We start from the raw sequence: 57,671 nt of genomic DNA, 5'->3' as shown, positions 1-57,671 counted from the left end.
ACAACTCACTCAAGTTAGCCAAATTTATTATGAGAATGGAAAATACATAGCGCAGTGGAAATTACAAGTTGAAGCTCCGTCAGATACGGCGGGGCATACAACGATTCAACTTAGAACCTCGGATGGCGAAGGCTTAAGCAAACATTATTCGATAGATGTAAGTTTGAGAAGGCCAAAGAGAACCATTTTTATACATACAGATTTACTCGGCAGCCCTGTTGCGGAGACTACTTCAAGTGAAGATAACTGATCGTTTAACTAGGGAGAGCTTAAAGATGGACTCTAATTTAATTTTAACGTATTTAAAAAAGAGACTTACAGTTCTAATGTTTACAGCATTTAGTGCTGTAACGTTCGCTGATGTTCCGGTTATACCACCTAGCACGGAAGGAGATATTTCTCCACATACCTTGTTAAAAGACCATATTAGCGATTTTCCAACGGAACGTATTTCTATTCAGGATTTAAAGCTAGAACATACCTTTGTGACAAATGAGTTAGTGTTCCCTTCCGGCCAAAGCGTTCTTATCGGGTATAAAGCACAAGGTTTTAGCTCGGGTGTAGTATACGGTTTTTATGGTTTTGATGAATCTCGACATGGGTTTAGTCTAGAGGGCCAGACATCGGTCTATGGTACACGAGCTCTGAGAAGTTTTGGCTGCTTGGGGCAATTATCAGGCCTGAAGCTTAGCACCCAAAGCGCCACAGGAAGGGCTGCTTCAGCTCCTTTAGGGAGTACTTCTGCAACTAGGCACAGTCGCGATATAGCTGTATTTCAAGGAGGGGCGGTACTTCGATGTGTAAACACCAAGCCTGTTGTTATTTATCCCGATGGCATGAAAGTAAAGTTTGGTCATAAGGTAGCTACCTCTGGAGGGTACTATAACTGGCCAGTGGAAGCGCTACTGGATAAGTTTGGTAACACAATAAACGTAAATGGTAGCGTGTTAACCGTTATGGGTTCAACGGTTTCTTTTTCACATGATAGTGGCAGGCTTAAGTCAATTAATGTCAATAGCAACGGTAAAAACTATACCACGGAATTTGAGTACGACTCACTAAAGCAGATAGACAAAGTTACAGACCCAGAGGGGCGAGTCACAGGGTTCACGCACACTGGAGGGTTTACTGGCGGAAGCACATCGATAAAGAGTGTTGAGCTCCCATCTGGGCTAAAAGTGACATATGACTATTCAGGTTATTGGGAAGGTAGTCGTAATAGTTTAACGGTAAAATCAAAAAAAATTACAGGACCTCATGTAAAGCCGAGAGAGTTTTTTTACACCAGAATGGCGCCAGAGCTTGATTCACCAGGCTTTGATGGGCATCGAGTGCTAGCTTTTGAATACGCACTAGATAGCAGTGGCGACTCAATTTCTGGGGCTGATGGCTTCAGTGATGTTTACTATATCCATAGTAATGCAGATTTCCGAGGAAAAATATATAAACGAGAGCGCTATAGTGGCCCGTGGGAGCAAGGTATGATCCTTCACTCGAAATGGGAGGCTCACGAGCTACTTCTACGACAAGAAATTCAGTGGCAATATGCGACATTAGGCAGCGATTTATGTTTCAAGCAATTGAACTCACCATATTTTCAAAGCGCTTATGGTAGTGGGTGTGGTGTAGTAAGGAAAAAGCGAGAATATACCAGCTATAAGATGGACGACGGCTACGATACTTATGCAAAAGAGCACCTTAGCTATGATAGCTATAATAACTCTCTTAAGACTAGGTTTGTTAAACTTAACTTAGCTCAGCCTCCAACGGGTGATATTTCAGGAATGGTCTTTGAAGGGGCGCAGAAGTATGCAAAAGTTGAGCGTATGAACGACAACACAAAGCGGGTTATAGGTAAAGTTGCCAAAGAATACGCATCTACCAGCGATGGAAGCTATGTCTTGGTGTCGGAGAAGAAATATAATGCCGATCTAGAACCTACCGAGGTTTATCGTTTTGGTCAGCTAATTAAAACTGACGCGTACTATTCCCACGGGGGGTTATCAAGTACGACCTTCAATGTACAACAAAAGACTTCCACGGATAAAGTTAAAATTAGTTATGGCAGTAATTACGTTGGTGGCGTTGCACAGGTAACAACACGTAAACAACCACATGCAGATAATGAAATGAACAGCAAAGCGGCGGCTAATGTATTTGGTTGGGTCACGCAAAATGAAGCATTTGATGGTACTAAGACATATACTCGTTACGATGATATTGGTCGTATTGTTTCTTCTTACACAGAGAAAGACACTGACTTCGATAAAGAGTGGGTTGGCGAGCTATCTAGTTACGATGATACTAACCACACTCAAACGGTGATTCGCTGTAAATTAAATGAGCAAGCTACAGCATGTCTCAGTGATGAATTGTTTAAAACAGTTAAGCACTTTGATGGATACCGCAATGTGGTTAAAGTTGAATACCATGACTTGAAAAGTACTGATAATTCGGGTAGGTCGAGGTATCAGATATTTAAGTTCGATAAATTTAAGCGTAAGGAATTTCAATCGGTTACCTCTCAATTCGGTAGTGAAACGAAAGGTACAAGTATCGAATATGACCTGCTAGGAAGGCCTGTAAAATACACAACAACGGGTAAGGGAACTATCGTTAAAACATACAAAGTGGGTAACAAAATAGCCACTACCGACGCAGAGCAAAATACCACTACGACGACCTACTACTCCATTGATAGCCCAAGTTATCAAACAGCCACGAAAATAGAGTCTCCTGAGCAGGTTGTAACAACGATGCAAATCGATATTTTTGGTTTGCTTCACAATATCAAGCAAACGGGATTAAGCAAGTCAGGGACGTCAACCACATTGACCGAAACACGTAAATATGACAGCAACAAGCGGCTGTGCTTAGTTATTCGTCCAGACGTCGGTAATACCCTTATTGCTTACAATGCAATAGGGGAGGTTATATGGAAAAAGGCAGGCGTAAATAACACTCAATGCGTTAGCTCGAAACCCAGCGGTAGCGTCGCTTATTATTACAATAATACAGGAAAATTAAGAAAAGTTGACTACGTTGGAGAGGCCTTAGACCTTACCTATACTTACGATTTTGTTGGTAACTTAACTAAGTTGAGTAACTCAGAAGTGACACATACTTACAGTTATAACAACAAAGGGCTGCTGGAAGATGAAACGCTCTTAATTGCATCGCAGTTACCGATGCAGCTTGATTATAATTACGACTCATCTGGGCACCTTAGTCAAGAAGTTTACCCCGATGGCACGATTTTAAGGTACGAGCCTAATGGCTTTGGTGCGCCACAAAGTGTAAAAGAAATCGGGCCAAACAATACTGTAGCGCAAGTGTTTGCGACTAATGTGAAATACCATCCTACTGGTGATATATCAAGTTTTAGCTACGGTAATGGGGTTGAGTTCTCAATGTCTTTGGAGTCACAGACATCACGTCCACAACAGCTTAGCTATAAAAAAGGTAACACCTATATAGCTGATCTATCATATGGGTATAACAATAATGATAGCGTGACTAGTATCATCGATGGTGTAAATGACAGTTTTAGTTTGGAACGGTTAGACTACGATGGCTTAGACCGTTTGACCACAGTGTCGGGTAACGCAGGAATTGGTTCTAGCAACATAACGTATGATGGCTTTGGTAATATTACAAGTTATAGCAGCAAAGGTAGAGCCCTAGATTATAAATACGATTATTCTACAAATCGCTTAATAGCAGTATCTGGTGTTCAGGGTAAATATTCTAGCTTTGATTACACTACTAAAGGTAGCATAAAACATAATGGTGCATACTCAATGGTCTATAATGATGCAGATCAGATGGTGTCAGCAAAAGGGAATAGCTATCTTTATGACGGTTTTAACCGTCGCGTAAAACGAGTGGACAGTGAGGGAATAAGCTATAGCTTTTATAGCCAAGCAGGTACACTACTTTATAGTGAAAAATCAGATACCATCACTCTTGAGGGTACCAACTACATTTATTTAGCTGGCAAACTTATCGCAAAATATGGTGATGTGGATACTAGTCGTACGGTAACCCAAAGTAAACAATACTATAAGCCTTATGGTGAAACGGTTAACCAGTCAGAAGATGATATTGGCTATACTGGGCATAAGTTTGATACCGATATTAATTTAAGTTATATGCAGGCACGATACTATGATCCAGTTATAGGTCGTTTTTACTCGAATGACCCTTTATCTTTCAGGGGGATTCATAGTTTTAACCGTTATGCCTATGGCAATAATAATCCATATAAATATATTGACCCTGATGGGTTGAACTCAATTAATATATTGAGTGGGTTTGACCAGTGGGTGAAGATGTGGGAACCTGCCGTAGAGGTTGGAGAAAACATTTCATATTCTATACCGACGATAACCATTAATCCAACCAGACAGAATATGCGATCAATGGCATCAATTGCTTCTCTTGGTCTAGCAGCTGGATCTTTGACACCTTGCTCAGCTATATGTGGGGGGGCTCTTTGCTCATTGATATTGGATTAGGAACTGACAATCTAGCTAATGAAGAATATGGTGCAGCGGTATTAACTTTAATCCCTGGTGTAGGCGGAGAAGCTATTAATAGAGGATATAAAGGATTAAAAGTTACTAATACTCAAAAAGCTCATCAAATAGGGGCAACCTCAGGCATTCTTACAGGTCAAACCATCAACCAAGCAAAATCTAATGAAAAATCAACCAGTAAGAAAAGTAATCCAGAGTTTTTTGTTATTGAAATGCCGACTAGAGCGCAAAAGTTCAGAAACTGGAAAAGAGGTAGGGACCGCTAAATATGGAATGGAAAAAAGTACTAGTTATTGCATTTGGTATTATCTGGTTTGTACTAAGTGCGTTATTTATTATAGGCTTTGAACCTATAGAAAAATTGCTCGCTTGTATGTTTATGTTTGCAATTTGCTTTAGGTATATTTACGCTTTTTTTCTCAACAGACCTATGTATGTACCATATTCAGGTGAGGAGCTCCCTCCTACAGGAGAAAGAAATATAGCAAGATTTTTTTTATTTTTTGTAGGTGTAGTTGGTTGTACTTGTTTTACTTTCTACACTTTATTCGTTTAGAAAGTTAAAGAAATTAACGTGCATATATGATCATTCCGGCTGAGTCAATAGATTCAGCCGGACTTAAAATTGTTATTTCGTACCGGAACATATCAACCTTTTTTGCACCACTGTTCCAATAATTAGTCGATCCTGAAACCAATTTAATTTATTGAATTACTTGAAGATCTAAACGAGCTTACTACCCTCAAATTGCAACTTTTTTGAATCACACAACCAAAACATTGCAATTTGAGTGTAAAAATGAAACCAAAACCAACCATACAAACACCACAAAAGCACCTGTTTCAAGTCGAGCTTATTGATATTGTTTCACCGCGTCATGAACTCGTGAAATTGGCAAAACTCATTGATTGGCAGCGTCTAGAGGTTGAATTTAAACAGCATTATGGCGATAAAGGCGCTGGCGCCAAGCCTATCCGCCTACTTGCGGGTCTCGAATACCTGAAACAAATTCACAAACTGTCTGACGAAAACACGGTGGCCATGTGGAGCGAAAACCCGTATTGGCAATATTTTTGTGGCATGCAATTTTTTACGCATGAACCACCTTGCGATCCCAGTTCAATGACACGCTTTCGCAAGCGAATTGGTGAGGATGGCGTTGAGTTAATGCTGTCACTCACGGTAGATGCGGGCCTTAAAAGTAATACAATTAAGCCTTCAAGCTTGCGAGAAGTGGTCGTGGATAGCACCGTCATGGAGAAAAATATCGCCCATCCAACGGACAGTAAACTACTAGAAAAATGCCGCAATAAACTGGTTGGCTTCGCTAAGCAAGCCGGCATTGTGCTTAGGCAAAGTTATGAACGAGTAGGCCCTAGGGCGCTCAAAAGGTGGCAAGTTATGCGCATGCCAAACAATTCAAACGCATGAAGAAGACACTGAAAAAACAGAAAAACTATCTCAGGCGAGTGATGAAAGACATCTTGCGGAAAATCACCGAGCAACCAAGCAAGGAATTTTTCGATACCCTACAGCAGGCTGAGCGACTGTTAAAGCAAGAAAGAACGAGTAAAAACAAACTCTATAGCCTACATGAGCCGGGTGTTGAATGTATCGCCAAGGGGAAAAGCGCAAAGCCATATGAGTTTGGTGTCAAAGTGAGTGTCGCAACCACATTGAAAGAGCAGTTTGTGGTGTGCGCTCATGCAATGCACGGCAACCCCTATGACGGTGACACGTTATGGGAAACGTTGAGAATAGTAGAAAACGTGACAGATAAAAGGCCATACAGCTGTTTTGTAGATAGAGGTTATCGCGGGCATTTTGCAGAACGTTATGATGTGTATATTGCAGGGCAAAAACGTGGAGTGACGCCGAGCATTAAGAAAAAACTCAAGCGACGCAATGCGATAGAGCCAATCATTGGGCACATGAAACAAGATGGTCACTTGGGTCTTAACCGCTTAAAAGGAAAGCTCGGTGACAAGCTTAACGCAGTGCTTGCGGGTGTAGGTCAAAACTGCCGTAAAATCCTAGCCCAGCTGCGGCTTTTTTATGCCTGGATTTTATATCAGTTATTAGCAGCGAAAAGCGCTGCGTAATAACAGAACTATCGATAAAAATGATGCTCAGACTGGACTAATCTAGTACTGCCAATCTAAGCACCAAAACACCAATATTCAGAATCGACTAAGTAGCAACACAGATGGTGTGATCATGTCAAAACGCCTTGGTAATCACACCTATCCATATTAAGTTAAGGATGTGCTTGTAGTGATTGCCATGGGATCACCGGAGCATTATTGCTGTTTACTCGATTGAACTCACTTAAGTAAGGGGTTGGACCGCTAAAAAATCCGGTATTTCTTAAGTAGAATCCACCTTGCGCTTCACCACCTTGGTAATCAAGTCTTGAGCCCTTAGCAGCCGTCGCGTCATAAGTAAATCTTGCTTTGTTAAGTTCAACCCAGTTCCCGTCGGTATCACGAAGAAATTGGCGGTTGTAGAATGCTTTACGTTCAAGCTGCCCAGCGGCAGGTATAAAGTTTTCTAAGAAGCTGTGGGGCCTTGCTACGTAAGTGTTCGTTTCTGGCCGACTAAATGCTGCGATGAGTTGCCATTGGCCAACTTCTGGCGCGTAGAAATAACCGCGATATTCAGTGTGCCCTTGATGGTTTGTACTTGGCTGAATATTCACCAAAAAGCGATATGTGGTATCGGGCTGCCACTGGTAGCGTAAATAGCTCTGTCCACCCGAGCCCTCGTTGCCAAACTGACCCACATAAACACCTTCACCTTTATCTAATAATTTGATTTTGAGGTTATCAGGGATCGTGCTTGGGTCGTCTGTGTGATATGGACTCCAAACTGAAAATAACACGCGTCGTTCGGTTGCAGAATTGACCTGAATACCAAAGTAGCCTTCGCCGAATCCATTCGCCATAAAATATGAGCCCTGTGGATCGTAGCCCGATGGTACGGTGACTTCATTATAAAACCAGTTGTAGTTTTTATTATTATCAGGCACTGGATAATTAAGGTGTACCGAAGGGCCTCGACGTCCCCAGTAGAAGTCTTCCTTAACGTAGTTTGGAGCTGGGGTCATGGCTTCACCATCAAGCGTCAGTCCAGTGATGGCGGGAAAAGTGCTATTTCGTCCGTTCGTTAGAGTAACGCCAGATATTTGGACGGTCTGATAGCCAATTTTGGAGACTTTAAACTCACCTACTTTAAGCTTTGTTGGGCTCTGCCTATCAAGGTTTAAAGTAACCTGTTTGCTGTTGTGAGCCACTAGCAATGTACTCGGTGTACTGGGCTTATCAATATGTAAATATAGCGTGTAGGTGCCAACATTATTTGCATAAAAATAGTGATTGAATGTTAGCTGCTTATCCTGCCAAGGTTCGATACCGGTCTGAGAGATCAATTGGCTGCTTGCATCTATATCGTTATTGACCCAAGCATTACCGTAACTGCTGATGTAAGACTCTTGTGCCGATGTTAAAAATGAGGCGCACAGGAATATGGGTGCCATTATCTTGTTCTTCATCTTAAGTTCCTTGAATGGGGCATCTCGCCCCATGTTAATTAGAAAGAAGTATTAATGCCTAAGCTGATACTACGGCCGTAACGGCTCAAATGACTCACTTGCTCTTGGGTTTTAATGTATGACCACTGACGTTCATTGGTGAGGTTGGTCACATTCAAGTCTATTCGTGTCTTTGCAGTTAGATTATAGCTGGCACTGAAATCAAATTGACCATAATCCGCTGCCCATTCTGGGCCGCCCCACGCATCTGGATACTTCAGGTAATCATCTCGCCAGTTGTAAGCGATACGCGCTTGGTAGTCATCCTTTTCATAATAGATAACCGCATTGTAAGAATGCTCAGACATACCTGCGAATGGTAGCTCATCTTTTTCAGGATCATCGTATTTACTATCCGTAAATGTGTAGTTGATTTGCATACCTAGGCCATCAAATGGTGCTGGTAGCAATTTCTCAAACGATTGCTGATAAGCTATTTCAAAGCCTTTTATTTCAGCGCCTGCTTCAGAACGTGGAGACATTTGTGTAAACTCAGGTCCCTCAACTTCCACTCCGTCTTTGAGGAATTTTCCGACTTTTATTGTGCCGACACGCCCCTGAGCAATCACAGACTTAATGTCTTTATAATAGGTTGCAAACGTGAGCGCTCCATAATCAGAGAAGTACCACTCTAGTCCCAAATCAAACTGGTTTGCTCTAAGTGGCTTGATCCCAGGGTTGGCGAGATTAAGTTCAAACTTACTGAAATTGATTGAGCTATATGGGGTTAGAAAATCAATGCTAGGCCTAGTGATAACTTTAGCCGCGCTGGTTCTAAATAGCAGTGAGTCTGTTATTTCTAACTTAAAGTTCATGCTAGGCAGTACATCAGTATAGTCATCTTCGACGTAAGAATCGGAGTAATAATCGGCAATATCCCCTTCTATACGATAGATAATGTCGCCATCTTCGTCTTCTTCTACGTTGTATACCAGACTTGGGTAATCAAAAATGTAGCCATCAGAAGTGATCTCGGTTTTGATTGCTCTTACGCCTAGGTTAAGGTTGTAAGGCATCTCCGATAGCTCGCCGACTAGATTGGTCTCTAAATAAAGTGCAAATGTTGACTCAGAAAGCTCATAGGAATCTTTAGGGCTCTTGGAAGCTCTGATTTTTTCATCTGCGGCTTGGGCGTTAATGGATTGATAAAAAGCATAGAGTTTTTCGTAGTCAAAGCTGGCCCATGGTGCAGGATGCATGCCCGGCTCACCATCTAGGAAGTTATCAAAGTTGGCGGGTACAAGTACATCTGCGGGTAGCCTAAATAAGCTAAGACTACCGAGCTTTTCTACGCTTGAGTTATCAAAGCTGTCGTAATCTGAGTTTTTAAAATAAGCCCCACCATTACTAAACATTGACGGATCATTTGATTTGCTTACGTCTCTGGCTTTAGTTTGCTTACCATAATGAAAGCCAAACTTGATGTCTTTGACAAATTCCCATTCAGGAATAAATGTCCCTTCAAGCCTTAACTCTTCAACATCGCTTATCACTTCCGTGCCATAGTTGTAGCTGTAGTGAGCTCCAAAGGGTTGATCGGCATTAAGTGCTGGTGACATAGTCACATCTGGCAGGTGGTTGTCGCCTGTTTGATCTATGGTGATAGTATCAACAAAGCCACGTGCCACGATGTAGCGGTTGTCGCCATCATTGTTCCGCTCGGCACGCGACTTAGACACGTCAAATTCAAGCGTTAGATCGCTGGTAGCATACCACTTGAAGTTAAGACCGGCTTGCCAAGTGTCGGTATTGCGAGGCTCAGAGACGTTCAGTAGTTCAGCCATTGCACCATCGACTAATTCAATGTAGTTGACGTTGCCATCTTCATTAAATTTTAATTCACCTACTGCTGGGATCCCCGGTGTCCAAGGTTCATCATAGGTGACGAAAGAGATTTGATATTTTTCACCGTCGGTTTTGTAGCTTGAGTATAAGCTATCAAAGGTGACATCAATATCATTCGTTGGACGCCATTGTAACGCTAGACTCGCACCAATGCGCTCACGTTTATCTTGCCAGTTCGAGTAGCGCACATATCCAGGGATCATTGATGGGTGTACTTTCTCGCCCTCATCTAGTTCGCCATTTCGGTTACTATCAACAGGGACTCGCACGTCGGTATTTTCTTCTGGATCGTAAAACCCTTGTCCCTCGTAGGAGTCTTCGCGTTGAGTTCGCTCGGAATAAACAGCGGTAAATAGCGCGCCAAAGGTATTGTCAAAAAAAGTATCACTGATTAGAAATGAGGCTTGAGGGTTGGTATCTCCGGTACGTTCTTCGTAAATGGCTTTGGCACTTCCGGCGAGGGTAAAGCCATCCATATCTAACGGTCGGCGGGTTTTTATATTGATGACCGAGCCAATTCCCCCTTCTTGTGTTTGTGCTTGTGGTGACTTGTATACTTCTAATGCTTGAACCATTTCAGGCGCAATTAAATCGAAGTTAAAGTCACGGCTTGTGTGTTCAGATGCCATTCTACGACCATTGATGGTGGTAACGTTAAAGTCCCCGCCAAGGCCCCGCACTGTGACGTTTTGTCCTTCACCGGCGTTACGGGTAATGGCGATACCTGTCATTCGTTGTAGCGCTTCAGCAAGGTTTTGATCTGGGAACTTGCCGATGTCTTCAGCAACGATGGCATCCATTACGCCGACGGCGTTTTTCTTGAGAAAGAGTGACTCTTTGATACTGGAACGTACGCCACGTACTTCAATTTTCTCAACTTGTTGTTTAGCTTTATCTTGCTCGTCGGATCTGCTGTTCTGATCTGTTTCCTGTGCATATGCGTGTTGGGATAGAGCACAACTCACGGCTAATCCCACAGCACACAGTTTTAGAGTGTGTTTCATCTTGTTGTCCTGTAGCGTATTTTTATTATTGCGCTCGAATATCGAGCGCTGAGAGTTTGGGCTGTTAATTGTGTTTACTTAGCTCACAATGCCCAGTGGTGTTGCAGTGCGCCATTTGCCCCTAGTAAAGTCTGGGAAGTCCTTGCTATTACTTCTGTCTGCAACTGAGTCCATTGAAAGCGGGAAGACTGCCGACCACGCCGCGGCGTCATAGACATCCTGATCTAGTGGCTCACCATTGCGTAAGCAGTAAACGAGGCGCCAGAACATCAAGAAGTCCATGCCTCCGTGTCCGCCGTTACGCTCTGCCTCTGCGCCCATTTTTTGCCAAAGTGGATGATCGTACTTACCGTACCAATCAGTCATGTCGTAATCCCACTCATGGAAGCTCTTACTCCCGCCATTTTCGAGTGCAATGCGGTTGGGGAATCCTGCAAACACGCCGTTAGTACCTTGAATTAAGTTATGGCGAGAGTAAGGGCGAGGCGTTGTGGTATCGTGCTGTACCATAATCGAGCGGCCTTTAGCCGTTTTGATGATGCTGGTATTCATATCACCAGCGGTATAATTGAGTTGATTTCGTTCGTGATCGGCCGGAAACTCACGTTTTGCATATGCAGCACGGCCAAGGGCAGGAGAGCTCATTGAAGATATGTAGTCAAAGCGGTCACCACGGTTGATGTTCATGTATTGAGAAACCGGACCTAAACCGTGGGTTGGATAGAGGTTACCGTCGCGCTTAGTGTGCCAGTGAGTGCGCCACGAGCCTGTTTTGTGCTCGATTTCTTTCATCTGCCAACGTAATTCGTGAATGTAAGCGGCTTCACCATGAAGTAGTTCACCAAATACTCCTTGGCGCACCATATTCAGCACCATAAGCTCGTCGCGGCCGTAACAAACGTTTTCTAACATCATGCAATGTTTTTGGGTGCGCTCTGAGGTGTCAACCAGTTGCCAAGCCTCTTCAATGGTGACTGCGGCAGGTACTTCAACGAACGCGTGCTTTCCGCTTTCCATAGTGTCTACAGCCATTGGGGTGTGCCATTTCCAAGGTGTGGAAATAATAACAATATCAATATCGTCACGTTCAAGCATGCGACGATAGTCGAGGTCATTTTTGCCGTAAGTTGCAGGCGCCGGTAAGCCTTTGTCCACAACAATCTTAACCGCTCTGTCAACAACTTCTTGATGAGTATCACAGATGGCTTTGATCTCTACTCCGTCAAGGTGACAAAAGTGTTTAACCGCACCTACACCACGTTGACCAACACCAATAAAACCAACACGAACAATATCTAGCTTAGGGGCGATTAAACCCAGCACCGAATTTCCTTGTGGCTTTGGTGCAAGTGGCGCTTTATTATTACTACTTGCGCAGCCTACCACTGCACCGGTTGCTGCGATTGCAGCCATTGATTGGAGAAATCGCCGACGGTTTAGATCACCCATAATAACCTCTTAGTTGTTCAGTCTTGTTGTTAAAAACGAAATGTTATTTTTTGGTTATTATTACGGTAGTTTTATTTTGAACGCAAGAAAAATATCTTTCATTTTGTTTCGGTTTTCTTTTGTTTTGTTCCTTTTTTTTAGAATATATTCAGGTAAAACAAGGTGTTATTTTTATTTTATTACAAAGGTAAAAAAATAATTTGAAAGCAAATGAAAGGTGTGTAGACTAAAATTAACCAAAACGAAAGGAGGTGTCATGCTGAACACCATTGAAAGACGTCACGAAATTGTACAGCTCGTTGGTCAAGTTGAACGGGTTGAAGTTTCTGAGTTGGCAGAAAAATTTGGTGTCTCAACTGTGACGATTCGAAACGATCTCAATGCCTTACATGAAAAAGGGCTATTGGTTCGTTCTCACGGTGGCGCGGTAGCAAGCTCGAAGCTTACCAAAGAGTTAACCATCAGCGAGAAGCATGATGATCATCGCCAAGTGAAAGTCGAGCTTGGTAAGTTGGTAGCGAGTTTAATAGGGAATAACGAATCTATTATTCTTGATTCTGGTACAACAACGGAAGAAGTTGCTAAACAATTGATCCAACATGAGCAATTGGTCGTGATGACCAATGGGTTGAATGTTGCGCAAGCGCTGGTCAGTGCCGAGAGTGTTGATGTCTTGATGACCGGTGGGTCACTGCGAAAAAAATCACTCTCTTTTTACGGTAGCCATGCAGAAGAGCAGCTCAAACAGTATCATTTTGATCGGTTAATTTTGGGTGTTGATGGTCTGTCTGTTGATGTTGGTGTGACCACACACTTCGAGCCTGAGGCCGCATTAAATCGTGAAATGTGTAAGGCTGCAAAGCAAGTAATTGTGGTGACTGACTCCAGTAAGTTTGGCCGTAATGGCGTGCACCGAATTATCTCCTGTGCAGAAATTGACGTTTTGGTAACGGACAGTGGCATTCCAGATGATATCTATCAACAACTGGTCGCCGCAGGAATAGAGGTACATTTAATAACGTCTTAAGAGGTATTTATGCGGCGCTTTCAAGCCCTAATCGAAGCCAATAAATCGGGTAAAAATTCAGGTATTTATGCTATTTGCTCTGCGCACCCCTGGGTGTTGGAAGCTGCGATTAGATACGCTAAGCAGGAGAACACACTGCTGTTAATTGAGGCTACAGCGAATCAGGTTAATCAGTTTGGTGGTTACACTGGTATGTTACCGGCAGACTTCATCGCAACGGTAGAAGCCATGGCTGATGAGTTGGGTTTTGATAAAAACCTGTTGATTTTTGGTGGGGATCACTTAGGTCCGGTTTGTTGGGTAAATGAAAGTAGCCAAGCCGCAATGGCAAAGGCCTGTACCTTAGTCGCTGAATACGTAAAAGCAGGTTTTAAAAAAATTCATTTGGACGCCAGTATGCCATGTGCTGATGATCCTGAAGTATTAAGTGATGAAATTGTCGCTAATCGTGCAGCATTACTCTGTAAAACCGCAGAAGAAACCGCTATTGCAACGTTTGGGCAGAGTGACATTGTTTACGTAATTGGTACAGAGGTGCCACCACCAGGCGGGGCAGATGAGCACATTGATAGCTTGCAGCCAACGAGCCAAGATGCTGCTGGTGAGACCTTAGCGTGTCATCGTGATATTTTTGCGCAACAAGGTCTTGAGCATGCATGGCAGCGTGTAGTGGCTATGGTTGTGCAACCTGGTGTTGAGTTTGATAACACTCAAGTCTTTGATTACAAGCCTGAAGAGGCGCAAGCATTAAAAGGCTTTATTAGTACAGTTGATAATATCGCGTTTGAGGCACACTCCACTGACTATCAAACTGCAGGCGCATATAAGTCGTTAATTGCAGACCATTTTGCAATTTTGAAAGTAGGCCCAGAGCTAACCTTTGCATTACGTGAAGGGTTATTCGCGCTTCACCATATAGAGCAGCGCCTGATACCGGGCGAGCATAGTCATTTTGTCGAAGTAATCGAAGAGGTCATGCTGGCAGAGCCAACTAGTTGGCAGCGCTTTTATCATGGTGAACCATCGCAATTACGCTTTCTACGCCAATTTAGCTTTAGTGATCGCATTCGCTATTACTGGCATCAAGAAGCAGTACAAGCAGCATTAACTAAGATGTTGGCGAACTTGCAACAACAGGCCTTGCCATTACCTTTGATCAGCCAATATTTTCCTGAGTTTTATCAAGCGGTCCGCGAAGGTGAAATTGAAAACACTGCTAAAGCTTTAGTGATTGCCAAAATACAGCGCGTAGTTGCTCGCTACTCAACGGCCTGCTTTGCGATGGAGAAAGCATCATGAGCCTATTACTCGGATACGATATTGAAGCGTTAAAAACACAAAACGCCTATTGGACCGCAAAAGAAATTAGCCAGCAACCACACATGTGGCAGCAAACAGCGCAGCTAGTTGCGCAATTGCGTGCGCAACTGGTCGCTCAGCTATCACCGCTACTCGAAAATCCAGACACGCAAATTATTTTGACTGGAGCTGGCACGTCTGCCTATATTGGCGACGCGATCGCTAACCATTTAAATAGCCACCTTAAGCAGTCAGTTCGAGCGGTAAGCACAACGGATTTAGTCGCTGCACCGAAGCAATATTTAGCAACGGATAAGCCTTGCTTGTTGGTTTCATTTGCGCGCTCTGGAAATAGCCCAGAGAGTGTCGCTGCGGTTGAGTTGGTCACGCAATTAGTTGCAAATAGCCAGCATTTATTCATTACTTGCAGTCAACAGGGTAAGCTACATCAAGCGGCTCAACATAACGCTAATGCACAAAGTATTTTGTTGCCAGAGGCCACATTAGATCAAAGTTTCGCAATGACCAGTAGTTATTCATCCATGATGGTTGCTGCGATACAATTTTTTACTCCTGATAACGACGCAGTAGCGTCACTAGTCGCCGCGGCCGACACCATGCTATGTGACACCCTGCAACAAAATATTCGTGCTTTTGCTAAGCAACCATTTGAGCGCTTAGTATATTTAGGTTCTGGCTGTTTACTGGGTTTTGCAAAAGAGGCCGCGCTTAAGATGCTAGAGCTTTCCGCAGGCAAGGTGATGAGTGTATGCGAGTCATCACTTGGCTTTCGCCATGGCCCAAAATCATTAGTAAACGACAAAACCGCAGTGGTGTGTTTTATTTCGAGTGATAGCTACACCAGCCGCTATGACCAAGATCTTGTTGCGGAGTTATTACGCGATGGTACTGCGATGACGGTGCACTCTGTGTGTCCACCTGTGCAGGCGTTGAATGACGTTTGGCAGGGGTTACTGTACATGCTCTTTGCTCAGCAACTGAGTTTTTTCAAAGCTCTTGGACTTGGCATATCGCCAGATAATCCGTGCCCAACGGGTGAAGTGAATCGGGTTGTACAAGGGGTAACTATTCACCCATTTGGGAGTGCAGCATGATTTATGGAGTGGATGTTGGAGGTAGCAAAATAGAAATTGCTGTATTTGACAACAAGCTGCAACGGATCGAATCATGGCGTGTTGCAACGCCGAAACAGAGTTATGATGCATTTTTGACACAAATTGCAGCTTTGGTACACCAAGCTGATGACAAATATGGATGTAAAGGTCAGGTAGGTATTGGTATGCCTGGCATTGTTAATGCCAAGCAGCGAGTATTGTCGGCTAACGTACCCTGTGCCAATGGAAAAACGGTTAAAGCCGATCTCATGGCTTTGCTCGAAAGACCGATTGCGGTAGAAAATGATTGCCGCTGTTTTGCGCTGTCAGAGGCAAGCTTAGGTGCAGGTGTCAGCTACAAGAAGGTATTCGGTGCAATTATTGGCACCGGCGCTGGGGGCGGGTTTTGTATCGACGGTGCTTTGTACAAAAGTGCTCAGGGCATTGCCGGTGAGTATGGCCACCATCCCTTGTCGGCATTATTGCAGCAAAAGTATGGATTACCTATTTGGGACTGTGGTTGCGGCTTACAAGGGTGTTTGGAGCGTTATGTTGCGGGCCCTGGTCTGGCTAGCTTGTACCGGCATTTCACTGACCGAGAATTGACTTCGGAGCAAGTGGTTGCTGCGATGCGTGCAGGTGAGGCAGAGGCCAAGCATGCTTTTAGTTGCTACATGGATTTACTTGGCTCCGCGTTTGCAAACCTCATCAAAGCTTATGATCCTGAAGTGATTGTGTTAGGTGGTGGTATGTCATTGATCGATGAGTTGGTTGAAGCACTCCCTCAAGCTATCGAACCACATGTATTTTCAGCCATTGCGGTGCCCGATATCGTCAGGGCTAAACATGGCGATGCCAGCGGGGCATTAGGAGCTGCAATATTAGGGAGTAAACTAGATGCCTGAGCTAACTCGCTACATCCAACCTCGCCGTATTTTTACTCCTTTGGGAGGACTGGAGCAGCATGTTGTGGTGATCAAGGGCGAGCGCTTTGACACTATTATTTCAGCTAGCGATGCACCTGATGAAGTTGAACGATACCCTGAGCTAGACATGTGGCCGGGCCTGATTGATCTCCATATACATGGTCGAGAGGGTTGTGATGTAATTGACGGTAAACTGTCAAGTATAGAAACCATCAGTGCTTCCTTACTTAGGCATGGTGTTACGGGCTTTTTAGCGACCACAGTAACGACAACTTGGCCACAAACGATTGCCGCCATGCGCGTGGTGGGTGAAGCTTATAAATTGAGGCTACCAGGTGCACAGGTACTTGGAGGGTATAGTGAAGGGTTGTTTTTTAGCGAAAAACATAAAGGGGCTCATAATGAAGCTTTTTTTAAACCGCTTGATGAAGCCTTGATTGATGAAATGATAGCGGCCGCAGACGGCGCCTTAAAAGCGGTTGCCTTAGCCCCTGAAAAGGCTAACGGTATCGCAATGACGGAATACCTCAGTAAGCGTGGTGTTCGGGTTATGCTGGGTCACTGCGATGCTAATTATGACCAAACCTCAAAAGCATTGGCGCATGGTGCTTGTGGTGGAGTGCATGTATTTAATGGTATGCGTGGCATTCATCATCGTGAACCCGGTTGTGCTGGTGCTTTGTTACTTGATAGCCAGGCTTTGGTTGAAGTCATCGCTGATGGGATCCATTTACATCCGGCAATTTTACAATTGATTTATCGACTCAAAGGCCAGCAAAAGGTGGCTTTGATCAGCGATTGCATTAACGCCGGTGGCCTTAAAGACGGCGAATATCAACTTGGGGAAATGCCGATTGTTGTGAATGAGGGCATTGCAAAAACACACAGTGGTAGCTTAGCGGGAAGTACATTAACGCTTGAAAAGGCAGTGAAAAACTTAACCGAGTTGGCCGGTATACCGCTGCATGAAGCCATCAATATGGCGAGTCTAGTACCTGCGACTTATCTCAATGTCGCCCCTGAGCTTGGCAGTATTGAAGCCGGTAAAATCGCGCATTTCTCTTTGGTTGACGATGCGTTTCATATTCATCATTGCAATCTTTTCGGACAAGCGGTTTTTTAGCGGACTGGTATAACGGACGCGGACACTTCTTTATATGCTGCAAAAAGCACGGAAGCTTTGCCAATACAAATGCCTAAGGGAAGCTGATAAAGCGAAAATTAGCCTCCGCGTTTCGCATTAGAAACTTTTTCGTGAATTGATTGCATTTTAGACGACTTCAAGGATGATGTTCGCTACAAGAGGTGATATACTCCCGCCGAATAATTTTTCTACTTTAAATAGAGTAAAACAATGGCAGATTTATCGAAATACAGAAACATTGGTATTTTCGCGCACGTTGATGCGGGTAAAACTACCACCACTGAGCGTATTCTAAAGCTTACTGGTAAAATTCACAAAACTGGTGAAGTACACGACGGTGAGTCTACTACAGACTTCATGGAGCAGGAAGCTGAGCGTGGTATTACTATCCAATCAGCAGCGGTAACTTGTGAGTGGAAAGGCCACCGTTTAAACGTTATCGATACTCCTGGACACGTTGACTTCACAGTAGAAGTATACCGTTCACTTAAAGTACTTGACGGTGGTATCGGTGTATTCTGTGGTTCTGGTGGTGTTGAGCCACAATCAGAAACAAACTGGCGTTATGCGAACGAATCAGAAGTTGCACGTGTAATCTTCGTAAACAAACTAGACCGTATGGGTGCAGACTTCTACCGTGTAGTTGGTCAGGTTGAGAAAGTACTTGGTGCTAATCCACTAGTGATGACGCTACCAATTGGTATCGAAGACCAATTCACAGGTGTAGTAGACGTACTTGAGAAGAAAGCGTACGTTTGGGATGACACAGGTCTTCCAGAAAACTACGAAGTTACTGACGTTCCTGCGGACATGGTAGACAAAGTTGAAGAGTACCATGAGATGCTAGTTGAGTCTGCTGTTGAGCAAGACGACGACCTAATGGAAGCGTACATGGAAGGTGAAATGCCTTCTCTTGAGCAAATCAAAACTTGTATCCGTAAAGGTACTCGTGATCTTGCATTCTTCCCAACTTACTGTGGTTCAGCGTTCAAAAACAAAGGTATGCAGCTTGTACTAGATGCAGTTGTAGATTACCTTCCGTCTCCTACAGAAGTTGATCCTCAGCCACTAACTGACAAAGAAACTGGTGAGCCTACTGGTGAAGTAGCAACAGTTTCTGCTGATGAGCCACTTAAAGCGCTTGCGTTCAAAATCATGGACGACCGTTTTGGTGCACTTACGTTCATCCGTATCTACTCAGGTCGCATGAAGAAGGGTGATACTGTTCTTAACTCTGCAACTGGTAAAACAGAGCGTATCGGCCGCATGGTTGAGATGCAAGCAGACGAGCGTAACGAACTTACTGAAGCACAAGCGGGTGACATCATCGCTGTTGTTGGTATGAAGAACGTTCAAACAGGTCACACACTATGTGATCCTAAGCACGAATGTACGCTTGAAGCGATGATCTTCCCTGATCCGGTAATCTCTATCGCTGTTGCACCTAAAGACAAAGGTGGTAACGAGAAGATGGGTATCGCGATCGGTAAAATGGTTGCAGAAGATCCTTCATTCCAAGTTGAGACTGATGAAGATTCAGGTGAAACTATCCTTAAAGGTATGGGTGAGCTTCACCTAGACATTAAGGTAGATATCCTTAAGCGTACTTACGGTGTTGAGCTAGTTGTAGGTCAGCCTCAGGTTGCTTACCGTGAAACTATCACGCAAGAAGTTGAAGATAGCTACACGCACAAGAAACAGTCTGGTGGTTCTGGTCAGTTCGGTAAGATCGACTACCGTATCAAGCCAGGTGAAGTTGGTTCAGGCTTCAAGTTCTCTTCAACAGTTGTTGGTGGTAACGTTCCTAAGGAATTCTGGCCGGCAGTTGAGAAAGGCTTCAAGTCAATGATGGAAGAGGGTGTGCTTGCAGGCTTCCCAGTACTAGACGTTGAAGTTGAACTATTCGACGGTGGCTTCCACGCAGTTGACTCATCAGCAATCGCGTTCGAAATCGCTGCAAAAGGCGCATTCCGTCAGTCTATCCCTAAAGCGGGTGCACAACTTCTTGAGCCAATCATGAAAGTTGACGTGTTCACACCTGAAGACAACGTAGGTGACGTAATTGGTGACCTTAACCGTCGTCGCGGTATGATCAAAGACCAAGAAGCTGGCGCAATGGGCGTTCGTATCAAGGGTGAAGTACCACTATCTGAAATGTTCGGATACATCGGTCACCTACGTACAATCACGTCTGGTCGTGGTCAGTTCTCTATGGAATTCTCACACTACGCTCCGTGTCCAGCAAACGTTGCTGAAGCGGTAATCGCAGCAGAGAAAGAGAAAAAAGCAGCTAAGTAATATTATTTACTTATTCTGAATAAAAAAGGTCGCATTATGCGGCCTTTTTTTATTTATAATTCATATAGTTAAAATTAATTTTCTCTTTTAAAAAATAGTCACTTTTATTTCATATCTTATTAATTCTAAAGTTCTTGCTTTAGGGACATTGGCACTTTATCATTACCTTTTTATAAATAAAAAGAGTCGCATAATCGTGTCGTGGACTCCTGTTTTATTAAGCTTGAGTAAATAATGGAGGTACTCAATGAGAACATTAGAATTAGAAGTAAACTGGCTTTTTTATGCGTTAGCATTGGCGCTGGTGTGGTTGTGTGAAGTGCTTGGCAATGCTATTGGAGTTTATGCTTCATTAATACAGGGGGGAGCTGTCGCCCTATTGATTGCTATCGTGGTTGCTTTCGCCTTTTCTTTTATGGGAACGTACTTCTTACACATAGATAAAGCAGGCATTAGCTATAAGTTGCTAGGAACAACTCAGTATATCCACGCTGATCACATAAAAAAAATAACGCTTTTAAATTTGGGCTTAGTTAATATCCCAGTAGTGCATTTAGATGACGGTCGTAAGATTCGCTTTTTTTGTTGGAAAATGACCCAAAGCGAATTATCTAGAGTGGGTAATTTAGTTAACGCGGGCTAGCAATAAAGCTCTAAGGCAGGTGAGTAGCTCACCTGCTTCAATGTCAAAGTAGATTACTTCTCATTTAGCCAAATAGCGGCTTGTTTTGCAAAGTAAGTCAAAATACCATCCGCACCTGCACGTTTGAATGCAAGTAGAGATTCTAGTACAACTGGCTTTTCAGCCAACCAACCGTTATCAATTGCAGCCTTATGCATGGCATATTCACCACTAACTTGATAAGCGAATGTTGGCACCCCAAACTCATCTTTAACACGTCTAACAACATCTAGGTATGGCATACCTGGTTTTACCATCACCATATCAGCACCTTCTTGTAAGTCCAAAGCCACTTCACGTAATGCTTCGTCAGAATTGGCTGGATCCATTTGATAGGTTTTCTTGTCTGCGCCTTTCAGGTTGCCCGCAGAGCCGATAGCGTCGCGGAAAGGTCCATAGTAACTCGATGCATACTTGGCTGAGTACGCCATTATACGAGTATGGATAAAACCGCACTCTTCTAGTGCTTCGCGCACGGCGCCAATACGGCCATCCATCATGTCTGAAGGTGCGACAACATCGGCACCAGCTTCAGCATGAGAGAGCGCTTGTTTCACCAAGACTTCAACGGTTTCCTCATTCATAACATAACCGTCTTCATCCAAAATACCATCTTGACCATGGACAGTGAATGGGTCTAATGCGACATCGGTGATGATACCAAGTTCAGGACATGCTGCTTTAATGGCACGGACCGCTCTTTGTACAATTCCTTCTGGGTTATACGCTTCTTCAGCGAGTAATGTTTTTTGCTCAGCTGGCGTTACTGGGAACAAAGCAATGGCAGGAATGCCTAAGTCAGCCAGCAGCTTAGCTTCTTCAACTAAAAGGTCTATTGATAAACGCTCAATACCTGGCATAGAGGGAATGCTCTCTCGCGTCGACTCACCGTCTAATACAAATACTGGATAGATCAAGTCATTGACCGTCAGCGTGCTTTCACTCATTAGGCGTCTTGAAAAGTCATCGCGACGCATTCTGCGCATGCGAGTTAAGGGGAAAAGATCGAGTCCTGATTGAGCCACGTTAGTTCTCCTGATTGGGTTTGAAAGTAACAACTCGATTACGGCCTTGTTGTTTAGCTTGGTACAAGGCTTTATCTGCATTGTCCGTGTAAAGTTGTGGATTGTGTGGGTCAGCAACTACTGCGCTATAAATACCGGCGCTAGTTGTCATATTGAGGATTTGTTCTCCAAGCTTGATATCGAGCTCGGATGTGGCGATCCTCACGCGCTCAGCTACTTCCAAAGCGCCTGCGTTAGGGGTGTTTGGTAATAGCAAGATAAATTCTTCTCCGCCATAGCGAAAAACTTCATCATGAGGTCTGCGTAGGTGTGACTTGATTAAATTAGCAAACTCACAAATTGCCTGATCTCCGGCTAGATGACCATATTTATCGTTGATATTCTTAAAGTGGTCGATATCAAAAATGACCAAGCTTAATTCAGTTTGCTCTCGTCTAGAACGCCGCACTTCCATTTGTAAGCGTTTGTCGAAGTAGCGACGATTTTTTACCTTAGTGAGTGGATCTTCCATGCTCATGCGCTCCAACTCTCTATTTTTATCCTCTAATTCTCTTAAGGTTACCTGAAGCTCAAATGTGCGTGATTCAATATTAGACTCTAAGTCATGCTGTGCTTGTTCTTGTAACTTTAGCTTTTCTTTTAGTAGGGCATCTTCAGCTTGAGTATGTGCTAAGCGGCGCTGTTGGTTTGCTAACTTTTCATCCCGCTGTGCAATATAGAGGCGTACTAAAAGATAGCTAAGCAAGGTAGTTTCGAGCGTGAAAATACTGAAGTAACCAATATGATGTAAAAAGCTGCCTGATTGTACGCCAAGCTCTACCGTGAACGGATAACTGATTAAAATAAAGTGGCTCAGCACAATTGCGAGCAAAATATTACGACTGTTATGAGTGGTGCGAGCCAATGAGTAGATCAGCAAAATGGTGATGGCCAAACTGACCGAAAGGGCCAACAACAGTGAGATAGATACAGGCAAGAGGGCAAGCAGAATAAACAACCCTATGCTTACTAATATCACCGGCTTGAATGTCAGCTTTTGCGGCAGAAGTAATCTTTTCTCCGAACAATGGCTAAGTACGGGTAATAATAATATGCTCAGTAGCAGGGTCATCATGCCTTGGCCATACTGTTGGAACCATTGCCAAGAGGAGTAAAAGTACCGATATCCAAAGCCGTAAATATGTGCGTTTAACAGCCATGCGGTAGCAACAAATAAAGTAGCCAACAAAAAGTAGCTTTTTTTCGTTACGTTATAAAGCGTGGCATTGGTCAGCGCCAAAGCTAAGACAAAGCCTGCCAAAATACCAAATATGAGGTTAAATTTGCTCTTATATTTCAGATACGCATTTGGCTCCCATATTGCAATGGGCGCATTGATGACCCCTTCATCACTGAGCTGTAAGTAGAGCTCGCTTATCGTTTGCGGTTGCAATTCTAGCGGTACAACCAAAGATTCATATTTAAGTGGACGTGAGATCAACGGCAGAGCATCGCCAATATCTAATGTCAGGATCGGATGATTTGGCCTTACATGATATGCCGTAACAGAGTCAATGAGGTTATTGTTTATACTGACAATAATCGGCGAAACAGTATTGCTCGTGTTGGCCAATGTAATTTTAAGCCACAAAAATTTGTGTGTAGCGCGCAGCCCCATTGGTAATTGAACATGTTCATGCCATTCTACAGAGGCTGTCAGCAGTTCGTTTAACGATGCATATTTACTTAAGGTATATTGCAGCGTAACTTGGTGCTCAACTTTGAACGATTCAGAGACCGTTACCATTGAGCATACTGACGAGCTGAATAATAACAAAAATAGCGATAACATCGTGCGCAGCAATGGCTTTACCTCACAAACAATCGCATGAAATTGGCACTTGTCGCACTCATTACTTCATTGACAGAGCACTGCTTAAGTTGTGCAATTTTTTCAGCGACATGGATTAAATATTGAGGCTCATTACGACGAGACTTGGGTTTTGGTTTTATGGTTCGTGGTAAAAGATACGGAGAATCGGTCTCTAGTAGTAGCCGATCCAGCGGAATATATTGAATGAGCTCTTGTAAAGTTTGCCCTCTACGCTCATCACATACCCACCCTGTAATACCTATCATCAAGCCATAATCTAGGTAGTGACGCAGTGCGCTAAGATCCCCAGTAAAGCAGTGTAGTACACCATTAACTTCAACTTGTTGCAGTAGTGCAAAAAGCGCATCATGGGCGTCTCTTTCATGAAGGTATACAGGATAATTGATTTCCTCAGCAAGTTGCAGCTGGCTCAAGCATACCTCTTGCTGTTTGGGCCGTGGTGAGTAGTCGCGATTAAAATCAAGGCCGCATTCACCAATAGCGACGACTTTATCACTACTGGCGATAAGGCATTTTAACTCATGACACAAGTTGTCAGGTGCATCTTTAGCATCATGAGGGTGGACCCCGACTGTGCTGTAAAGGGTATGTTGCTCTGCAAGCATGATACTTTCTTTACTACTGTCTAAGTCACACCCTATCGCCAGCATAGAGGCTACACCAGCTTCTTTAGCCCGAGCAATAACGTCGGTCAAATCGGGCGAAAATTGCGAGCTGGTGAGGTTTACACCAGCATCGATCATAGTTTGCATTAGTTAACTCGTTTTACTCGAGTTGTGCGGTGGAGGCCTTCTTTTTTCATTAAGAATGAGCCGAAAGATGCACGCTCAATGATTAATGTATCCCCTTCCTCTGCACTAAATGTTTCGGGAGAGAGTTGTTTCCAGATCTGGCCGTTATCCAAGGTAAATACCATTTTACCTCGGCCTTGAGTCGAAACCTTGGTTACTTTCGCGCGAATTTCATCTATTTCTTCACTGGCGACTTTTATTTGATTTTCCAAGCCGAAACCATCTTCCTTTGACTCTAGTACTGGTACTTGAGTTTGGCGCGAGTTTCCTTGGGTGTGTGTTAGAGTACCTCGCTGTTCCGTTATGGGCTTGTTAGCGATGACATTGTCATAACACATTAAGCGTTTAAAATCGTTTTCAATAAGCGTGCATGCTTGTAAAGCTTGAGTATTAATTGTCTCAGCGGCGCATAAAGAAGAAAATCCTAAAGCGAACAGCATCATGGTTTTTTTCATTCTTCTGACTCCTGTTGTTGTGGTTTTGTGCTGTAAAATCTGGCTAAAATTAATCCCAACTCAAACAAGAGTAGCATAGGTAAAGCTAGCAAAGTTTGAGATAGAACATCTGGTGGGGTTAAAAACATGGCGATAACAAAAGCGCCAACCACCACATATGGTCGTTTTTCTTTTAAACTGGTCGTTGTTGTCATACCGCTCCAACAAATGAGCATAATGGCAACAGGTATTTCAAACGCAATACCAAAGGCAAAAAACAGCTTCAAAATAAAACCCAGATAGCTGCTAATGTCAGGTGACAATGTCATCATCTCTGGCCCAACACTGGTAAAAAAACCAAGTATGATAGGCATGACCACGAAGTAACAAAACGCGATGCCACCGTAGAAGAGCAGTACACTCGACAATAGAATGGGAATAAGCATGCGCTTTTCATGTTTATAAAGGCCAGGTGCGATGAAGCCCCAAACTTGATGCAATATAAAAGGGACGGCTGCAAAAAGAGATACAAATAGCGTCAGTTTAAATGGCGCGAAAAAAGGGGCTGTAACGTCGGTTGCGATCATCGTTGTGTTGCTAGGTAAGCTTTCCACAAGCGGTGCTGCGATAAAAGCGTAAATATCATTGGCGAAATACACCAAAGCAACAAAAATAATGAAAACACTCATCAATGCTTTCATTAAGCGGTTTCTTAGCTCTACTAAGTGAGCAATAAATCCACTTTGGGCTGATTCTGTCATGTAGCTTGACTCGTAAGAAGTAAAATGCACATTAGACTAGCTGACAGGGCGTAGTTTGGACACCGATAGTCCAAACTTCACCTATGACTCAACTACTCAACGGTTAGATTGAATTAGTCTTTGTTGTTATTGTTGTCGGTCGGTTTATAAGAGTGCCTAACCGATTCAGCAGCCTCTTGTAATTCTTGAACGGATTGTTTGAGCTCTGGTGCTAAATCCTGCATGCCTTGTTGTTCCGCCTTTTTTAAATTGTTATGTAGCTCATGAACTCGAAGTTCTTCACTGACCTCGGCTTTCACTGAGTTGGCAAAAGACTTCACAGTTTTTGTCCACCTAACAACGGTGCGGATTGCAACGGGAAGGCGCTCCGGGCCAAGTACAATCAGGCCAACGATAAGCACGACCACTAACTCCCACATACCCATGCTTAATTACACCTTATCTTTTTCTTTCTCAGATGCAGGCTGTGCTTGTTCTGTTGTTGTATTTTTTAACTGTTCAGGCTCAGACTTAGATTCAGATTTAGACTCTGAAGATGAGTTTTCATCAGCGACGGCCTTTTTAAAGCCTTTAACTGCGCCACCTAAGTCGCTGCCGATACCGCGTAGCTTTTTCGTTCCAAATAACAAAACAATGATGGCTAATATAATAAGTAATTGCCAAATACTGATCCCACCGAATCCCATACTAACTCCATAAATACTTACTGCTTAAGAATAATGATTATACGCCTAGCGAGCAAAAAATCACCCTGTTTTACGCCAAGCGGTAATAAATACTAGCACAGCAATTATGGCAAGTAGGCTACTTGCGACGGGCTTATCAAATATAAAGCTAAGACCGGATACAATAGCAAGGCTACTGGCGGCTAAACCCAATAATAAAGGCTTAGTGGCTGTATTGTTCGGTTGGGAAACAGCCTGAGGAGGTCTACGTTTTAGGTTTTGATAAATGAGGTCGGGCAGTTCAGGCATTTTTTCGGCCCAAAATGGCAGATTTGCGTATAATTTTTTAGCAACAGCCAGCGGACCTACTTGTTCTTGTACCCAGTGTTCTAAAAATGGCTTTGCCGTTTTCCATAAGTCCAGTTGCGGGTAAAGTTGACGACCTAGCCCTTCCACATACAGTAGCGTTTTTTGCAGCAATACCAGCTGTGGCTGTACTTCCATATTGAAGCGTCTGGCGGTGTTAAATAGGTTTACCAGTACATGACCAAAAGAAATTTCCGCCAGAGGCTTGTTGAAGATGGGTTCGCACACGGTGCGGATTGCAAATTCAAACTCTTCGACACAGGTGTCAGCTGGAACCCAGCCAGAGTCCACATGCAGTTGGGCGACTTGCCGGTAGTCTCGATTAAAAAAGGCGATAAAGTTTTCCGCAAGATAGCGCTTGTCTTCTCGGTTCAGTGTACCCACGATACCGCAATCGATCCCGATGTACTTCGGGTTATGCGGGTTTTCACGAGAGACAAAGATATTGCCAGGGTGCATGTCAGCATGGAAGAAGCTATCGCGGAATACCTGAGTGAAGAATACTTCAACTCCACGTTCTGCTAAAAGCTTCATGTTAGTCCCTTGGGCAAGCAGTGCTTCGGTATCTGAGACTGGGATCCCGTAGATGCGCTCCATTACCAGTACATTTTTACGTGAATAATCACTATAAACTTCTGGGATATAAAGGGAATCTGAGCCTTCAAAGTTACGTCTCAACTGAATGGCATTTGCGCCCTCGCGCATCAAGTCCAATTCGTCTAGTAGTGTTTTTTTGTATTCTCTTACCACTTCGACCGGACGTAGGCGCTTGCCTTCGCTGAGTAAGTTGACGACCACTTTGGCAAAGCGTTCCATTAACGACAAGTCTGCGTGGATCTGCTTTTCAATATCAGGGCGGATCACTTTTATCACCACATCTTTGATGTCGTCGTTATGTTGCAGTTTGGCAGCATGAACTTGGGCGATGGAAGCAGAGGCTAGGGGAGCTGACTCAAATTCGACAAAGTATTCATGGATATCTTCAATTTCTAAGGCGCGTTCTATGAGTTGTTGCGCCATTTCAGAGTCAAAGGGTTGAACTTGGTCTTGTAAAAAGGCTAGCTCTTCGGCGATATCTGGGGGTAATAGGTCGCGACGTGTCGAGAGCATTTGGCCGAACTTGATCCACACGGGGCCGAGAGTTTGCAGTGCCAGTCTTAGGCGGGTTCCTACTGGCTTGTCTTTGTGTTTGTTGCGCATCCAAAACAAACTTGCTCGCGCCAGCTTGCCATACCAGGGCTGTTTATGAGATGGGACGATTTCATCTAATCCATAGTCTAAAAACGTTTTGGTTATTTGATGCAAACGAAGTAAAGACAAGCTAGTTTCCTTTGGTTTTTTTAAGTAATGAGTTGATACGTTGTTCTAAGCTTTCAGCTTGGCTACTCACGGCTCTAATTTGTTGTTTGAAATGTTGAAACTCAAGCGGGTGAGGCGCGACTTCCAACTCATCTTGGAACAGTGCGGTGAGCGTCTTTTTAATAACTTGAGTATCTTGTTGAGCACGACCAGCGAGCTTACGCAAGCTATCAATAACCATCTGGGCGGGGCCGTCACCTAAGTATTTGGCAAGATGTTCAGCCCAGTCGATATCTAAGGTTGCCAGTGCATTACTGTATAGTTGTGCCAAGGCAAGGTCACCATCCAGATCAAGCTTGTCTTGTCTAATTAGGGCGGTGAGCTGACTTGGATCTTTCAGTTCAAGTAAGGTCGCGAGATCGGCGCTAATGGAGCAATCCGCAATACCATCAAAGGGACAGAGCACATGGATGTTTATGCCAGTGTAGGTAATGGCTAAGCGGGTATGAAGATCGCGAATTTCGATGCTCAATACTTTATGTTGGCCTTTACTCAGCGCACTGTCGAGTTCATTTGAGAGTTGCAGGCCTTTATTTAAAGCCGTTTCGACCACGGCGCCAAGTAACGAAGCTAACACATCTACTCCTAGAATTTGAAGCCACGGTGAAGGGCAACGATGCCACCTGTCATGTTCTGATAATCAGTTTGTTCAAATCCAGCGTCATCCATCATTGCTTTAAGTGTTTCTTGATCTGGATGCATCCGAATGGATTCGGCAAGGTAACGGTATGATTCACTATCATTTGCAACGAGTTTGCCCATTGCTGGAAGCAGTGTAAATGAATACATATCGTAAAGTTTTGCCAGCGCTTCGTTATCTGTTTTTGAGAACTCTAATACGAGTAAACGCCCACCTGGCTTGAGTACACGATACATAGAGCGTAACGCTTTTTCTTTATCGGTCACGTTACGCAGACCAAACGCGATGGTAATTACATCAAAGGTGTTGTCGTCAAATGGCAGCATTTCAGCATTCATTTGCACGTATTCGATATTACCAACTCGGCCTAAATCGCGCAGCTTTTCACGGCCCACTTTCAGCATTGAGTCATTGATGTCACCTAATACGACTTGGCCTTTATCACCGACAAGTTCACTGAATTTAGCTGTTAAGTCACCGGTTCCACCTGCAAGATCTAGTACTTTGTGACCTGCACGCACGCCTGAACAGGCGATGGTTTGACGTTTCCATAAACGATGAATACCGAAAGACATTAGATCGTTCATAATGTCGTATTTTGCTGCTACAGAATGGAATACGTCTGCGACCATTGAGGCTTTTTTGTCGGCCTCGACTGTTTTATATCCAAAATGGGTTGTATTGTCTTGTGACTCTTTCATGTGGGTTCCATCATTACACTGCAACTATACCGCTAGTGTACTTGATAGGTAGCCGTGGGCGCAATTTCTTATACGTGTTGTGTTGTTGAAATTACAAACAAAAGTAGAAGGGAGTCGATCAGTGGCTGATATAGCAATGTTGGCCTAACGAGTGGGCTTTTTGAGCCGCAAAACTCGCGCGCTTGGCTAATGCATTGAAGTCATGCTCTGGCGCAAGCTGAGCAATACCGAGCGCAAGCGATACATTGGGTAGCGGTACTTTGCCTTTTGCACTAACAAACTTTAATCGCTCAACGCCTTTACGCACCTTTTCTGCGATAACACTGGCAGTATCGAGATCTACATCGGCAAGGATCACGGTAAATTCTTTTTTGCCGGTACGCCCTGGAAGGCCACTTTCAACAACATAGCGTTTAATGTTATTGGCGATACGATTAAGTACAACCTCACCCACAACTTCACCAAACCGTGTTGAAAATTCATCAAGGTTATCTACTTGTATTGAAAGTGCACAAACTGATTTCTGCTGTGATTGCCACAAAGACACTTTTTGATGAAGATAATGGCGCTTATAAAGTCCAGTTTGGGGGTCTAGTATGTGTTGTTTGCGCAACGTTAACAGTAGTGCTTGGTTACGCTCGTAATCAAGTCGAGATTTTATTAACGCTTGTTTAAATTGTTTGTGCTGTTTTAGCAATAGCTCGGTTTGTTTAGCAAGGGTTGATAGTGCGCGCTTACTCTTTTGAATGTTGTGTTCATCTAAATTATGTACGCATTGGCTTACTTGTTGAGCAAATCGAATCACATGTTTTTGAGAGTTTTCAGTGTTTTCGTGCAACTCAGTCACCAAGGAATCAACACCTTCTAGTAATTCGGATTGGGTTTTTTGCCCTTGATCTAGGAACTGATAATAGAGCTGTTCAACGAATACGCAGTCTATTTTGGTATTGCTTTTTATGGCTTTATTAATGGCATTATCGAGATCTTGATTGGCTGCACTAATATGAGTGTACGCGACCTGATAATTTAAGGGAGTAGGCGGCAAATGATGTTGCTCTAAAAACAGGCACACCTGTGTCATTTTTTCTTGGGCAACAGCCATGGGATCATGGAACATCATTTCATTTACCACAACAATTAATTATAAAACGTTAATGAACTACCACCAATTCCATCGGTGTAACTCTTGTCCTAATTGCACTAGACCTACATTAATCTGTATCGCCCGAATTGAAAAGCAAAAAATTTGTCTTTGAAATAGAAAATTTACATTTTTTTGTTGATTTGCTGATTTTATCAGCAATTTTTATTAGGTTGAGTACTTTGTATTCAATCTGAGTTATTGGTGATTCTATCGATTTAAGTTGCATCTGTTGTTGGACTCTCCTACTTTGAACACCTAAAAATTCATTTCACTATAACAAACGCTCAAAACAGTAACCCGCCTACTTTAATGTCGTACTGTTACTGGGAATTGAGCAATTATATTAAGTATCGAGGAAGTTAGCGTGTTATCACCAAAATTAAAGCTATGGACCAAGCGTTCAAGCGTCGCTCTTTGTCTTTCTATCGCCTTAACAGGCTGTGCTATTACAGGTGCTGATAATAATGATGCTGAGTTTACTCAGATAGCGAGCAGCATCATGCAGTTTAGAGGTGATAATAATGCTTACGGTCGCAGTGATCTCAAGGCTGAATTCCTCCTACCTAACTTAAGTGCAGAAAAGCTTGCCGAAACAAATCAGCAGCGATTGGCATTTTTGGCCCAGCTAGACAGCATTGATAGATCTTCTTTGAGCGAAGAAAATCAGATAAACCTCACTATTTTACGCGCACAAGTGCAAAATGGCGTAGATGAATATCGTTTTCATAGCCACTATATGCCATTGACATCCGAGTATGGTTTTCATTCTGGGCTATCTTTTATGATTTCTGGTCATGACTTCACAAAGCGGGCAGGTTACGAGCTCTATTTAGCACGTTTGCAGCAAGTTCCGCGCTATTTCAAGCAAAATATTGATTGGATGAAAGAGGGGATGGCGATTGGTTTAACACAACCAAAAGCGGTACTCGCAGGTTATGAAAGCTCTATTGAGGCTTTTATCGTTGAGGACATCACTGAGTCGGAATTTTATGCTCCTTTCAAACAAAACCAAGCGGGACTACCCGAGGCTGAATTCAAAGCGCTACAGCAGCGTGGCGAAAAAATTATAAAGCGTGAAGTTATTGCTGCTTATCAAGACTATTTAGACTTTTTCGTCAACGAGTATCGACCTGCAGCTAGAACGGATATTGGTATTTCGTCCACGCCAAATGGTGAAGCTTTTTACGCTAACCGCGCGAAATATTACACGACAACGGACATGACACCAAAAGAGATCCATGAACTTGGGTTAAAAGAAGTGGCCCGGATCCGTGGTGAGATGGATAAAATCATTAAAGAAGTTGGCTTTAAGGGCTCTTTTGCTGAGTTTGTACAATTCTTAAGAACGGATCCACAGTTTTACGCTAAAACCCCAGAAGCGCTTTTAAAAGAAGCTGCTTACATAGCGAAAAAGATGGATGCGCAGTTGCCAAAGTTATTCCATACATTGCCGAGAAAGCCATACGGCGTTGCTCCCGTTCCTGCAAGCATTGCGCCTAAATATACAACGGGACGTTACTCTGGAGCTCGCAGTGATACGGATGCTGGTTACTATTGGGTTAACACCTATGCACTGGATAAACGCCCACTTTACGTTTTAGAAGCGCTGACATTACATGAAGCCGTGCCAGGACACCACTTACAGATCTCATTAAATGCGGAGCTAGACTACTTACCTGACTATCGTCGTAGTGCCTATATTTCGGCTTTTGGTGAAGGGTGGGGCTTGTATTCTGAATTTTTGGGGATCGAGGCGGGCTTTTATCAAGACCCATACAGTGATTTTGGCCGCTTAACATATGAAATGTGGCGTGCTGCTCGCTTAGTGGTTGATACAGGCATGCATATGTTCGGATGGAGCCGTGAAAAAGCGATGAACTTTATGAAAGACAATACGGCCCTGTCACTTCACAATGTGAAAACAGAAACCGACCGCTATATTTCATGGCCGGGGCAAGCGTTGTCATACAAAATTGGTGAGCTGACTATCAAACGCTTACGCCGTAAAGCGGAAAAGACACTGGGTGATCAGTTCGACATTCGCGAGTTCCATCACCAAATCTTGCGCCATGGCTCTGTACCTTTGTTTGTTTTAGAAGAGCAAATCGACAAATACATTGAAGCAACAATGAATCAAGCTCCACAGTAATAGAGCCTGTCCATTTAATAAAAAAGCCCAAAGCAGTGACTTTGGGCTTTTTTATTCTGTTATTCGAACACAAGTTAATTATCCGAAGCTCACTCAGGGGAACCCAAAGGGCAGCGATTGATTGGCATTTCTTCTGTGTTGCCCCACAAGGATGTGGGGTAAGGTGACTTTGCGGGAGCACAAAGTCTTTATCGCCACTCACATAGAATATCTATGCTACACAGGCTTTGCCTTGTATAAATGGCAATCAAACTGCTGCAAAAACAAACTTGAAAGATCAACAGGCCCTAGTTTATAAAGCTAATGATCAACTGATACGCATCATCGGTTGTTTGGCATTTGCTGGCATTGAGGATTAGCTGCTCGCCTAACTGTAATGCCCGCTTTTGTACTGCTAACCGCGCACTTTCATCTTCGATACCATCAATATCAGCAACATGAGCTAGTCCTATGGTACGGCGGATCAATTCACAGCCGCAATATCCAATCGCGTCTTGTAGCACCTTTTTGAGGAAATACTCAGCATAGCCGTCGGCTTGTAAAGAGAGATCCTGAGTCTCTGACTTTGCTAATTCAAGCCAAGTAGCATAAAAGCGAGATAGAGTAGTGGCAATGCAGTCTAGTAGATACACCTGCATATTGCGACGTTTCGGGGGCGTAGCAATACGAGCGTGCTGAGCACAGTAATTTAGCAGTAAATTGCCAATAAATGAGCCTAAATCAAAGCCAATAGGTCCGAAAAAGCCAAACTCAGGATCGATTAATTTAGTCTGTGTTGCATCAACGAAAATACTGCCTGTATGTACATCACCATGTAGTAAAGTTTCAGGTGCATTTAAAAATTGTGCTTTGAGCTTTGCGACCGCAACAAGCAAGTTTTTATTGCTTCTTAACGCTTCTACTGTTTCTTGTAAGGCGGCTGAAAAGTTGTTGCGCTCTGCGTTTCGATACGGGTCGTCAAAGAATAAGTCTTCAGTGATTGCACAAAGCTCTGGATTAGTAAACTCGATAACTAGGGCTTTCTTCTCACTTGGGGTAAGGTAAAAACTTGAATGGTAAAAGCTTGTTTTTGCCAAGTAATCAGCGACGTCTTCGGCGAGCTTAGAGAAGGTATTGGCTTGGTTTAGTTCGCTGCGTAGGATACGCAGGTGGCCGAGGTCTTCTAAAACAGTTACTGCCAGCTCCGTGTTGTGATGCAACACCTTTGCAGTGGTGTCTGGGCAAATTTTACCATGGCGCTGCAAAACATTGGCTTCGATTCTGGCCCTATCTAACGTGAGTGGCCAGCTTTCACCTACACACCGAGCGTAAGGTAACGCTTGCTTGACGATGACGCTATTTTTTTGAGTATCTTGAACTCGAAAGACTAAGTTCAGATTACCATCACCAAACTCATAACACGTTAACGTCGCATTTTTCTCAAAGAAGCTTCCTAAATTAGTTATGTAATCAATAACTTTATCTGCATCAAATTCAATGTAGCTCGACATGTTTCAGCACCCTGTGGAAATTAGCTGTTGGCATTCTATATTTTTAAATGTTTAGATGTCTATACTTCTTTAGATCTTGATGTAAAATATCCATAGAACACGTTGAACGAGCGGGATGTCATGAAAACCTTAATAGCACGCAGCCTAAAATTTGAAACGGGCGTAGTAAAAGTCTTAGATCAATATTTACTACCGCACCAACAGGTATGGCACGAGTGCCACGATGTAGCGACGATGAGTGAGTTAATTTTAACGCTCAAAGTTCGAGGTGCTCCATTGATTGGGCTAGCGGCGAGCTTGCTAATTGCTTATCTCACCGAGAAGGGTGAAGACAAAGTTACGATTGCCCGCTCGATAGATGAGCTTGAAGCAACGCGCCCAACCGCTGTAAATTTAATGCACTGTATGGCGAGGTTACGCGGCGCGCTTAAACATGAGGATTGGCCACAACGAATTATTGCAACTGCAGAGCAATTATTTGAAGAAGATACCGCCTTGTGTGATCGCATGGCGACCTTTGGCGCTGAACTGGTAAGTGCAGGAGATAATATACTTACTCACTGCAACACCGGCGCTTTGGCGACAGCTGGAGTGGGCACCGCACTAGGTGTGATCCACCATGCTGCCAAGCGACATGGTGATATCCACGTATGGGTTGATGAAACCAGACCACTACTTCAAGGTGGTAGGTTGACCGCGTTTGAGTTAGACACGTGGCAAATCCCGTACACACTGATCTGTGACAATATGGCTGCGAGTTTAATGGCTGCTGGTAAAGTGGATAAAATTTTTGTGGGTGCAGATAGGATTGCAGCAAATGGTGACTTCGCCAATAAAGTCGGCACTTATAACTTAGCTGTGCTGGCTCATTTCCACCACATTCCTTTTTATGTGGTCGCACCTAGCACGACACTAGATAAAACCTGTCCTAATGGCGCTGCAATTCCGATTGAGCAGCGTGCACCAACAGAAGTTACCGGAGTGAGTGGTAGCTTTGGTGAGTGTCAGTGGGCACCGAGTAATGCGGAAGTCTTCAACCCTGCATTTGACGTGACGCCTGCGAACTTAATTACAGGCTGGGTGTTGGATACGGGGCTGTTTACAGCTGATGATGTAGCAAAGGGTGTATTTTTTGTTAACCCCGATTCTTGATTTGCTGTAAGAATCTATTGGATCTTGATATTCTGTATAAAGAATATAGATGGAGAATATTATGAAAAAGATAATTAGCTTGATGCTTTTTCTGGTGGTTAATACTGCATTTGCAAAACAACAAATACCATTAGAAGCATTTAGCAAAGGAAGCGAATTTGCGGATGTGAAAATCTCACCTAGCGGAGAGTACCTAAGCTTTTTAACTAAACGTGAAGGCAGAAATACGCTTGGATTCATTCAGCTTGATGGTTTTAAGTTTATTCACTCTGTAGCGTTTAATGGCAATGCGCAGGTCGGTCGCTATGAGTGGGTTAACGATGAACGTGTAGTATTAGAAAAAGAATATATACGCGGTTGGAAAGATCACCCTGAATATCATGGGGAACTGTTTGGTGTAAATGTTGATGGTAGTCGAAGCAAATACTTGGTGGGCTATCAAGGAGAAAGCCAAACGGGGTCGCGCTTAAGAAAAGCAACGCCGCTTTATGGTACTTCTTATATTCTCGATCCTTTGGTGGATGATGAAGATAAGATGTTAATTGTGACGTATCCATGGTCAGGCGCAAAAGAGCCTGTCACAGTCGTATATGAGGTAAATGTTAACTCTGGTGTACGACGCAAAGTCACCGCTTCCCCGCAAAAAATGGGTCGATTCTTAACGGATAAACTTGGAGAGGTTAGAGCGGTTGCTTCGATTGATGACGAAGGTGATTCTTCGGTCTTTTTGAGAAACAAAGAGGAGAACAGTTGGGATGAGCTTGCTTTATCGCGGGATCTGGATGACTTTTGGTTACATGGGTTTGATGATACCGGTAAGTTGGCTTACTTATCAGCTGCAAAAGCAGGAGAGCCAAGAGCTCTATACCAGTTGACGCTGGAAACTGGTGAGCTAAAACATTTCTTTCAAGATAAACTGGTCGACCCAACTAAGGTTTGGCGTGATCCTGTTAATCAAACTCCTTATGCTATTGAGCTAGATCCAGACTACCCCACCTATGCTTTTGTTGATCAAGACTCAGTCTGGAGCCAGCAACTTAAATCGTTGATTGCTTCTATTCCAGGTAACCAAATTCGTCTTGTGAGTGGTACTCGTGATGGAAGTAAAGTGATTGTTTTTGCCGGTAGCGACATCAATCCTGGGAAGTATTATTTATACGATAGTAAAAAGAACCAACTTTCATATATAGCTGCAAGCAAAAGCTGGATTGAGCCGAACAAAATGTCCGCCATGGAGCCTATTGTCTTTACTAGCCGAGATGGATTATCCATACACGGATATTTGACGACTCCATTGGGTAAGGAGCAAAAAGATCTTCCTTTAGTCGTTATGCCTCATGGTGGGCCACACGGACCTAGAGACTATTGGCAGTTTGATCCTGATGTACAAATGTTGGCAAGTCGAGGTGTAGCGGTACTACAAGTTAACTTCAGGGGCTCAGGTGGTTATGGAGACAGGTTTGAAGAACTCGGTTATAAAAAGTGGGGACAAGAAATCCAGTACGATATCATTGATGGCACCAAGCATTTGATATCCAAAGGTATTGCTGATAAGAAACGTATTTGCATTATGGGAGCGAGTTTTGGTGGCTACTCAGCATTGCAAAGCGCAATTCTTGAACCTGAACTATACCAATGTGCTGTTGGTGTGGTTGGAGTATACGATCTCCCTTTAATGTTTGAAGAAGGAGATGTTGCAGAGCGTGATTCTGGGCAGGCGTATTTAGAGCGTGTGCTTGGGACGGATGAAAAACAGTTAAAAGCGTTTTCTCCGAGTTACAACGCCGATAAACTTTCTGTGCCGGTACTTATTGTACATGGTGGAGAGGACGAAAGAGCGCCAATTGAACAAGCTGAGTCTTTAATTGAAGCGCTTAAAAAAGCGAAAAAACCATACGAGTATTATTTACTAGAAGATGAAGGTCATGGATTTTACAAGCCTGAGCATCGCTTGAAGTACTACCAAAAAGTGTTAGCATTCTTAGAAGCGCCTTTAAAGCTATAGTCTGTGGAGAATATAAAAAGCCAGTTCATTGTGCGCTGGCTTTTTATTAGCATGACTGAAGTGCAATACCAATTGAATTAATTCTCTAATCAATTTGAAGGATGAAATAGCATATTAGCGTCGTTAAAAGTTTCTCATTTAGAACAACTAAACCGCAAAATTTTTGCCTAGCTACTAAAGCTATTTCCCCGCTTCAAATCACTCATTTACTTAATACATTTGGTATAAAAAGGTAAACTTAATCCAGTAATGGAAACTGTTTTGCTATCTCAGAACCCGTACTTTTCGCAACCCAACCCTCTTGATTATTGAACAGGCGAATGGCCGTAAATTCTGGGTCGCTACCCATGTCAAACCAGTGAGGCGTATTTTCTGGCACAGAGATTAGGTCGCCTTGTTGACATAAAACCTGATAAACCTTGTCGTGTAAATGTAGACAAAATAACCCCTGTCCTTTGACAAAAAAACGGACTTCATCCTCACTATGGGTATGCTCGAAAAGAAACTTTTGTCGCAGCTCTGAAGCATTGGGGTTACCCTTTGCGAGTGAAATTACGTCTACGGTTTGATAACCACCCTGTGCTTTTAGCCTCTCAATATCGTCTTGATAAGCACTGATAATATCTTCTTGTGACATTTCAGGACTGATATCGGTAGTGGCTTGCCACTGCTCGAAGCGCACACCTTGCTCCGCTAATAAGACGGCAATCACCTTAACGTCTTGTTCTTGTTGTAAGGCTTGCTTTGAGTTGTGTGCTTGATAAATAGTCAATTGACTCATAAAAGTGCCCCTTCATCAAAATGATCAAAACTTGATATAACCGGATGTTCAGGTGAGATTGCTTGCGCATCTCTAAATAACTGCAAGGTTTTCATACCCGCGGCTTTTGCCGCGTCTAGCTCCGCGACGACATCGCTTAAAAAGAGGATTTGCTCTGCCTCGTAAGGCAAGGCTGTAACAATATTTTGATAGGCAGATACTTCCTGTTTAGCACCGATCCGCGTATCAAAGTAGTCGCTAAATAGCGAGCGAATGTCGCCATAGTCTGAGTAAGCAAACAGTAGTTGTTGCGCTTTTACTGAACCGGACGAGTAGACATATAAGTCGCGGCCACCCGCTTTTTGCTGTGTTAAAAATTGGTAGGCATCTTCGTATAAATGGCCGGTAAAATCGCCATTTTTGTAGCCAAACTGCCAGACGAGACCTTGTAGTTGTTTCAGTGGTGTAATCTTTTTGTCTGTTGCTATCCATTCAAGGAGCACATCAATTACCGCATCGATACTTGCCTCAGGGTTGTTCAACTCTTCTCTTACCGCATCAATCTGCTCGGCAACGCTATCATCATGCTGATGGTCAAGAATAAATTGTGGCAATCGTGCCGCGGCATACGGGAATAGAATCTCTTTAACAAATGAGATACGGGTAATAGTTCCTTCGATATCTGTTAAAATGGCTTTGATCACTGGCGCCCCTCCAATTTGATCCGTTCTAATTCGCAGGCAAACAAAAACTCTAAGCCTTCAATATGACGACGAGTTTCTTGTACGGTTTGACCCACCGCGTATAACCCATGACCTCTGATTAATACACCATATTTAATCGGTGTCGTTTGATGATGCTGGGCCACGCGGCGGGCCAAGCGGTTTATATCCTGATCGTTATCAAAAATAGCAATTGATAAAGTTTCTTCATGGGATTGAATTCCAGACAATGATTTTTGCATTTCATAGCCGCTGATCTGAAATTGCTCGCCTTGAATAAATCGTGATAATACTGTCGCGGCGACAGAATGGGTGTGTAATATACATCCTGCATCTGCGCATAATTGGTATAATGTTAAGTGCAATGCGGTTTCAGCGGAAGGCTTACCATTGCCTGCTACAATAGTGCCGGTAGCGTCTAATTCTAAAAATTGTTCAGGTGTTAATTTTCCTTTATCGAAGCCGCTGGCCGTGACAACGAAGCCAGAGTCTGTTTTGATAGAGAAATTACCACCAGTCGCTGGCACCCAGCCTTGCTGAGCAACCCAAGCTCCTGCTTCAATAAGCGCGTGTTTTGCGGCTTGTGTGTGCATAATTGACACCTATAAATTAAATGCGTATGGACGGCTATACATCTATTTTAAGCAATGATAGCATCCACTCACGATTAGCACCATAAGAAAGAGAGTGTTGCAGTGAAAAGTAAATTACCTCATGTTGGGATCAGTATATTTAGCCAAATGACAGCATTGGCAAACGAATATGGTGCAATCAACTTATCGCAGGGTTTTCCTGAATTTGATGCGCCGGAATACCTAAAGTCGCAGCTGAGCTTTTATGTGGCGCAAGGTCAGAATCAGTATGCTCCTTCTGCTGGAGTGCCAACACTGCAAACGCAAGTGGCGGCGTTAATTGAGCGTCGCTATCAAGTAAATATTACTGCGCACGATCAGGTCACGGTTACTTCGGGTGCAACCGAAGCACTCTTTGTGGCTATTCAAGCAATCGTATCAGATGGGGATGAGGTCATTGTGTTTGACCCCGCCTATGACTCTTATGAGCCTGCCATTGAATTGGCAGGTGGAAAAGCGATCCACATAGCGCTGAGCGCACCTGATTATCAAATTGACTGGCAGCAAGTTGCGGCAAGTATTACTGCAAAGACTCGTGCCATCATTATTAACACACCGCATAACCCGTCGGCGAAAACACTAAAGCAGTCAGATTTTGACCACTTAAAACAACTGTTGCACAAGTATGATCTATTACTGATCAGTGACGAAGTATACGAGCATATTACCTTTGATGGTTTACCTCATTTGAGTGCATTAACCGACCCAGAGTTGTTTGAACGTGCCTTTGTGATCTCTAGTTTTGGCAAAACTTTTCATAGTACTGGCTGGAAAATGGGCTACTGTGTAGCACCAAAGACAATGACGGCTGAGTTTAGAAAGATCCATCAGTATGTGACCTTTTCAAGTTTTACCCCAGCGCAACTCGCGTTAGCGGATATGCTTGCTGAGCAGCCTCAGCATGTTGATGAGTTAAGCGCGTTTTATCAACAAAAGCGTGATGTTTTAGTTTCTGCATTAGCATCAAGTCGATTTACTTTGTTGCCAAGTGAAGGTACGTATTTTTTGCTGCTTGATTATAGTGATATTTCTGATTTAGACGATGTTGCTTTTTGCCGTTATTTAGTCGAGCAGGTTGGGGTAGCTGCTGTACCGCTCAGCGTTTTTTATCAGCAAGCGACTCAAGACAAAGTCATTAGATTATGCTTTGCTAAGGAAAACCAGACACTAGAAGAGGCTGCGAAACGCTTATGTCAACTTTAACGGTTACCCTTATCCAGATGGATATTCAGTGGCTCTCTCCTGAGGCCAATTTTGCACATATTGAGCAGTTACTTGAAAATACTGAGCCAAGCGACTTAATTTTGCTGCCAGAAACGTTTGCAACTGGCTTTGCAGTGAAAGAGCCAGAAGTGGAGCACGATGCCGATGCTGCTATTGAGTTTGTGAAGCATTGTGCGAAGCGTTTTCAAGCAGTCGTGGCGGGTAGTGTGTTAGTGCCACATCAAGGAAAAAAAGCAAACCGTATGATTTGGTGCCAACCCGACGGACAGGTATTGCACTATGACAAGCGCCACTTATTTTGCTTGGGGAAAGAGGGCGAGTACATAGTTGCAGGTGAGCGCCGAGAAATATTTACCATCAAAGGGTTTAGCATCTTACCTCAAATTTGCTACGACTTAAGGTTTCCAGTATTCCAACGCAATTGCAATGATTATGATGTGATGATCAATATTGCCAATTGGCCAGCAGCACGCAGAAGCCATTGGGATACGTTACTTAAAGCTCGCGCGATTGAAAATCAAAGCTATGTTCTTGGGGTTAATCGAGTAGGGCGAGATGGTTACGGAACTGAGCACAGTGGTGGTACGGTTGCACTGGATTATAAAGGTGAGCTTATCCATGCCGCCCCAGACAACGCTTCATCTACAATATCAGTTAAGCTGGAAAAAAGCGGGCTGGAGCAATATCGAAAGCAGTTTCCTACGGCATTAGATATGGATAAGTTCGAGCTCAAAGAAGTCAACCAGTATAATTAACTTGAACTCGGGATAACAACTTGTTCTTTAGCAGCTGTTATCCCTTACTACGGCGTTAAATTTGCTTACAATAGGCCTACTATTGACGCACAAATTTGCCTTGTATTAAGAAATAACTTCTGGCTAGAGTGGTATTTCGTTTTTGAGCTTAGGTATTTTCGTTGATCAACTCACTTCTTATCCCGAATTAAGGTTAATTAACCCATAATATATCAAACTACGCTTTTTCATTAAGATATGAAAAAATCGTTGGTTTTTATTATTCCGCTGTTTTGTGGTTTGTAAAGTTATAACTGAGCATGGATGATTTTCACTTGATAGAAAACCATCCATGATAAATCCCAATTATTAGGTGTAATTAACCTTTTCTATTCCTAACCAAGATTGACCAGACTCAACTTGACTTTATGGCTATGCATTATATTGATGTATAAGTAATTCACCTTCAGAATCTACGGTATCGTAATCATTGTTTGAGAGACAAAAATAACTGAGTTGCGCTCGCATTTCATGGGCTTGTTCAGCCATTTGCCTTGCTGCGGCCATTGTTTCTTCAGTGATGGCTGAATTCTCTTGAATAAGATCTGTGAGTCTTTGTACCACTAAGTCGACTTCCTTAATGGCTTGTTGTTGCATCGAGGTAGATTCATTGATCTTGATAATATTGTTACTGACATCACTAACCGCTCCGACAATTTGCTCAAGCTTCTCGCCGGAATCATTCGCAAGTTCGGTGCCTTGCTCCACCTTTTGGTTACTGTTGGCGATAATCTCTTTTATCTGTTTAGCCGATGCAGCACTTCGCCCTGCTAATTCTCTTACTTCGTTAGCAACCACGGCAAAACCGCGACCATTTTCTCCCGCGCGAGCAGCTTCTACCGCAGCATTTAATGCTAATAAGTTAGTTTGAAATGCCAGCCCATCAATGACAGAAACAATTTCATTGATGTCTTTACTCGCTTTATTTACTTCATTAATTGCGGCGACGGTTTGGGCAGAGAGGCTACCGCCTTCTTTGGCGATACTCTCTGCATTTTTAGCTAGGCCTACGGCATCGCCAGACTGATTTGATACTTTAGTCAGCTCGTCTAACATATTGCCAGTACTGGCACTGGCCTCTTCTAAGTTTGCAGCTTGCTCTTCTGTACGTTGACTGATCTCGGTATTGCTGGCGGCGATCTCTCCTGCACTTTGAGCGACGTAGTTGGCAGCTGCTTGGATCCCTTCAATCACGCTGGTGAGCTTTTGTATAGTGGTATTGGTGTCATGCTGTAGTGATTTAAATACACCAAAGTACTCACCATTTACTTTATTACTCAGATCCCCTTTTGCAACATTGGCCAGCACACTACTGACTTCAGAAATCGCTTCAGAAACTTGCTGTGTAGAATCATTAACATCGTCTTTAAGCTGCTGCAATTGGCCCTGTAGTGGTAATTCGATTTGTTGACTAAAGTCACCTTCGGACATCGCACCCATCACACTTCCCAGTTCTTCAATCACTTGATTGAGGTTCTCAACTGAGCGGTTAATATCGCCCTTGAGGTTGTCTAATTGCCCCGACATGGGAGATTGTATGGTGCGGTCAAAGCGGCCATGGCTGATTGCCATCATTACGGTAGAAATTTCTGAAATGGCAATATCTACGGCTGTAACTGAGGCATTAATACTGTCTTTCAGTTGTGCTAGTTGACCCGTGGTAGCAACATCAACTTGCTGTTTAAAGTCGCCTTTGCTGACACTCGTCATGACCATACCTATTTCTTTCATGACCCGGTCAAGGTTTGCCATACTGGAGTTGATATCTTGTTTGAGTGTATCTAGTTGACCAGCAAGCGGTGCATCGAGTTGCGCAGAGAAGTCACCTTGGCGAAGGGCCGACATAATATTGCTAATACCATCAATTGCACAGCTTAACCCTTGTACTGAGTTATTCACTGCGTCTTTCAACTGAGCAAGTTTTCCTTTAGCTGGCACGCTCACCTGCTCTTTGAAATTGCCTTGCTCAATGTTTGTCATTACATGGACAATGCCATTCATCGTAGAGTTGATAGACGACAGCGAGTCATTAATATTGTGTTTGAGCTTTTCTAAATCTCCAGACATTGGAGCGCTGAGTTTTGTGTCAAATTGACCATTTGCCATATCAATAGAGATCTCATTAAGTTCAGAGATTGCTCTGCTCAACGTATTGGCACAATGGTTTGTCGCTTCTTTCAACGTTTCTAACTCACCGCGACAAGGGACTTTAATTCGGTCGTCGAACTTGCCTGCAGCCATCTGATTCATCACTCTATTCGCCTCGGTAATGGACAGTTGCAACGCATCTAGTAAAGAATTGAAAGCTTGTGCGCTATCACCTATTTCATCCGTGCTGCGAATAGGGGCGCGCAGCGAAAAGTTGCCTTCCTGCTCGACAGCTTTCATGGTGTCAACCAACTCACGAACAGGTTTGGTTAGTGTTTTGGAGAACCAATAGGCGGCGATCAACACCAAGACAATGGTCACCGCCAAAATAATCATAAGATACCGAGATAGTGCAGTAATAGAAGCAAAAGCTTCAGCTTCGTCGATCTCAGCAAGTAGTGCCCAGCGGGTATTAAACACCTCAACAGGAGTGAAAGCTGAAAGCACTTCTTCACCGTTATAGTCTTTAATCACCTGCTGCCCAGATTGGTTATTAAGTGCTTGCGAGACCGCAACGGTTGCGACTTTTCCACGCTCCGGGTACTTAAATGAATTTGCCACTGAGTGATGCTTTGGATCCAAAAATGAATCTGAGCGCATTAACCCCTCAGGGCCAACCAAGTAAGTCTCGCCACTTTCACCTAAGCCTTCTCTTTCGGTCATGATGCTGTTAATCGCATCGATGGATAACTGAGCGGCTACAATTGCAACGGTTTCTCCATTCACAATAATAGGTTTTGCTATAAAGCTTGCTGGTGCGTTGTAGGATGGTAGGTATTGCTCATAGTCGGCAAAAGCGCTCACTGTGGGGTCAGTCACGCTTTTTAATTCACGATAAAGAGCGGCCAAGTTACTATTTGCATATGGTCCTGACTCTAAGGAAGTTGCAAAATCTACCTCCTTGAATACCGAGTACACGATATTGCCGTTGCTGGGGTCGATAATGAAGATGTCATAAAATTCATTAATATCAGCCATACTTAACAAATATGGATGATAGCTTCGATGAGCTAAATCGTAATTATCTAGATGACCCGTTTCTACAAACTTGTATTTTTCCCCTACTGGGTATGGGTTTCCCGCAAGATAACGGGTCTGAAGTGCCAATCCCGCTGGTGAAATATTATTGACCAGTGCAGCAGTTGAGGTATCGGCTGGGTTTTCTTGATTAAACTTGGGCACAAAAACCTCGTCGTAAAAACGAGTAAGTTGTGCATTATTGAGTTCGCTTTGTGTTGCCGAAAAGCTGGTTACGAACTCTTGCGCAATTACCGGAATAAGTGGGTTTGCGGTAAAGGCGTTGAGTTTATCTTCAATGGTTTCAAAGTAGCGAGAAACAGCACTTTTTTTGATCTCACTGACTGCGCCAAGCTGAGAATATACTTGAGCTGTCATGGCGGTTGAGGCCGTATTCAGTGCGATTGAAATAATCACAATCAAAGGCACAAGTGCGACGACAAGAAAAGCAAAAACCAGCTTCTTTGTTAGATTAAGCGATCGAAAGAATTGCGAAAACCCAGACATAACCTAATTCCCTGTTGTGATAGAAGTACCTATAACAGCATAGAACAGTATTGGTTAAGATCTAGCCAAAAAATAAAAAAGCCCAGCTAAAGATTAGTTGGGCTTGTACAAATAAACTGTCACTAAAACGTGATTAACGATTGATTAGTGTTTCCAGTGATATGTATGTGCTTTTTCTTCCATATATTCTGCGGTTGCTGGGTGCATTTGTGTTTGCGAGCCATTTTCGAAGAAGAAAGGTTGACGTTTATTATCGTAATTACCAACTTCGTTCATGGTAGCAGCATCATAAATGCGGCCATTGATCACGGTGTATGCGACTTTTTCAGAGTCTCGGATATTAGTCAGGACATCGCCATCAATGATTGCTAAGTCAGCCAGTTTACCCTTTTCGATAGTACCTAGGTCATTGTCCATGCCGAGATATTTTGCACCATCAATGGTTCCGCTACGCAGTGCCTGCCAAGGAGTAAAGCCACCTTGTGCCATTGACCATAACTCCCAATGTGCCGCTAGGCCTTCGCGTTGACCGTGCGCACCAATGTGCACAGTAACACCTTTATCACGCAGTTGTTTTGCCGTTTCAGCAACATTGATATGGTTGTAGTGGCGCTCAGGCGCTTTACTTGGACGAATCGATCTTGGCTTAACCACATACTCAGGAACAAAGCTCATTAAACGCTCGTTTTCCCATACGTTGGTATGTTGATACCAGTATTCTTCACCTGAAATCCCGCCATAGGCCACTACAAACGTTGGGGTAAAGCCAACGTTTGTCTGTCCCCACATCTGTTCAATATCAGAGTAAATATGTGGGATTGGCAGGGCGTGTTCAACGCCAGTATGACCATCTACAATCATGTTCATATTGTGCTGGAATTTGGAACCGCCTTCAGGCACAACCATGATTTCCATATTTTTCGCCGCTTCTAATACTTGCTGACGTGTTTCACGGCGAGGGTGATTGTAACTCTTAACAGAGATTGCCCCAGCATCTTTTAAGCGCTTCACATGAAACTCTGCATCTTCAAGGTTACTGATCGGTGTTTTGTAGCCTGGTGCATGACCTGCATACAAAATTCGACCAACAGAGTAGGTTCTAGGCGCCACGGTTAGACCTGCTTTTTGCAATTCAGCCATAGAGAAGACCTCAGCTGAATTGTTAGAAGGGTCATGGATAGTCGTTACGCCAAAGCTTAAGTTTGAGTATTGGTTCCAGTTCTGCTGTGGTTGCAGGTTGCGGCTACCGTAGCTACCGTGTGCGTGGGCATCAATAAGACCTGGAATAATGGTTTTACCACTCACATCCATGACTTTTGCTGCACTTGGTACATCTACTTCACCCTGCTTGCCAACCGCAACGATACGGTTTTCTTTAATCAGAACGACACCATTTTCAATGATTTCTTGGTCCTTCTCTGCATTACGCATGGTGACCACTTTACCACCAACCAATGCCAGCATACCTTCTGGCTTATCCGCTTTTTGCTCAAAGCTTAAATCGATACCCTCAGCTGTTAGCTCATCTGTGTTTTCAGATGCACCATCAATAAATGCAAATGTATCTGTCAGTTTGCGTTGATAAAGTGTTGGACCAAAGGCCCAAGTCAGAGCACTGCTATCTGCTTTCCAATTGAGGAAATCGCCCGAGTATTTAGACACTTGCTTAACTGGGAATGCTTTTTCACCTTTATTAATAGATAAGGTTTTGCCAGTGCTGGTGAATGGTGCTACGAACGTATTAAAATGCTCAATAAATGCAACGTATTGGCCATTTGGTGAGACTTTAAAGTCAAATACATAGTCACCTTTAAAGTGGCTGCGTGCTTCTTGACCGTTTAGGTTGACACTCTTCAATTCTCTGTGAGTTTCATCGCTCATCGTTGAGAAATAAATACGCTCAGGATCCGCACCGAAGTGAGGGTTGTCACCATGTTGAATGATGCGTGTCGCTTTGCCGCCCTTGGCGTCAACAAGATAGATACCAGGGTGCATAGACCAGTCACCGTTGAGTAAGTAGCCACCGGTTACTTTCTTAAACAAAACTTGCTTGCCGTCTGGCGAGAAACTCGGTGAAACATAATGACCAGGTTCTTCGGTGATCACTTTGCCTTTTCCACCATTTGCAGACACGACACGCACTGTGCCTAGGTCTTTATCATCCCATGTAGTGTAAACGATAGATTTGCCATCACGTGAGTAGCTAGGGTAGAACTCAAAGTGATCCGTTTGTTTGGTTAGACGTTTTACTTTTCCTGATGCAATATCTTTGACGTAAAGATATCCAAGCGCTTGGAACAATGCCGTTTCACCATCAGGAGAAACCTGCGACCAACGTGCCAATTTTACTTTGAAGGTGTCAGGCGCTACATCCACAGCAAAGCGTAGGGCCGGTGTGATTTGCTTTTCAGCGACAACCCGTGTGGGGATAACATTCACGGCTTTGGAACCGATATCGACGCGATTGAACACACCTTTAGCCCAAAACACCAAAGACTTACCATCTGGAGTGTAAGCAAATGAAGGGGTGTTACCGTGTGCGCCATTGGCTTCTTGTAAGTCGCGATCAAGGCCCGAATAAACTCGAGTCTCAATACCTGATTGTAAGTCTTTAATATACAGTGAGCCGAACATAGCCTTGCCATCATCTTCGCGTTTTACGAATGCGATAGACTTGCCATCTGGGCTGATAGTTGGACGAATAGCGCCACCTGCGCCTCGGATCACGGTTTCTTCTTCGCCGGTTGCCAAGTCCCAACTACGAATTTCGAATACGGAATCGAGAGAGTTTTTGTTGTACTCCCAGCGCACGCCTGCAGTGGCATCAACTGAATAGTAGATTTTCTTACCATCATGAGAAAATGCAGGCTCTGCGACGTTTTTTTGCGACTTGGCGCCATGTAGCCGCTCTCGTACTAACACGCCTTTACCACCGCTGATGTGGTACATACGAATTGAACCGCCAGGTATTGTACGGCCCGTTACTTGCCCTTGTTTTACGGCTATGTATTGACCATCCGGTGACCAAGCCGGGTTGTGGACAATGTTGTTTACTTCTTTGGAAATTTGGCGCAGGTTGCTGCCATCAACATCCATGACCCAAAGGTTATCACCGCCTGCACGGTCCGAGATAAACGCGATATGTTTACCATCTGGCGAAAACTTAGGTTGAATGTTCCAGCCCATGTCTGCTGTCAGCGCTGTTGCTTTGCCACCACCAATTGGCATGATGTAAAGGTCGCCAAGCATATCAAAAACAATATGTTTGCCATCTGGGCTGACGTCCAAGTTACTCCATGTTGTTTCATTGGTATCGATTGTGATGGTTTGTTTGTCACCCGGTGGGTTTAGTACATCCCAGCCCTGAGTTGATTTTTCTTCCGCTTGCGGCGCGGCACCCGGTTCGTTAGCCACAGCAGGTTGGGCTAAGCCAATGACCGCAGCACCAATAGCAACGGCTAATGGCGATTTAAAAAAAGACATAGATTGTTCCCTTTATTTTATAGTTTTTGTCCAAGGTGAGCTCTATAGGCGTATTAACCTTGGTACATTATCGTTAATGTAATATCGTTTAATCTTAAAATTTGCTCATTTTGGGAGAGTCGATAAGGCGCTAACTACCTTAAAATTTCTTATGCAGAACAACTAAATAGCAAAACTCTCATCTTGTTACCAAAAGGTTTTCTCGCCTCAAAATAGATTACTTCATTGAGCAAATTAGTATAAGTTTATGCTCAGCATGAACAAGTTTTGCAGCGATGTCGAATAACCTGCGTTTAATGGTTATCCCATGGCTTCTTTACGAACAAAGCTAAGGTAAGCGGCCAAGCTTTCTTGCCACAATGTCATGGCATCAGTGAGCTCATCGTGACACGATTTACCATCTAATAAACGGCGTTCGGCCTTCTTCAACGTTGACCCGTAACGGTTAAATCCAAGTTGCAACGCGGTACTTGCTTGGCGATGAAGCTGCCTAATGCATTGTTCTTCATCTTGTTCTAGTAGCTGCTGAATATGAATAAGCTTATTACGCGCTGACAACACAAATTCGTTGTAAATAGAAGATACTTCATCTTCACTGAAACCAGATTTTAGGGCATTTACGGCGGTCTCATCATAAAGAATATCGGGCAGCTCAACGCTTATGGCCGCTTTTTTCGGTGTTTGTGACTCGCTGATGGCTTGGCGAAGCTTTTCTTGTTTAATTGGTTTGCCAACAATATCGCGAATACCGAGGGCTAGGTACTCTTTTACCTCGTCAGGACTGAGGCTTGCGGTAAACGCAAGGAAGGGAGTACGTTTATTTTTGTGCTCACAGTTTTGAAGTTGTTTTAACACTTCTTGGCCTGAGAGATCGGGTAGGTTCATATCCAGCAGTACAACATCAAAGTGGTGCTGCGTGAGCATGTCTATGGCGCTTTTACCATCGGTGGCTAATTTTACCTTATGCTCATCTTCAGCCATAAACTCGATGGCGATTTTTTGATTGAGCTCTAAATCTTCAACCAGTAATACATTCAGACCTGTAATACAATTTTCGTGCTGTGGCCGCTGCTCTACTAAACTCAGCTCACCAATATTGAGCAGCAAATCAAAACTAAATGTGCTGCCTTTATTTAACTCGCTTAGGATCTCAAGTTGAGATCCTAAGCGGTTGAGAAGACGGCTAGTAATAGCAAGGCCAAGACCAGTGCCCCCTTTGATTTTACCCGCACTGCTTTGTACATAAGGTTCTGTTAATTTGTTGATGTCTTCTTTGTCGATGCCAGGACCTGAATCGGTGATGCTGAAACGCACCTTATGCTCAATTTGTTGATCTTTTAAAATCTCAACTTTGAGCTTCACTTCACCTTTGTCGGTAAATTTAATGGCATTTCCCACTAAATTGACCAAAATTTGTCTGAGTTTTTGTTGGTCAAAGTAATAACAGACCTGATCTGGCAGTTCATAAACGAGTTCAAATCTCAGCTTTTTTTGTTCTGCTAAAGGGCTGAGTAATAGACAAAGGTTTTGCAGCCAGCTTCTGAGCTCAACATCTTCCTCATACAAGGCTTCGTCGCTTTGCTCTAAACTGGCGTAATCAAGTACTTTGTCTATCAATAGGTTAAGAGATTCTGCTGAATTAACTATTGCCTCACAGTAGGCCTTGTTTCTGCTATCTTTGGTGCGCCCTAATACAAGCTGTGCGCTACCTAATATGCCATTGAGCGGGGTTCTGATCTCATGACTGATAGTGGATAAAAACATACCTCGAAGCTCCAAGTCTTGCTGAGCTTTGAGTGCTAATTTATTGAGGTTTTGTTCTCTTTGCTCGTTACACAATAGTGCCATCCCCGTGGCGTAGAAAATCGGGGCAAGGACGCCATTGAAAAAGATGGTAATACTGAACCAATTTTCTTTAAATAAAGTGAATGGTGTAACTTCACCCATCAAAATGGTTCTACCAGTAAATATCAACAAGATAATAATAAGAATTGTGATATAGACAATGCTGCCATTGGGATATTTTTTACGCGCAAATTTGCCGAAAAAATAAAGCAGTAAAGTTGCTTCAGCGAGATGCTGCAGATCTGAGATAAGCATTCTATCTCTTAAGTCTGGTGAGACTATGCTGCTATACATCAACAGCATGAATAAACCGGCGGTCACGACCAAAAAGATCCTAAATGCAGGCCCTTTGACGCCTAAAAATTGCCGAATGGCCATACAGTGAATGATAGAGGCTGCAAACAGGAGTGTGTTGGCTAACGGAATGGTTTTCCAGTTGTCTAGATAGCCATGTAATGCAAACGAAGAAATCGCAGCTAATAAAACCAAAGGATAAAAAATGTATAGCAGTGTACCTGGAGTCTCTTTATTTGCTCGCCAGGTTAAAAAGGTGAGTAATGCCATCATTGCAGTCATTGCGAGACTGGTGAGGTAAAGTGTTTTTGGGTCGAGCATGCACCTAAGACTGCTTTATATATGAATTAAAACTTAGCATAGAGGTATTCATTGAGGCAGTAAAGCGTTAGTAACCTAGTATGAAAAGAACACTGTACTAACGCTTCACATGACGTGACAAATCGTAGTGTAATTACTAACGTATTTCGTCAGGAATATTTTGCTGCGCCCAAGATAATAGCTCAATTCGGTTTCGACACTTGGTTTTACGAAATGCACTATAAAGGTGGGTTTTAACAGTGTGAGGGCTGATGTTTAACGATTCGGCGATTTCTTTATTTTTTGCACCTTTACTCATTAGTGCGATTATTGCCTTTTCTCGTTTAGTTAGCTTAACTGGTTCAATATCGCCTTCGGTGAGTTTATGCAATGCATCTTTGTTAAATTGCAGCATGCGATTCAACACATTACACATAACATCACGGCGATACCAAAGTTGATCCTCCAACAGTAACCGGATCCCTTTCATTAACACATCAGCGTTATCTGTTGTGTAAAAAACACCACGGATCCCACTTAACAGGGCGCGGTTAGCGAGTTCTGGATTTTCATCCAAATTAAACAGTACGATGTCGCATTTAACCTTGAGATTGACGAGTTGTTCTTTTAGTTTTCCCCAAGAATCATTCACTGCGGTTTCGATGAAAAGCAATCGAGTGCCTTCAGGCACCTCTGATATATCTGTTCCGGTGGTAACATCTAGCCCTTGAGTTTTTAATAAGGGTTGTAACACATTGATACCAATGGTGTTAACCGGTTCTTTATCTAATAACAAAAAAGCACTACTGCTCATTTTGGACACACTCTAATTTTTTCCAATTATTCAATGCTAACACGGGATTCAGACCTTTTGTATTAGAATTTTTAGTACAAGATAGATAAATCCGCTATATAACAAAGCGAAATAATAAAACAAAAATATGTACAGAATATGTATCAGAATGTAATTTATTGAAATAAGTAAGCTTTTAAAAAAATCGGTTAATAACTTACTTATTTACATTGCTTAACATGGAATAATCTAGAGTGGTACTTTTTTCGTATTTTGATACGGTGGCCAACCCATTTCTTTTCCTGCCAATACATGGAGATGTAAGTGGTATACCGTTTGACCACCATGCTCATTGCAGTTCATTACGGCTCGATAACCGTCTTCTGCAAAGCCGTGTTGTTTTGCTAACTTTGCAGCCACCACGTATAAATGACCAACGAGGTGTGCATTTTCTTCTGTTACATCGTTGATGGTGGCAATAGCTGTTTTTGGGATAACCAAAACATGAAATGGGGCTTGTGGGTTGATGTCCTTAAACGCCAATGCTTGTTCATCTTCATAAACGATGTCGGCAGGGATCTCTCGATTAATAATTTTGGTAAAAATAGTCTCGGAACTCATGGTTTTTCCTTAACAGGCTAGTAATTCAGTTAAGCATAACGAACTCTCGTTGATACTCAACAGTTTATCGACGTTTTAATAAGACTTTAAAACAGTAGAGATATTACTCTCTATGCATTACTCTCATGTAGAGCATAATGAATTGAGAACGAGAAAGGAGTAATAGCGATGCGTTTAAGACTGACACTTGCAACTACTTTGCTGGCGCTAACCCCATTAGCACAAGCTGCGTTGTTAAGCTTTCCTGAAGAAATAATTCCGCTGCAAGTGGAAGATAAAACCATTGAGCACTCATTCTTCTCAAAGGTGAGAGAGCTAGACTTAGCGCCTGGTAATTATGCGATAAAAATGCGCTACACCGATTTATATGAAGTGGGTTATGACGATCATGAAACGGTAGAATCAGCACCGTTTTGGGCAAAGGTAAGCATTACCCAAGAAGGCGAATATCAGATTGAGTTTAATCGCGCTGACAATGTGGTCGCGGCTAAAGCTTTTGCTAAGCAACCTTTGGTGATGCTTCAAGCGCCAAACGAGTCATTGGCTACAACATTAGTAGTTAGCCAAGAAAGACCTAAACTTTCAGCATCCAATCAGCTTTCCAAGCCAGTAAAAAATAGCAGTTCTACAGCACCAAACCCGATGACTAGCACAGTGACACCTGCAGCGCCTAAATCAGCACATCCAGATGTGGTTGGTATGTTGAACTATTGGTGGCAACAAGCAACGCCTGAACAAAGACGTCTATTTTTGGAAAAAATAAAGGGCAATTAAGCGCTTTATCTGAGTGATTTTAATACTTCACTCGTGAAGATAAGCACGCCAACAAAGTGGTGGGTGTATAGCAAAGCCTGTTTGGCTTACAGTGAAAAGCTAGTAAGTTACCTAGCACGGTGTACCCGAAAAGGCGTGATGTCTGAATCACGTTTAGTGACAGCGAATGCACAGTCGGTGAGCTTCAAATACCGAGATTATGCAGATGATAATCGCGATAAAGTGATGACACTGAGTAATGATGAATTCTTACGGCGTTATTTGCAGCATGTACTACCGACAGGATTTATGCGTATTCGGCATTACGGTTTTTTAGCCAATGCATGTCGCAAGCGAAAGTTAGCGCTGATAAGGCCGCAGGCGTCATACACATGCAGAGCAAAGCGGCCAAAGATAGAAGAAAACGTGACATTGATACCGCATTGATCTTGTCAGCATTGTAAGGCAGGTATTTTGCGGCTAATTGGCGTATTCAAGTTAGATGCAACAACGACCAAAGTTGAGCGAACGAGTTAGCAGCTAGATAGCTGCTTAAAATCAATTAGTTAACCTGCTTAATTGCTCAGACTAGCGGCCTCTGTACGCGTAAAAAATATAATTGCTTATTAAGGCAAATTTAGGTGTAATGAAAACATAATAAGCGCTGAGCAATGCAGGGAAAGCTTACATAACACTAGCTAAACTGATTACACTAGCTAAACTGATTACACTAGCTAGGAAAGTGAGAGCCTCCAAAAAGCCTATTTGTTCTAAGTAAGCCATAGCATAAACAACACCAACTCTGTCACACCGAGCAGGTAGCGGCTCAGTCCAACAAGCGATTATGCAACACAAACTGCGTGTCGCATAAATACTAAATTGTTATCTGTAATCAAGAACGGAGAGATCGTGCAAAATAGAAGCTGGAAATTGGAAGATGCTCAGAAGATTGTAGACGAGTTTCCGTACACCTTTTATAAGCCATCATGTGAAGTCGTGTCACAGTTGCAAGTCGGAAATCAGGCTAAATTAATATTTAAGTTTGAATCTGATGACCCCGAGGCTCCCGGAGCATAAAGAATGTGGGTAGAAATTACCGATATTAAGGGTGGCGTGTTTTCAGGATACTTAGACAATGATCCGGCATATATAAAAGATCTCAAACATAAAGATCCAATTGAATTTAACGAATGCCATATCATTGATACAGAACTAAACGATCCAGTTACTTCAATAACCGAAAAGTACATCAAGCGTTGTTTCGTAACGAACAACATCCTTTATGAAGGGAGACCAGTTGGTTATCTATATCGTGAAGAACCAGATCACGAAGATGATAGCGGCTGGAGGTTTACCGCCGGTGACGAGACGGAAGAGTACATGGATGATGCTGATAATTTATCATGCGTTTCGTTAGGTGCGGTGCTTCGTGAAGATGACAGCATTCTTACATTACTAGAACGAGAGGCGGGAGTTGAATTAGTGAAAGATGAGCACGGTAATTTCGTCGAGTTACATGACTAAAACAGATAACAAAGCCAGCCAGAGGGACAGCCAAACCGCTGCGCGCTTTGTCTGCCCCTGCTGGCGGCGATAAGTCAGGTTTGGGTGTTGAGTATGAAACTAGAAAATGAACTTGGTTTATCTAGTATTTACATTGACTTGAGTTTTGTGTTGCTGATCTTCTTTGTTTTAATTTTGCCTTTACAAAGAGAATCTGCAATTTCAGTAATAAAAGGCAGTTCAGTTGAAAAATGTGGTCAATTTGCAAATTGGTGTAGCAATAATGCACCTATAAAAATTGCGATTGAAAATGACGGAACTGTAAGCTTTTTCCCATTTGGAGGAAAGGTAATTTTCGACATTAATGATGTTACCGAGCTCAATAAATATGTATATAACTTACAAGGTAAATTTGAAGCTGAATATGCGTGGGTATACATAGCGGAAAATGTGCCAGTAAAAAATAGTATTTCAGTTTCGTCATTGTTAAATGAAAAATGGAGTAGCCCATATTGTTTGGGCTGACTTATAACAAAGTTGTAAATGCGGACAAATAACGGTTGGCTTTGTTCGTGCTTCACAAATTTTAGCCAACTATTTTTTGCCGTTTACAACGGCGTTGTAAGCCAAGGGGACAGCATGGAAAACAATTACTGGTTCATCATTTTAGCATTAGTAGCTCTATTAAATTTAGTTGTTTCTATTTATTTGGCTAAGAGAAGCGATTTAGAAGTTTTTCAAAAAGTAGCTCAAATTATTCTTGTTTGGCTAATTCCAGTATTTGCAGCTATTGGGTTGTGGCTATTCCACCGCTCACAAGATATACCTCTTGGCTCATCAAAGCCTTTCGGCGGTGGTTCAAGCGATAGTTCAAATATCTCTGGTGGCGGAGATTAAAAGGTTTATAACAAGCAATTAAACAGGGATCAAAACAGCGGGCTCTTCGCTTCGCTCAATTTTAGCCCACGACTTTTAACCCGTTAATCGAGCGTTATAAGCACAGGGAGAACAATGCGTAATATTCTAATAATATTTTACTTTTTCTCATTTGCATCTTTTGCGGATATGGTGCCGCCAGACGTTGAGTTAACACCAAAAAATGCATTTTGCCTTGGCTTTACTTTAGAGCGCCCAACCGATGAATTTGTTGGTTTAAATTACCCGAAAGTCATCGAAGGAAAGTGGACTCCTGTTTCAACAGTGGTCGAGTACAGGTTAAATGAAAACCCAATATTCATTACAAAAACAAACTTCGAAAAAGTAAATGAGCTAGATGCAACTGTAATTCTCGGGTTTCACGAAACTATTCATTCGGGTGGCGACGCAGCAGTTTTAATTACATACCAATGCACTAGTAAATGCGGAACAAACTATTTAAAAAGTTACAGCGTCCCCTCGATTGTTAAGTATATTGAAGCCAATGTGAAGCAATGCTTATAACAACTGATTTCAGATAATAAGTGCGACACTCTGGGATCGCGTAGAAGAGGAAGCCAACTGCTGAAAGTGGTACGCTCTTCTCGCCAAAGAAACAAGCAGTACTATCATGAGATATCGGCAGTTGACCGAGGGCAGAAGATACCAGATTTCCATATTATTGGAAGAGGGGTTCTCTGCTACTGAGATCGCCAAAAAATAAAATGCCATCGCTCCACCGTTTATCGAGAGTTAAATAGGTATAAAGTGAAAGGAGCCCTATTGCCCTGATTCGGCGCATGTAATGGCTACGGGGAAGCGTAAAGCAGCACAGATATACCGAATTCCTCAAAAACGTATCGGCTTTATCTGAATATTGCTGCAAGCAGATTGGAGCCCGGAGCAAGTTTCAGCCGTTTTGATGAGCGTGGAGCAAACGAAAATGCAAATGGCCTGCTACGGCAATATATAAAGAAAGGCACCGATTTGAGAGAAGTAAGTGATGCGGATGTTGATTTCGCCGATGTCGCGGATAAATTATCGGCCAAGAAAGTGTTTGAGTTTTAAGCAGCCAGTCGTGGTATTCAAAGAAATGACGCAGGCTGCTTAATTTTGGAAAGAGTGTCGCACTTCAAAGTTGAATTCGGGCCTTATGAATATCGCATGTTCAATTTACTGTACAAGTAGGATGGTGAAGTTTATACTTGTTCCATTAAATGTACATGTGGAGGTTATTATGAGAATCGTATCTTTTACTGAAGCTAGAAATGGTCTTAAAGCTGTTTTGGACGGCGTAGTTAATGACGCTGATACAACAGTTATTACACGCCGTGATTCTGAAGATGCTGTGGTTATGTCTCTAGACTATTACAATAGCCTTATGGAGACAGTGCACTTACTACGCTCTCCTCAAAATGCTGAACACCTAAACCGTTCTATAACACAGTACCGTGCTGGTAAAACAACAGCACGAGAGTTAATTGATGAGTAGTAGCCAGCGTTTACTATCGTGGACTGATGACGCTTGGGATGATTACTCATATTGGCAAACTCAAGACAAGAAAACACTCAAGCGCATCAACAAACTCATCAATGATGTTAAGCGTTCTCCATTTGAGGGCATAGGTAAACCAGAACCGTTAAAAGAGAACTTATCAGGTTTTTGGTCTCGTCGTATTGATGATACTAATAGGCTTGTTTACGCAGTCGATGATCAAGCGATAACAATAATTTCATGTCGTTACCACTACTAAACCAGGTTCAGCGAACTGGCATCTAACAAAGCATTTAAGAGTGATTCGCAATGCGTGGCATTTTTACTATGCGTTGCGTTTAATGTTTTAGGTGGTATGCAGGGACTTAGGTGTTGCGTTGCTCACACCTTAAC

At 43.1% G+C, this 57,671-nt stretch carries 47 protein-coding genes and 3 pseudogenes (1 of these 50 running past the window's edge); 27 read left to right on the top strand and 23 right to left on the bottom strand.

The genetic code is table 11. The features are described from left to right. From CEX98_RS16065 to CEX98_RS16045, 5 genes and pseudogenes are all read left to right on the top strand, one after another. A protein-coding gene (locus CEX98_RS16065; RefSeq protein WP_099643045.1) for an Ig-like domain-containing protein crosses the window boundary here: on the top strand, positions 1 to 250 show its 3' end. 539 nt of this gene lie to the left of the window's left edge; the window shows 250 of its 789 coding nt (coding positions 540–789); its start codon lies off the left edge, out of view; its stop codon occupies positions 248 to 250. Positions 251 to 326: 76 nt separating this feature from the next. Further along, positions 327 to 4,517 carry an RHS repeat-associated core domain-containing protein gene (locus CEX98_RS23325; protein ID WP_172439787.1) on the top strand — a complete coding sequence of 1,397 codons (4,191 nt, stop codon included), beginning with the start codon at positions 327 to 329 and terminating at the stop codon, positions 4,515 to 4,517. Then, positions 4,496 to 4,804 (top strand): hypothetical protein, encoded by a 309-nt coding sequence (locus tag CEX98_RS16055; protein WP_099643043.1) that lies wholly within the window; start codon positions 4,496 to 4,498, stop codon positions 4,802 to 4,804. Before CEX98_RS23325 ends, CEX98_RS16055 begins: the two co-directional genes overlap by 22 nt. A gap of 2 nt (positions 4,805 to 4,806) precedes the next feature. Then, positions 4,807 to 5,094 carry a hypothetical protein gene (locus CEX98_RS16050; RefSeq protein WP_099643042.1) on the top strand — a complete coding sequence of 96 codons (288 nt, stop codon included), beginning with the start codon at positions 4,807 to 4,809 and terminating at the stop codon, positions 5,092 to 5,094. 243 nt (positions 5,095 to 5,337) lie between these two features. Continuing rightward, a pseudogene (locus CEX98_RS16045) lies at positions 5,338 to 6,641 on the top strand (IS5 family transposase). Positions 6,642 to 6,796: 155 nt separating this feature from the next. On the opposite strand, the gene CEX98_RS16040 reads toward CEX98_RS16045, so the two are convergent. The 3 genes from CEX98_RS16040 to CEX98_RS16030 all read right to left on the bottom strand — a co-directional run bounded on the left by CEX98_RS16040 (position 6,797) and on the right by CEX98_RS16030 (position 12,426). Further along, positions 6,797 to 8,089 (bottom strand): DUF3472 domain-containing protein, encoded by a 1,293-nt coding sequence (locus CEX98_RS16040; RefSeq protein WP_099643041.1) that lies wholly within the window; start codon positions 8,087 to 8,089, stop codon positions 6,797 to 6,799. 38 nt (positions 8,090 to 8,127) lie between these two features. Next, positions 8,128 to 10,977, bottom strand: a complete 2,850-nt coding sequence (locus CEX98_RS16035) for a TonB-dependent receptor (RefSeq protein ID WP_099643040.1) — start codon at positions 10,975 to 10,977, stop codon at positions 8,128 to 8,130. Positions 10,978 to 11,055: 78 nt separating this feature from the next. Further along, positions 11,056 to 12,426 (bottom strand): Gfo/Idh/MocA family oxidoreductase, encoded by a 1,371-nt coding sequence (locus tag CEX98_RS16030; RefSeq protein WP_099643039.1) that lies wholly within the window; start codon positions 12,424 to 12,426, stop codon positions 11,056 to 11,058. Between the two features lie 256 nt (positions 12,427 to 12,682). On the opposite strand from CEX98_RS16030, the gene agaR reads away from it, so the two are divergent. From agaR to CEX98_RS15995, 7 genes are all read left to right on the top strand, one after another. Beyond that, positions 12,683 to 13,453, top strand: coding sequence for a transcriptional repressor AgaR (agaR, locus tag CEX98_RS16025; RefSeq protein ID WP_099643038.1), 771 nt, complete (start codon positions 12,683 to 12,685; stop codon positions 13,451 to 13,453). Positions 13,454 to 13,462: 9 nt separating this feature from the next. Next, a complete protein-coding gene (locus CEX98_RS16020; RefSeq protein ID WP_099643037.1) occupies positions 13,463 to 14,752 on the top strand; it encodes a D-tagatose-bisphosphate aldolase, class II, non-catalytic subunit in 1,290 nt (429 codons plus the stop codon). Beyond that, positions 14,749 to 15,867, top strand: a complete 1,119-nt coding sequence (locus CEX98_RS16015) for an SIS domain-containing protein (protein WP_099643036.1) — start codon at positions 14,749 to 14,751, stop codon at positions 15,865 to 15,867. The genes CEX98_RS16020 and CEX98_RS16015 overlap by 4 nt, the downstream gene beginning before the upstream one ends. Further along, the gene (locus CEX98_RS16010) at positions 15,864 to 16,772 is read left to right on the top strand and encodes an ROK family protein (RefSeq protein WP_099643035.1); all 909 of its coding nucleotides are present in this window, start codon (positions 15,864 to 15,866) and stop codon (positions 16,770 to 16,772) included. The genes CEX98_RS16015 and CEX98_RS16010 overlap by 4 nt, the downstream gene beginning before the upstream one ends. Further along, complete coding sequence (gene nagA / locus CEX98_RS16005; protein WP_099643034.1) at positions 16,765 to 17,916, top strand: N-acetylglucosamine-6-phosphate deacetylase; 1,152 nt, start codon at positions 16,765 to 16,767, stop codon at positions 17,914 to 17,916. The genes CEX98_RS16010 and nagA overlap by 8 nt, the downstream gene beginning before the upstream one ends. 231 nt (positions 17,917 to 18,147) lie before the next feature. Then, positions 18,148 to 20,235, top strand: coding sequence for an elongation factor G (fusA, locus tag CEX98_RS16000; protein WP_099643033.1), 2,088 nt, complete (start codon positions 18,148 to 18,150; stop codon positions 20,233 to 20,235). 247 nt (positions 20,236 to 20,482) lie between these two features. Next, positions 20,483 to 20,878, top strand: a complete 396-nt coding sequence (locus CEX98_RS15995) for a hypothetical protein (protein ID WP_099643032.1) — start codon at positions 20,483 to 20,485, stop codon at positions 20,876 to 20,878. A 53-nt stretch (positions 20,879 to 20,931) separates the two neighbouring features. On the opposite strand, the gene hemB is transcribed toward CEX98_RS15995, so the two are convergent. The 11 genes from hemB to CEX98_RS15940 form a co-directional block, all read right to left on the bottom strand. Continuing rightward, a complete protein-coding gene (hemB, locus tag CEX98_RS15990) occupies positions 20,932 to 21,942 on the bottom strand; it encodes a porphobilinogen synthase (RefSeq protein ID WP_099643031.1) in 1,011 nt (336 codons plus the stop codon). Position 21,943: 1 nt separating this feature from the next. Beyond that, positions 21,944 to 23,728 carry a sensor domain-containing diguanylate cyclase gene (locus tag CEX98_RS15985; protein WP_242441731.1) on the bottom strand — a complete coding sequence of 595 codons (1,785 nt, stop codon included), beginning with the start codon at positions 23,726 to 23,728 and terminating at the stop codon, positions 21,944 to 21,946. Between the two features lie 62 nt (positions 23,729 to 23,790). Then, positions 23,791 to 24,567 carry a TatD family hydrolase gene (locus CEX98_RS15980; protein ID WP_099643030.1) on the bottom strand — a complete coding sequence of 259 codons (777 nt, stop codon included), beginning with the start codon at positions 24,565 to 24,567 and terminating at the stop codon, positions 23,791 to 23,793. Further along, the gene (locus CEX98_RS15975; RefSeq protein ID WP_099643029.1) at positions 24,567 to 25,061 is read right to left on the bottom strand and encodes a hypothetical protein; all 495 of its coding nucleotides are present in this window, start codon (positions 25,059 to 25,061) and stop codon (positions 24,567 to 24,569) included. The genes CEX98_RS15980 and CEX98_RS15975 overlap by 1 nt, the downstream gene beginning before the upstream one ends. After that, positions 25,058 to 25,801: a twin-arginine translocase subunit TatC gene (gene tatC / locus CEX98_RS15970; RefSeq protein ID WP_099643028.1), complete on the bottom strand. Its 744-nt coding sequence runs from the start codon at positions 25,799 to 25,801 to the stop codon at positions 25,058 to 25,060. The genes CEX98_RS15975 and tatC overlap by 4 nt, the downstream gene beginning before the upstream one ends. Positions 25,802 to 25,914: 113 nt before the next feature. Next, a complete protein-coding gene (gene tatB, locus CEX98_RS15965) occupies positions 25,915 to 26,226 on the bottom strand; it encodes a Sec-independent protein translocase protein TatB (RefSeq protein WP_099643027.1) in 312 nt (103 codons plus the stop codon). Positions 26,227 to 26,232: 6 nt separating this feature from the next. Then, positions 26,233 to 26,487: a Sec-independent protein translocase subunit TatA gene (gene tatA, locus CEX98_RS15960; protein WP_099643026.1), complete on the bottom strand. Its 255-nt coding sequence runs from the start codon at positions 26,485 to 26,487 to the stop codon at positions 26,233 to 26,235. 60 nt (positions 26,488 to 26,547) lie between these two features. Further along, complete coding sequence (ubiB, locus tag CEX98_RS15955) at positions 26,548 to 28,152, bottom strand: ubiquinone biosynthesis regulatory protein kinase UbiB (protein WP_099643025.1); 1,605 nt, start codon at positions 28,150 to 28,152, stop codon at positions 26,548 to 26,550. A 1-nt stretch (position 28,153) separates the two neighbouring features. Beyond that, positions 28,154 to 28,768 carry a ubiquinone biosynthesis accessory factor UbiJ gene (locus tag CEX98_RS15950; RefSeq protein ID WP_099643024.1) on the bottom strand — a complete coding sequence of 205 codons (615 nt, stop codon included), beginning with the start codon at positions 28,766 to 28,768 and terminating at the stop codon, positions 28,154 to 28,156. 8 nt (positions 28,769 to 28,776) lie between these two features. After that, positions 28,777 to 29,532, bottom strand: coding sequence for a bifunctional demethylmenaquinone methyltransferase/2-methoxy-6-polyprenyl-1,4-benzoquinol methylase UbiE (gene ubiE / locus CEX98_RS15945; RefSeq protein ID WP_099643023.1), 756 nt, complete (start codon positions 29,530 to 29,532; stop codon positions 28,777 to 28,779). 118 nt (positions 29,533 to 29,650) lie between these two features. Then, positions 29,651 to 30,652: a GGDEF domain-containing protein gene (locus tag CEX98_RS15940; RefSeq protein WP_099643022.1), complete on the bottom strand. Its 1,002-nt coding sequence runs from the start codon at positions 30,650 to 30,652 to the stop codon at positions 29,651 to 29,653. Between the two features lie 388 nt (positions 30,653 to 31,040). Here CEX98_RS15940 and CEX98_RS15935 point away from each other — a divergent pair, with 388 nt between their 5' ends. Continuing rightward, positions 31,041 to 32,825, top strand: a complete 1,785-nt coding sequence (locus CEX98_RS15935; RefSeq protein ID WP_099643021.1) for a DUF885 domain-containing protein — start codon at positions 31,041 to 31,043, stop codon at positions 32,823 to 32,825. 287 nt (positions 32,826 to 33,112) lie between these two features. On the opposite strand, the gene mtnK is transcribed toward CEX98_RS15935, so the two are convergent. Continuing rightward, positions 33,113 to 34,315, bottom strand: coding sequence for an S-methyl-5-thioribose kinase (mtnK, locus tag CEX98_RS15925; protein WP_099643020.1), 1,203 nt, complete (start codon positions 34,313 to 34,315; stop codon positions 33,113 to 33,115). A 120-nt stretch (positions 34,316 to 34,435) separates the two neighbouring features. On the opposite strand from mtnK, the gene mtnA reads away from it, so the two are divergent. After that, positions 34,436 to 35,467: an S-methyl-5-thioribose-1-phosphate isomerase gene (gene mtnA, locus CEX98_RS15920; protein ID WP_099643019.1), complete on the top strand. Its 1,032-nt coding sequence runs from the start codon at positions 34,436 to 34,438 to the stop codon at positions 35,465 to 35,467. A gap of 61 nt (positions 35,468 to 35,528) precedes the next feature. Further along, the gene (locus CEX98_RS15915; RefSeq protein WP_099643018.1) at positions 35,529 to 37,472 is read left to right on the top strand and encodes an alpha/beta hydrolase family protein; all 1,944 of its coding nucleotides are present in this window, start codon (positions 35,529 to 35,531) and stop codon (positions 37,470 to 37,472) included. A 238-nt stretch (positions 37,473 to 37,710) separates the two neighbouring features. Here CEX98_RS15915 and CEX98_RS15910 read toward each other — a convergent pair whose 3' ends face one another. From CEX98_RS15910 to CEX98_RS15900, 3 genes are read right to left on the bottom strand one after another with little or no spacing between them, the layout of a single operon-like run. After that, positions 37,711 to 38,253 carry a 1,2-dihydroxy-3-keto-5-methylthiopentene dioxygenase gene (locus CEX98_RS15910; protein WP_099643017.1) on the bottom strand — a complete coding sequence of 181 codons (543 nt, stop codon included), beginning with the start codon at positions 38,251 to 38,253 and terminating at the stop codon, positions 37,711 to 37,713. Then, positions 38,250 to 38,936: an acireductone synthase gene (mtnC, locus tag CEX98_RS15905; protein WP_099643016.1), complete on the bottom strand. Its 687-nt coding sequence runs from the start codon at positions 38,934 to 38,936 to the stop codon at positions 38,250 to 38,252. The genes CEX98_RS15910 and mtnC overlap by 4 nt, the downstream gene beginning before the upstream one ends. Further along, positions 38,933 to 39,547, bottom strand: a complete 615-nt coding sequence (locus CEX98_RS15900; RefSeq protein WP_099643015.1) for a methylthioribulose 1-phosphate dehydratase — start codon at positions 39,545 to 39,547, stop codon at positions 38,933 to 38,935. Before CEX98_RS15900 ends, mtnC begins: the two co-directional genes overlap by 4 nt. 102 nt (positions 39,548 to 39,649) lie before the next feature. Here CEX98_RS15900 and CEX98_RS15895 point away from each other — a divergent pair, with 102 nt between their 5' ends. Both CEX98_RS15895 and CEX98_RS15890 read left to right on the top strand, forming a co-directional pair. Further along, positions 39,650 to 40,789 carry a methionine aminotransferase gene (locus CEX98_RS15895; protein WP_099643014.1) on the top strand — a complete coding sequence of 380 codons (1,140 nt, stop codon included), beginning with the start codon at positions 39,650 to 39,652 and terminating at the stop codon, positions 40,787 to 40,789. Continuing rightward, complete coding sequence (locus tag CEX98_RS15890; RefSeq protein WP_099643013.1) at positions 40,777 to 41,565, top strand: amidohydrolase; 789 nt, start codon at positions 40,777 to 40,779, stop codon at positions 41,563 to 41,565. The genes CEX98_RS15895 and CEX98_RS15890 overlap by 13 nt, the downstream gene beginning before the upstream one ends. A 411-nt stretch (positions 41,566 to 41,976) precedes the next feature. Here CEX98_RS15890 and CEX98_RS15885 read toward each other — a convergent pair whose 3' ends face one another. The 5 genes from CEX98_RS15885 to CEX98_RS15865 all read right to left on the bottom strand — a co-directional run bounded on the left by CEX98_RS15885 (position 41,977) and on the right by CEX98_RS15865 (position 52,612). Beyond that, positions 41,977 to 45,276: a methyl-accepting chemotaxis protein gene (locus CEX98_RS15885; protein ID WP_099643012.1), complete on the bottom strand. Its 3,300-nt coding sequence runs from the start codon at positions 45,274 to 45,276 to the stop codon at positions 41,977 to 41,979. Between the two features lie 144 nt (positions 45,277 to 45,420). Beyond that, positions 45,421 to 48,759, bottom strand: coding sequence for an amidohydrolase family protein (locus tag CEX98_RS15880; RefSeq protein WP_099643011.1), 3,339 nt, complete (start codon positions 48,757 to 48,759; stop codon positions 45,421 to 45,423). A gap of 300 nt (positions 48,760 to 49,059) precedes the next feature. Continuing rightward, a complete protein-coding gene (locus tag CEX98_RS15875; protein ID WP_099643010.1) occupies positions 49,060 to 51,219 on the bottom strand; it encodes an ATP-binding protein in 2,160 nt (719 codons plus the stop codon). Between the two features lie 136 nt (positions 51,220 to 51,355). Next, a complete protein-coding gene (locus CEX98_RS15870) occupies positions 51,356 to 52,012 on the bottom strand; it encodes a helix-turn-helix transcriptional regulator (RefSeq protein ID WP_099643009.1) in 657 nt (218 codons plus the stop codon). 228 nt (positions 52,013 to 52,240) lie between these two features. Then, a complete protein-coding gene (locus tag CEX98_RS15865) occupies positions 52,241 to 52,612 on the bottom strand; it encodes a histidine triad nucleotide-binding protein (RefSeq protein ID WP_099643008.1) in 372 nt (123 codons plus the stop codon). Between the two features lie 168 nt (positions 52,613 to 52,780). Between CEX98_RS15865 and CEX98_RS15860 the strand changes: the two genes are divergently transcribed. From CEX98_RS15860 to CEX98_RS15820, 10 genes and pseudogenes are all read left to right on the top strand, one after another. Beyond that, on the top strand, positions 52,781 to 53,386 hold the full coding sequence (locus CEX98_RS15860; RefSeq protein WP_099643007.1) for a DUF2057 domain-containing protein: 606 nt from the start codon (positions 52,781 to 52,783) through the stop codon (positions 53,384 to 53,386). Positions 53,387 to 53,410: 24 nt separating this feature from the next. Next, a pseudogene (locus tag CEX98_RS15855) lies at positions 53,411 to 53,902 on the top strand (IS91 family transposase); the annotation flags it as partial. A 372-nt stretch (positions 53,903 to 54,274) separates the two neighbouring features. Next, a complete protein-coding gene (locus CEX98_RS23320; RefSeq protein ID WP_242441730.1) occupies positions 54,275 to 54,442 on the top strand; it encodes a hypothetical protein in 168 nt (55 codons plus the stop codon). 36 nt (positions 54,443 to 54,478) lie between these two features. After that, on the top strand, positions 54,479 to 54,889 hold the full coding sequence (locus CEX98_RS15850; RefSeq protein ID WP_242441729.1) for a DUF2185 domain-containing protein: 411 nt from the start codon (positions 54,479 to 54,481) through the stop codon (positions 54,887 to 54,889). A 93-nt stretch (positions 54,890 to 54,982) separates the two neighbouring features. After that, complete coding sequence (locus CEX98_RS15845; RefSeq protein WP_099643006.1) at positions 54,983 to 55,393, top strand: ExbD/TolR family protein; 411 nt, start codon at positions 54,983 to 54,985, stop codon at positions 55,391 to 55,393. A gap of 114 nt (positions 55,394 to 55,507) precedes the next feature. Next, complete coding sequence (locus CEX98_RS15840; RefSeq protein WP_099643005.1) at positions 55,508 to 55,765, top strand: hypothetical protein; 258 nt, start codon at positions 55,508 to 55,510, stop codon at positions 55,763 to 55,765. Positions 55,766 to 55,879: 114 nt separating this feature from the next. Then, positions 55,880 to 56,308, top strand: a complete 429-nt coding sequence (locus CEX98_RS15835; protein WP_099643004.1) for a hypothetical protein — start codon at positions 55,880 to 55,882, stop codon at positions 56,306 to 56,308. Positions 56,309 to 56,707: 399 nt separating this feature from the next. Further along, positions 56,708 to 56,894, top strand: a pseudogene (locus CEX98_RS23315) (IS30 family transposase); the annotation flags it as partial. Positions 56,895 to 57,020: 126 nt separating this feature from the next. Next, positions 57,021 to 57,275 (top strand): type II toxin-antitoxin system Phd/YefM family antitoxin, encoded by a 255-nt coding sequence (locus CEX98_RS15825; RefSeq protein ID WP_084885790.1) that lies wholly within the window; start codon positions 57,021 to 57,023, stop codon positions 57,273 to 57,275. Beyond that, positions 57,268 to 57,537, top strand: coding sequence for a Txe/YoeB family addiction module toxin (locus CEX98_RS15820; protein ID WP_172439786.1), 270 nt, complete (start codon positions 57,268 to 57,270; stop codon positions 57,535 to 57,537). Before CEX98_RS15825 ends, CEX98_RS15820 begins: the two co-directional genes overlap by 8 nt. The last annotated feature ends 134 nt before the right edge of the window (positions 57,538 to 57,671 follow it).

Source organism: Pseudoalteromonas piscicida, assembly GCF_002744175.1.
In the GTDB taxonomy this organism is placed as follows: domain Bacteria; phylum Pseudomonadota; class Gammaproteobacteria; order Enterobacterales; family Alteromonadaceae; genus Pseudoalteromonas; species Pseudoalteromonas piscicida_B.
Note: the sequence above shows the minus strand (reverse complement) of the source record. Positions and strands in the feature narration are given on the sequence as shown.

What these genes read in the sequence shown, in the direction of transcription:
- CEX98_RS23325 (WP_172439787.1), top strand. Translation starts at nt 327, where the DNA reads ATGTTTACAGCATTTAGTGCTGTAACGTTCGCTGATGTTCCGGTTATA.
- CEX98_RS16050 (WP_099643042.1), top strand. Translation starts at nt 4,807, where the DNA reads ATGGAATGGAAAAAAGTACTAGTTATTGCATTTGGTATTATCTGGTTT.
- CEX98_RS16040 (WP_099643041.1), bottom strand. Translation starts at nt 8,089, where the DNA reads ATGAAGAACAAGATAATGGCACCCATATTCCTGTGCGCCTCATTTTTA.
- CEX98_RS16035 (WP_099643040.1), bottom strand. Translation starts at nt 10,977, where the DNA reads ATGAAACACACTCTAAAACTGTGTGCTGTGGGATTAGCCGTGAGTTGT.
- CEX98_RS16030 (WP_099643039.1), bottom strand. Translation starts at nt 12,426, where the DNA reads ATGGGTGATCTAAACCGTCGGCGATTTCTCCAATCAATGGCTGCAATC.
- agaR (WP_099643038.1), top strand. Translation starts at nt 12,683, where the DNA reads ATGCTGAACACCATTGAAAGACGTCACGAAATTGTACAGCTCGTTGGT.
- CEX98_RS16020 (WP_099643037.1), top strand. Translation starts at nt 13,463, where the DNA reads ATGCGGCGCTTTCAAGCCCTAATCGAAGCCAATAAATCGGGTAAAAAT.
- CEX98_RS16015 (WP_099643036.1), top strand. Translation starts at nt 14,749, where the DNA reads ATGAGCCTATTACTCGGATACGATATTGAAGCGTTAAAAACACAAAAC.
- CEX98_RS16010 (WP_099643035.1), top strand. Translation starts at nt 15,864, where the DNA reads ATGATTTATGGAGTGGATGTTGGAGGTAGCAAAATAGAAATTGCTGTA.
- nagA (WP_099643034.1), top strand. Translation starts at nt 16,765, where the DNA reads ATGCCTGAGCTAACTCGCTACATCCAACCTCGCCGTATTTTTACTCCT.
- fusA (WP_099643033.1), top strand. Translation starts at nt 18,148, where the DNA reads ATGGCAGATTTATCGAAATACAGAAACATTGGTATTTTCGCGCACGTT.
- CEX98_RS15995 (WP_099643032.1), top strand. Translation starts at nt 20,483, where the DNA reads ATGAGAACATTAGAATTAGAAGTAAACTGGCTTTTTTATGCGTTAGCA.
- CEX98_RS15985 (WP_242441731.1), bottom strand. Translation starts at nt 23,728, where the DNA reads ATGGTAACGGTCTCTGAATCGTTCAAAGTTGAGCACCAAGTTACGCTG.
- CEX98_RS15980 (WP_099643030.1), bottom strand. Translation starts at nt 24,567, where the DNA reads ATGCAAACTATGATCGATGCTGGTGTAAACCTCACCAGCTCGCAATTT.
- CEX98_RS15975 (WP_099643029.1), bottom strand. Translation starts at nt 25,061, where the DNA reads ATGAAAAAAACCATGATGCTGTTCGCTTTAGGATTTTCTTCTTTATGC.
- tatC (WP_099643028.1), bottom strand. Translation starts at nt 25,801, where the DNA reads ATGACAGAATCAGCCCAAAGTGGATTTATTGCTCACTTAGTAGAGCTA.
- tatB (WP_099643027.1), bottom strand. Translation starts at nt 26,226, where the DNA reads ATGGGTATGTGGGAGTTAGTGGTCGTGCTTATCGTTGGCCTGATTGTA.
- tatA (WP_099643026.1), bottom strand. Translation starts at nt 26,487, where the DNA reads ATGGGATTCGGTGGGATCAGTATTTGGCAATTACTTATTATATTAGCC.
- ubiE (WP_099643023.1), bottom strand. Translation starts at nt 29,532, where the DNA reads ATGAAAGAGTCACAAGACAATACAACCCATTTTGGATATAAAACAGTC.
- CEX98_RS15940 (WP_099643022.1), bottom strand. Translation starts at nt 30,652, where the DNA reads ATGATGTTCCATGATCCCATGGCTGTTGCCCAAGAAAAAATGACACAG.
- mtnK (WP_099643020.1), bottom strand. Translation starts at nt 34,315, where the DNA reads ATGTCGAGCTACATTGAATTTGATGCAGATAAAGTTATTGATTACATA.
- mtnA (WP_099643019.1), top strand. Translation starts at nt 34,436, where the DNA reads ATGAAAACCTTAATAGCACGCAGCCTAAAATTTGAAACGGGCGTAGTA.
- CEX98_RS15915 (WP_099643018.1), top strand. Translation starts at nt 35,529, where the DNA reads ATGAAAAAGATAATTAGCTTGATGCTTTTTCTGGTGGTTAATACTGCA.
- CEX98_RS15910 (WP_099643017.1), bottom strand. Translation starts at nt 38,253, where the DNA reads ATGAGTCAATTGACTATTTATCAAGCACACAACTCAAAGCAAGCCTTA.
- CEX98_RS15900 (WP_099643015.1), bottom strand. Translation starts at nt 39,547, where the DNA reads ATGCACACACAAGCCGCAAAACACGCGCTTATTGAAGCAGGAGCTTGG.
- CEX98_RS15890 (WP_099643013.1), top strand. Translation starts at nt 40,777, where the DNA reads ATGTCAACTTTAACGGTTACCCTTATCCAGATGGATATTCAGTGGCTC.
- CEX98_RS15885 (WP_099643012.1), bottom strand. Translation starts at nt 45,276, where the DNA reads ATGTCTGGGTTTTCGCAATTCTTTCGATCGCTTAATCTAACAAAGAAG.
- CEX98_RS15880 (WP_099643011.1), bottom strand. Translation starts at nt 48,759, where the DNA reads ATGTCTTTTTTTAAATCGCCATTAGCCGTTGCTATTGGTGCTGCGGTC.
- CEX98_RS15875 (WP_099643010.1), bottom strand. Translation starts at nt 51,219, where the DNA reads ATGCTCGACCCAAAAACACTTTACCTCACCAGTCTCGCAATGACTGCA.
- CEX98_RS15870 (WP_099643009.1), bottom strand. Translation starts at nt 52,012, where the DNA reads ATGAGCAGTAGTGCTTTTTTGTTATTAGATAAAGAACCGGTTAACACC.
- CEX98_RS15865 (WP_099643008.1), bottom strand. Translation starts at nt 52,612, where the DNA reads ATGAGTTCCGAGACTATTTTTACCAAAATTATTAATCGAGAGATCCCT.
- CEX98_RS15860 (WP_099643007.1), top strand. Translation starts at nt 52,781, where the DNA reads ATGCGTTTAAGACTGACACTTGCAACTACTTTGCTGGCGCTAACCCCA.
- CEX98_RS15845 (WP_099643006.1), top strand. Translation starts at nt 54,983, where the DNA reads ATGAAACTAGAAAATGAACTTGGTTTATCTAGTATTTACATTGACTTG.
- CEX98_RS15840 (WP_099643005.1), top strand. Translation starts at nt 55,508, where the DNA reads ATGGAAAACAATTACTGGTTCATCATTTTAGCATTAGTAGCTCTATTA.
- CEX98_RS15835 (WP_099643004.1), top strand. Translation starts at nt 55,880, where the DNA reads ATGCGTAATATTCTAATAATATTTTACTTTTTCTCATTTGCATCTTTT.
- CEX98_RS15825 (WP_084885790.1), top strand. Translation starts at nt 57,021, where the DNA reads ATGAGAATCGTATCTTTTACTGAAGCTAGAAATGGTCTTAAAGCTGTT.
- CEX98_RS15820 (WP_172439786.1), top strand. Translation starts at nt 57,268, where the DNA reads ATGAGTAGTAGCCAGCGTTTACTATCGTGGACTGATGACGCTTGGGAT.